Annotated in this window: 51 protein-coding genes (1 of these 51 only partly in view); 31 read left to right on the top strand and 20 right to left on the bottom strand. The window is 66.7% G+C overall.

Annotated elements, in window-relative coordinates; genetic code table 11:
* The 9 genes from ACPT9U_RS09845 to ACPT9U_RS09805 all read left to right on the top strand — a co-directional run.
* On the top strand, positions 1-692 hold the 3' portion of the coding sequence (locus tag ACPT9U_RS09845; RefSeq protein ID WP_435750778.1) for an ABC transporter ATP-binding protein. Its footprint begins 34 nt before the window's first position; 692 of the gene's 726 nt are visible here — the last part of the coding sequence; its start codon lies off the left edge, out of view; the stop codon is at positions 690-692.
* Positions 689-2,596, top strand: a complete 1,908-nt coding sequence (locus ACPT9U_RS09840; RefSeq protein ID WP_435750777.1) for an ABC transporter permease — start codon at positions 689-691, stop codon at positions 2,594-2,596. Before ACPT9U_RS09845 ends, ACPT9U_RS09840 begins: the two co-directional genes overlap by 4 nt.
* A 24-nt stretch (positions 2,597-2,620) precedes the next feature.
* Positions 2,621-4,324 (top strand): formylglycine-generating enzyme family protein, encoded by a 1,704-nt coding sequence (locus tag ACPT9U_RS09835; RefSeq protein ID WP_435750776.1) that lies wholly within the window; start codon positions 2,621-2,623, stop codon positions 4,322-4,324.
* 75 nt (positions 4,325-4,399) lie between these two features.
* Positions 4,400-5,047: a YMGG-like glycine zipper-containing protein gene (locus ACPT9U_RS09830; RefSeq protein WP_435750775.1), complete on the top strand. Its 648-nt coding sequence runs from the start codon at positions 4,400-4,402 to the stop codon at positions 5,045-5,047.
* Complete coding sequence (locus tag ACPT9U_RS09825) at positions 5,044-5,589, top strand: hypothetical protein (RefSeq protein ID WP_435750774.1); 546 nt, start codon at positions 5,044-5,046, stop codon at positions 5,587-5,589. The genes ACPT9U_RS09830 and ACPT9U_RS09825 overlap by 4 nt, the downstream gene beginning before the upstream one ends.
* Positions 5,590-5,648: 59 nt before the next feature.
* Positions 5,649-6,773: a S41 family peptidase gene (locus ACPT9U_RS09820; RefSeq protein ID WP_435750773.1), complete on the top strand. Its 1,125-nt coding sequence runs from the start codon at positions 5,649-5,651 to the stop codon at positions 6,771-6,773.
* A 2-nt stretch (positions 6,774-6,775) separates the two neighbouring features.
* Positions 6,776-10,999: a hypothetical protein gene (locus tag ACPT9U_RS09815; protein WP_435750772.1), complete on the top strand. Its 4,224-nt coding sequence runs from the start codon at positions 6,776-6,778 to the stop codon at positions 10,997-10,999.
* A gap of 142 nt (positions 11,000-11,141) precedes the next feature.
* Complete coding sequence (locus ACPT9U_RS09810) at positions 11,142-13,124, top strand: hypothetical protein (RefSeq protein WP_435750771.1); 1,983 nt, start codon at positions 11,142-11,144, stop codon at positions 13,122-13,124.
* A 121-nt stretch (positions 13,125-13,245) separates the two neighbouring features.
* Positions 13,246-14,277 (top strand): hypothetical protein, encoded by a 1,032-nt coding sequence (locus ACPT9U_RS09805; protein ID WP_435750770.1) that lies wholly within the window; start codon positions 13,246-13,248, stop codon positions 14,275-14,277.
* 18 nt (positions 14,278-14,295) lie between these two features.
* On the opposite strand, the gene ACPT9U_RS09800 is transcribed toward ACPT9U_RS09805, so the two are convergent.
* Entirely contained in the window at positions 14,296-14,973 is a 678-nt protein-coding gene (locus ACPT9U_RS09800; protein ID WP_435750769.1) for a hypothetical protein, read from the bottom strand.
* A 54-nt stretch (positions 14,974-15,027) separates the two neighbouring features.
* On the bottom strand, positions 15,028-16,665 hold the full coding sequence (locus ACPT9U_RS09795) for an electron transfer flavoprotein-ubiquinone oxidoreductase (RefSeq protein WP_418362899.1): 1,638 nt from the start codon (positions 16,663-16,665) through the stop codon (positions 15,028-15,030).
* Positions 16,666-16,837: 172 nt separating this feature from the next.
* Here ACPT9U_RS09795 and ACPT9U_RS09790 point away from each other — a divergent pair, with 172 nt between their 5' ends.
* The 8 genes from ACPT9U_RS09790 to ftsB all read left to right on the top strand — a co-directional run bounded on the left by ACPT9U_RS09790 (position 16,838) and on the right by ftsB (position 29,432).
* Positions 16,838-17,257 (top strand): acyl-CoA thioesterase, encoded by a 420-nt coding sequence (locus tag ACPT9U_RS09790; protein ID WP_418362898.1) that lies wholly within the window; start codon positions 16,838-16,840, stop codon positions 17,255-17,257.
* 91 nt (positions 17,258-17,348) lie between these two features.
* Entirely contained in the window at positions 17,349-19,340 is a 1,992-nt protein-coding gene (locus ACPT9U_RS09785) for an acetoacetate--CoA ligase (RefSeq protein ID WP_435750767.1), read from the top strand.
* A 12-nt stretch (positions 19,341-19,352) separates the two neighbouring features.
* Complete coding sequence (locus ACPT9U_RS09780) at positions 19,353-19,895, top strand: hydrolase (RefSeq protein ID WP_418362896.1); 543 nt, start codon at positions 19,353-19,355, stop codon at positions 19,893-19,895.
* 229 nt (positions 19,896-20,124) lie between these two features.
* Positions 20,125-24,993: an NAD-glutamate dehydrogenase gene (locus tag ACPT9U_RS09775; protein WP_435750766.1), complete on the top strand. Its 4,869-nt coding sequence runs from the start codon at positions 20,125-20,127 to the stop codon at positions 24,991-24,993.
* A 169-nt stretch (positions 24,994-25,162) separates the two neighbouring features.
* Positions 25,163-26,815, top strand: a complete 1,653-nt coding sequence (locus ACPT9U_RS09770; protein ID WP_435750765.1) for a CTP synthase — start codon at positions 25,163-25,165, stop codon at positions 26,813-26,815.
* A complete protein-coding gene (gene kdsA / locus ACPT9U_RS09765; RefSeq protein WP_435750763.1) occupies positions 26,812-27,651 on the top strand; it encodes a 3-deoxy-8-phosphooctulonate synthase in 840 nt (279 codons plus the stop codon). The genes ACPT9U_RS09770 and kdsA overlap by 4 nt, the downstream gene beginning before the upstream one ends.
* 43 nt (positions 27,652-27,694) lie before the next feature.
* Positions 27,695-28,978, top strand: a complete 1,284-nt coding sequence (gene eno / locus ACPT9U_RS09760; protein ID WP_435750762.1) for a phosphopyruvate hydratase — start codon at positions 27,695-27,697, stop codon at positions 28,976-28,978.
* A gap of 181 nt (positions 28,979-29,159) precedes the next feature.
* Complete coding sequence (gene ftsB / locus ACPT9U_RS09755) at positions 29,160-29,432, top strand: cell division protein FtsB (RefSeq protein ID WP_418362892.1); 273 nt, start codon at positions 29,160-29,162, stop codon at positions 29,430-29,432.
* A 32-nt stretch (positions 29,433-29,464) separates the two neighbouring features.
* Here the strand turns inward: ftsB and ACPT9U_RS09750 are convergent, their stop codons facing one another.
* The 3 genes from ACPT9U_RS09750 to ACPT9U_RS09740 all read right to left on the bottom strand — a co-directional run bounded on the left by ACPT9U_RS09750 (position 29,465) and on the right by ACPT9U_RS09740 (position 31,351).
* Positions 29,465-29,953 carry a C40 family peptidase gene (locus ACPT9U_RS09750; protein ID WP_418362891.1) on the bottom strand — a complete coding sequence of 163 codons (489 nt, stop codon included), beginning with the start codon at positions 29,951-29,953 and terminating at the stop codon, positions 29,465-29,467.
* 151 nt (positions 29,954-30,104) lie between these two features.
* Positions 30,105-30,800: an SIMPL domain-containing protein gene (locus tag ACPT9U_RS09745; RefSeq protein ID WP_435750761.1), complete on the bottom strand. Its 696-nt coding sequence runs from the start codon at positions 30,798-30,800 to the stop codon at positions 30,105-30,107.
* Positions 30,800-31,351 (bottom strand): gamma carbonic anhydrase family protein, encoded by a 552-nt coding sequence (locus ACPT9U_RS09740; RefSeq protein ID WP_435750760.1) that lies wholly within the window; start codon positions 31,349-31,351, stop codon positions 30,800-30,802. Before ACPT9U_RS09740 ends, ACPT9U_RS09745 begins: the two co-directional genes overlap by 1 nt.
* A 178-nt stretch (positions 31,352-31,529) precedes the next feature.
* On the opposite strand from ACPT9U_RS09740, the gene ACPT9U_RS09735 reads away from it, so the two are divergent.
* The 4 genes from ACPT9U_RS09735 (at position 31,530) to ACPT9U_RS09720 (ending at position 34,861) form a co-directional block, all read left to right on the top strand.
* A complete protein-coding gene (locus tag ACPT9U_RS09735) occupies positions 31,530-32,375 on the top strand; it encodes a 23S rRNA (adenine(2030)-N(6))-methyltransferase RlmJ (protein ID WP_418362888.1) in 846 nt (281 codons plus the stop codon).
* Positions 32,372-32,740, top strand: a complete 369-nt coding sequence (locus tag ACPT9U_RS09730) for a nucleotide pyrophosphohydrolase (protein ID WP_435750759.1) — start codon at positions 32,372-32,374, stop codon at positions 32,738-32,740. Before ACPT9U_RS09735 ends, ACPT9U_RS09730 begins: the two co-directional genes overlap by 4 nt.
* Before the next feature lie 122 nt (positions 32,741-32,862).
* On the top strand, positions 32,863-34,443 hold the full coding sequence (locus ACPT9U_RS09725) for an inorganic phosphate transporter (protein WP_418362887.1): 1,581 nt from the start codon (positions 32,863-32,865) through the stop codon (positions 34,441-34,443).
* A gap of 67 nt (positions 34,444-34,510) precedes the next feature.
* Positions 34,511-34,861 carry a DUF3301 domain-containing protein gene (locus ACPT9U_RS09720; RefSeq protein ID WP_435750758.1) on the top strand — a complete coding sequence of 117 codons (351 nt, stop codon included), beginning with the start codon at positions 34,511-34,513 and terminating at the stop codon, positions 34,859-34,861.
* Between the two features lie 30 nt (positions 34,862-34,891).
* Here ACPT9U_RS09720 and folE read toward each other — a convergent pair whose 3' ends face one another.
* From folE to fabI, 3 genes are read right to left on the bottom strand one after another with little or no spacing between them, the layout of a single operon-like run.
* On the bottom strand, positions 34,892-35,545 hold the full coding sequence (gene folE / locus ACPT9U_RS09715) for a GTP cyclohydrolase I FolE (RefSeq protein WP_418362885.1): 654 nt from the start codon (positions 35,543-35,545) through the stop codon (positions 34,892-34,894).
* Positions 35,546-35,603: 58 nt separating this feature from the next.
* Entirely contained in the window at positions 35,604-36,197 is a 594-nt protein-coding gene (locus ACPT9U_RS09710; RefSeq protein WP_418362884.1) for a hypothetical protein, read from the bottom strand.
* Between the two features lie 18 nt (positions 36,198-36,215).
* Positions 36,216-36,995: an enoyl-ACP reductase FabI gene (gene fabI / locus ACPT9U_RS09705; RefSeq protein WP_435750757.1), complete on the bottom strand. Its 780-nt coding sequence runs from the start codon at positions 36,993-36,995 to the stop codon at positions 36,216-36,218.
* A 184-nt stretch (positions 36,996-37,179) separates the two neighbouring features.
* Between fabI and ACPT9U_RS09700 the strand changes: the two genes are divergently transcribed.
* Genes ACPT9U_RS09700 through ACPT9U_RS09690 form a run of 3 tightly spaced genes read left to right on the top strand, consistent with a single transcriptional unit; the run spans position 37,180 to position 39,030 of the window.
* Positions 37,180-37,689, top strand: coding sequence for an HAD domain-containing protein (locus ACPT9U_RS09700; RefSeq protein ID WP_435750756.1), 510 nt, complete (start codon positions 37,180-37,182; stop codon positions 37,687-37,689).
* A 10-nt stretch (positions 37,690-37,699) separates the two neighbouring features.
* Positions 37,700-38,482: a hypothetical protein gene (locus tag ACPT9U_RS09695; RefSeq protein ID WP_435750755.1), complete on the top strand. Its 783-nt coding sequence runs from the start codon at positions 37,700-37,702 to the stop codon at positions 38,480-38,482.
* Positions 38,482-39,030: a YaeQ family protein gene (locus ACPT9U_RS09690; protein ID WP_435750754.1), complete on the top strand. Its 549-nt coding sequence runs from the start codon at positions 38,482-38,484 to the stop codon at positions 39,028-39,030. The genes ACPT9U_RS09695 and ACPT9U_RS09690 overlap by 1 nt, the downstream gene beginning before the upstream one ends.
* Before the next feature lie 13 nt (positions 39,031-39,043).
* On the opposite strand, the gene ACPT9U_RS09685 is transcribed toward ACPT9U_RS09690, so the two are convergent.
* The 4 genes from ACPT9U_RS09685 to cspE all read right to left on the bottom strand — a co-directional run bounded on the left by ACPT9U_RS09685 (position 39,044) and on the right by cspE (position 45,792).
* On the bottom strand, positions 39,044-39,928 hold the full coding sequence (locus ACPT9U_RS09685) for an alpha/beta fold hydrolase (RefSeq protein ID WP_435750753.1): 885 nt from the start codon (positions 39,926-39,928) through the stop codon (positions 39,044-39,046).
* Between the two features lie 26 nt (positions 39,929-39,954).
* On the bottom strand, positions 39,955-43,128 hold the full coding sequence (locus ACPT9U_RS09680) for an EAL domain-containing protein (protein WP_435750752.1): 3,174 nt from the start codon (positions 43,126-43,128) through the stop codon (positions 39,955-39,957).
* A 239-nt stretch (positions 43,129-43,367) separates the two neighbouring features.
* The gene (locus ACPT9U_RS09675; protein ID WP_435750751.1) at positions 43,368-45,374 is read right to left on the bottom strand and encodes a DEAD/DEAH box helicase; all 2,007 of its coding nucleotides are present in this window, start codon (positions 45,372-45,374) and stop codon (positions 43,368-43,370) included.
* A gap of 208 nt (positions 45,375-45,582) precedes the next feature.
* The gene (gene cspE, locus ACPT9U_RS09670) at positions 45,583-45,792 is read right to left on the bottom strand and encodes a transcription antiterminator/RNA stability regulator CspE (RefSeq protein WP_002926583.1); all 210 of its coding nucleotides are present in this window, start codon (positions 45,790-45,792) and stop codon (positions 45,583-45,585) included.
* A gap of 255 nt (positions 45,793-46,047) precedes the next feature.
* Between cspE and ylqF the strand changes: the two genes are divergently transcribed.
* Positions 46,048-46,977: a ribosome biogenesis GTPase YlqF gene (ylqF, locus tag ACPT9U_RS09665; protein ID WP_418362876.1), complete on the top strand. Its 930-nt coding sequence runs from the start codon at positions 46,048-46,050 to the stop codon at positions 46,975-46,977.
* 22 nt (positions 46,978-46,999) lie between these two features.
* Here ylqF and ACPT9U_RS09660 read toward each other — a convergent pair whose 3' ends face one another.
* On the bottom strand, positions 47,000-47,578 hold the full coding sequence (locus tag ACPT9U_RS09660; protein WP_435750749.1) for a YitT family protein: 579 nt from the start codon (positions 47,576-47,578) through the stop codon (positions 47,000-47,002).
* Between the two features lie 271 nt (positions 47,579-47,849).
* Between ACPT9U_RS09660 and ACPT9U_RS09655 the strand changes: the two genes are divergently transcribed.
* Genes ACPT9U_RS09655 through scpB form a run of 6 tightly spaced genes read left to right on the top strand, consistent with a single transcriptional unit; the run spans position 47,850 to position 52,693 of the window.
* Positions 47,850-48,737, top strand: a complete 888-nt coding sequence (locus ACPT9U_RS09655; protein WP_435750748.1) for a 3',5'-nucleoside bisphosphate phosphatase — start codon at positions 47,850-47,852, stop codon at positions 48,735-48,737.
* A 5-nt stretch (positions 48,738-48,742) separates the two neighbouring features.
* Positions 48,743-49,366, top strand: coding sequence for an L-threonylcarbamoyladenylate synthase (locus ACPT9U_RS09650; RefSeq protein ID WP_435750747.1), 624 nt, complete (start codon positions 48,743-48,745; stop codon positions 49,364-49,366).
* A gap of 27 nt (positions 49,367-49,393) precedes the next feature.
* On the top strand, positions 49,394-50,053 hold the full coding sequence (locus ACPT9U_RS09645) for a site-2 protease family protein (RefSeq protein WP_418362872.1): 660 nt from the start codon (positions 49,394-49,396) through the stop codon (positions 50,051-50,053).
* Between the two features lie 6 nt (positions 50,054-50,059).
* A complete protein-coding gene (locus tag ACPT9U_RS09640) occupies positions 50,060-51,262 on the top strand; it encodes a tryptophan--tRNA ligase (protein ID WP_435750746.1) in 1,203 nt (400 codons plus the stop codon).
* A 38-nt stretch (positions 51,263-51,300) separates the two neighbouring features.
* Positions 51,301-52,131 carry a segregation and condensation protein A gene (locus tag ACPT9U_RS09635; protein WP_435750745.1) on the top strand — a complete coding sequence of 277 codons (831 nt, stop codon included), beginning with the start codon at positions 51,301-51,303 and terminating at the stop codon, positions 52,129-52,131.
* The gene (gene scpB, locus ACPT9U_RS09630; RefSeq protein ID WP_435750744.1) at positions 52,109-52,693 is read left to right on the top strand and encodes an SMC-Scp complex subunit ScpB; all 585 of its coding nucleotides are present in this window, start codon (positions 52,109-52,111) and stop codon (positions 52,691-52,693) included. Before ACPT9U_RS09635 ends, scpB begins: the two co-directional genes overlap by 23 nt.
* 99 nt (positions 52,694-52,792) lie before the next feature.
* Here the strand turns inward: scpB and ACPT9U_RS09625 are convergent, their stop codons facing one another.
* The 7 genes from ACPT9U_RS09625 to ACPT9U_RS09595 are packed head-to-tail and all read right to left on the bottom strand — an operon-like array spanning position 52,793 to position 55,419.
* Entirely contained in the window at positions 52,793-53,143 is a 351-nt protein-coding gene (locus tag ACPT9U_RS09625) for a hypothetical protein (protein WP_435750743.1), read from the bottom strand.
* A gap of 18 nt (positions 53,144-53,161) precedes the next feature.
* On the bottom strand, positions 53,162-53,971 hold the full coding sequence (locus ACPT9U_RS09620) for a hypothetical protein (protein WP_435750742.1): 810 nt from the start codon (positions 53,969-53,971) through the stop codon (positions 53,162-53,164).
* Positions 53,968-54,318, bottom strand: a complete 351-nt coding sequence (locus tag ACPT9U_RS09615) for a hypothetical protein (protein ID WP_435750741.1) — start codon at positions 54,316-54,318, stop codon at positions 53,968-53,970. Before ACPT9U_RS09615 ends, ACPT9U_RS09620 begins: the two co-directional genes overlap by 4 nt.
* A 4-nt stretch (positions 54,319-54,322) precedes the next feature.
* On the bottom strand, positions 54,323-54,445 hold the full coding sequence (locus tag ACPT9U_RS09610; protein WP_435750740.1) for a hypothetical protein: 123 nt from the start codon (positions 54,443-54,445) through the stop codon (positions 54,323-54,325).
* An 11-nt stretch (positions 54,446-54,456) separates the two neighbouring features.
* Complete coding sequence (locus ACPT9U_RS09605) at positions 54,457-54,849, bottom strand: hypothetical protein (protein ID WP_435750739.1); 393 nt, start codon at positions 54,847-54,849, stop codon at positions 54,457-54,459.
* Positions 54,846-55,172, bottom strand: coding sequence for a hypothetical protein (locus ACPT9U_RS09600; protein WP_435750738.1), 327 nt, complete (start codon positions 55,170-55,172; stop codon positions 54,846-54,848). Before ACPT9U_RS09600 ends, ACPT9U_RS09605 begins: the two co-directional genes overlap by 4 nt.
* Entirely contained in the window at positions 55,165-55,419 is a 255-nt protein-coding gene (locus tag ACPT9U_RS09595; protein WP_435750737.1) for a hypothetical protein, read from the bottom strand. Before ACPT9U_RS09595 ends, ACPT9U_RS09600 begins: the two co-directional genes overlap by 8 nt.
* Positions 55,420-56,031: the final 612 nt, after the last annotated feature.

Here is a 56,031-nt window from a genome sequence, read left to right as displayed (position 1 = left end):
AGAGCGTGTTCGAGCTCGCCGTGCCCGCCTTCGACGTGGAGGCGGGCGAGTTGGTCGCCGTCGTCGGCCAGAGCGGTTGTGGCAAGAGCACGCTGCTTGACATGCTGGCGCTGGTGATGGAGCCGACCGAGGTCGGCCGCTTCGAGCTGCACCCTGGCGACGGACCAGGCGGCTTCGACGTGCAGGCCTTGTGGGCGCGTGCGGACGAAGCCGCCCTCGCAGGCCTGCGCCGCGATTACCTGGGCTACGTGTTGCAGACGGGGGGCTTGCTGCCCTTTCTGTCGGTGCGCGACAACATCGCGCTGCCCGGACGGATCAAGGGCCTGGACGAGCGGGGTGAGCGGCTCGAACGCCTGGCGAGCCGGCTCGGCGTGCAGGAATGCCTCGACCGCATGCCCTCGGCGCTGTCGATCGGGCAGCGCCAGCGCGCTGCGATCCTGCGCGCACTGGCGCACGGCCCGCGCCTGGTGCTCGCCGACGAGCCTACGGCCGCGGTCGACAAGGCGCGTGCCCGCGCCATCATCGACGACATGGAGGCGCTCGCACGCGACGAAACCGTCGCCGTGGTGGTGGTCACGCATGATGTCGAGCTGCTCGCCGGACGTGCCGACCGGATCTACGGCTTCGAAGTGGCCCAGGTTTCGGCCCAGGTGACGCGCTCGCTATGCCGGCGCATGGAGCGGCTGCGATGATGCACATGCCCACTCCCGCGCCCACTCCCGCGCCCACTCCCGCGCCCACTCCCGCGCCCGCTGCCCGTCCGCGCCGTCCCGCGCGCCTGGTGTCGTCGCTGGCCGCACACAGCCTGTGGCACGAGTGGATCCTCACCCTGTGCCTGGTGATCGCGCTCGCCGCCGTGATTGCGCCGCTGCTGGTCCTGCTCGGGCTCAAGCACGGCACCATCGAGACCTTGCGCGACCGGCTCGTTGAAGACCCCGTGTTCCGCGAGATCCGCCCTGCGCAGACACGCGAATACCCGCCCGAATGGTTCGAGGCCTGGCGGACACGTGGGGAGATTGCCTTCCTCACCCCGACCGTCCTGCCCCTGTCTTCCGTGCTCGGTGTGGAGCCTGCCACGGGCGGCCGCCCGGAGCTGCTCGACCTCGTGCCTACGGCACCTGGCGACCCGCTGCTGCTCGAGAATGGCGGGGTGATTCCGGGCGCTGACGAGCTCGTTCTCAGCGCGGAGGCGGCGCGGCGCGTGGGCGTGAAGGCGGGTGATGTGGTGCAGGCCAGGGTGAGCCGCAGCCGGGCGGGGCACAACGAGCTTGCGCAGGCGGCGCTGCGGGTCGCGGCGGTGCTCGACGCGCGCGCCGGCAGCCTGGCGCGGGTGTATGCGCCGCTCGCCTTCGTGCTCGATGTCGAAGCCTACAAGGAGGGCTATGGCGCCCCCGCCCGTGGTTGGGCCGGAGATACCCCGGAGCCATACCTGAGCTTCGATGGCGCGGTGCTGTTGCTCGATGCTCCGCTGTCACCGATCCGTCGCAGCGGGCTCATCATCAATACCGGCTTCGGTCGTATCACCGAACTTGCACCGGAGCAGGTGGCCGAACGCCTCGGCTTCACCCCCTCCGGCGGCTTCGCCGCGTACGACCTGCATACGCCCGGGGCGGCCATCACCGTGTCCAGCCTGCGTGCGATCGAGCAGAAGCTGCGGGGTGAGCAGCGCATCCTGCTGCCCTATGTCAGCGACCTGAAGGTACGGGATGCCGGCGGCGAGCCCTTGCAACTCGTCGGCTTGTCCGTGGATGCGGAGCAGGCGGCCCGCCTCGGTGTCGCGGCACCGCCCTGGGGCGGATTCGCCCCGACGGCGGCCACGCCGGAGCGCCAGCGCAGCGTGCTGTGGCCTGCGCAATCGGAGCCGGGTGCGCAGGCGGGGGCAGTGTGCCTGTCGGCGGAGGGCGTGGTCGGCATGGACTTCAGCCTGCTCCCTGTCGGCGACAGCGGCTTCGATCATGCGGTGGTGCCGGTGGAACTGCTGGGCATCCTGCGCACCGCGCGTCAGCGGGCGGTGCTGTTCGACGCAAGCAGCGGCCGGTTCGAGATGGCGCGCGGCGGCTACCGCGGCTTTCGCCTCTACGCGCGCAGCATCGACGACGTGCCGGGCCTGTATCACGCGCTCGCGGCTGAAGGCATTGAAACGATTGCCGAAGTGGAGGCGATCGAGCGTATCCAGGTGCTCGACACCGGTCTGACGCGCCTGTTCTGGCTGATCGCCGTGCTCAGCATCAGCGGCGGCACGGCCGTGCTGGTCGCGAGCCTGTATGCCGCCGTGGAGCGTCGCCGGCGCGACCTTGGCGTGCTGCGCCTGCTGGGTTTGTCACGCGCGCATGTGTTTTTCTTCCCGGTTGCACAGGGGCTGATGATCGCCACGCTCGGGCTGGGGGCCTCCTTTGCCGGCTACGGCCTGCTCGCCGAGGTGATCGACCGCAGCTTTGCCAGTGAGCTGGCACCGGGTGAAGCCTTCTGCTCCCTGCCGGCAGCCTATCTGCCGCTGGCGGGCGGCGTGACGCTTGCGCTGGCGGCGTTCGCCTCGCTGGCGGCCGCCTGGCGGACGACGCGGGTCGACCCCGCCGAAGCGATCCGAGAGCAATAGCATCGATTCACGAGAGGCCCGTACATGAACGCCCTTCAATACTCTTCCCGAGCCAGGCAGCCGCTGCAGCGCCGTGCTGCCTGGCTGGCGGTGCTGTTGACGCTCGCCTTGGGTGCGCCTGTGGCTGCGGCCCAGGACGCTGCGCCGAGCGCGTGGAACCCCAAGCCGGCCGAGGGCGACCTGGTGCTGCCGATGCCCGATGGCGCAGAAATGGTCTTCCGTCGCATTCCCGTGCCCGGCGAGGGTTTCTGGGGCGACCGGGCGCGCATCATCCAGCTCGGTGACGCCAGTGGCGGCATCTTCGAGGGGCTCCAGCGCACGCAGGTGAGCGGCTCCTTCCCCGCGGCCGATGGCAAGCAATGGGAGATCGTGCTCGGCAAGTACGAGCTCACACGCGGCCAGTTCGTGGCCGTGATGGGCATGGAGGCGCTGCTGACCGCCAGCGGCGACCCCGAGGACCAGAAGCTCCCGACGCTGCAGGGGCGGGCGCTGCGGGACGCGCTGATGAAACCGCTGGCCTTCGTCAGCTATCAGGACGTGCTCGCCTTCATGCGACGCTACAACCAGTGGTTGTTCGATCCAGCGCATCCTGAACGCGTCCAGGGGTTGCCACGCCTTGAGGGTGTTCCCGGCTTCATTCGGCTGCCGACGGAGGAAGAGTGGGAGTACGCCGCCCGCGGCGGGCTGCAGGCGATCGAAGCGGGACGCTTCGACGATCGCCTGCCGATGCCGGCTGGTGAGATCAACGAATACGCCTGGCATCTGGGCAATGCACGTCACCAACTGCGGCCGGTCGGTCTGCGCAAGGCGGGGGCCTTCGGCCTGCATGACCTGTTCGGCAACGTGCAGGAGATGAGCGCTGGCGTGTTCCGCCCCGAGATCTGGCAGGGCAAGCCGGGCGGGGTCGCGGTGCGGGGCGGTTCGGTTTCCACGCCCGCGGCCGAGTTGCGCAGCGCACAGCGGGCCGAGCTCGACGTGTACGCATGGAACGCCGACCAGAAGAAGATGGAGGAGCGGCGCTCCTTCAACTCGGGTGCGCGCATGGCGATCGGTGCCAACGTGGTGGTGAGCACCGCCCAGTTCGCGCAGATCGAGAAGGAATACGAAGCCTACCGCGCCGATCTGCGGCGCAGCACCCCGGTCGGGCGCACGCTCGACAACCTGGTCGCGCAGGCCTCGGTGCAGATCGATTCGGTCGACCCGATCCTCGACCGTTTGATGAAGGAGAACGCGGCGCTGCGCGAGCCGCTCGCCGCGGTGCAGGCCACCATGGGCAAGGCGCGCGAGCAGCTTGAGCTCGCGCAGCGCGAGAACGCGCGTGGCCTCGCGCAGGATGCTGCGCGCAACGGCGTGAACCTGTCGGTGTACCTGTCCAGGCTGGAGCGCCTCGCGGTGACGCTGACCACCGCGAAGGAGCTCGCCGCCATGTCCACCCGCTACGACGAGCAGGTCAAGGCGGTCGAGACCTCGATGGCTGAGCTGGAAACCGCTGCGCGCGAACAGCTCGATGGCTACCGCGACAAGCTGGCCAAGCTTGGCGAATACGACAAGGCGCACGTTGCGCTGGCTTTTCAGACCCTGGAGGGGCGTGAGCCCACGCGGCGCGAGCGGACGGTGCTCGAGGTGCTCAAGCAGCACGCGAAGGTGTTCGAGGAGACGCGTCGCGCGGATCCCGAGCGCTGGATGGACGATTTCCGCGCCCGCTTCAAGGGTTTTACCGACAGTTGAGGACGGCAGGCCGCCTGGCCGTTGTCTTCGTGAGCAGGAACGTTGCAGACGCTTTCGACAAGGAGAATCCAGATCATGAAAACCGCAAGACTCAGCCTCATCGCCGCCCTGGTGGCAAGCCTCTCGTTCGGCTGTGCAAACATGGACGACCCTTCGCGCACCCAGGCCGAGGGCGCCGGGATCGGCGCGCTGCTCGGCGCCGTGGTCGGCTATGCCGTCAGTGGTGACGGCAAGGGTGCGGCAATCGGTGCCGCGGTCGGTGGCGGGCTCGGCTTGCTGGTGGGCAACGAGGTTGCCAAGCGCAAGCAGGCCTACGCGACCACCGAAGAGTTTCTCGATGCCGAGATCGCCCGCACCGATGAGTTCAACGCCACCGCAGTCGCCTACAACAAGAAGCTGAATACGGAGGTCGCCGCGCTGGAGAAGGAGACCAAGACTCTGCGCGCGCGTTACGACAGCGGCAAGGTGAAAAAGGAGGTCCTGGTCGCCAAGCGCACGGATCTGCAGAAGCGCATCGACGACAGCAACAAGCTCGAGCAGACGCTGGCCAAGGAGCTGGAGGTGCAGAACGCGATCCTCGCAGAGGAGCGCGGGAGCCGTCCGGCCGGTGATGCCCACCTCGCACGTCTGGAGAAGGAGGTTGCGGAGCTGCAGAAGAACCTCGACAAGCTGCGTGAGGGCAGCAGCCAGCTCGCTCGCATCGACCAGAGGCTCTCGGTATGAGTGCGACGATTCGGCTGGCCGCCGCTGCAGCGGCCGTGGCGCTGACCGGGTGCGCGAACCTGTCCACCGATCCGCGCGAGGGCGGGTTTCTGGGGGGCGTTTCGGGCTTGAGTTCGGGCGCCTATGAGGCCCGCGTGGTCGAGCGTGAGGACCGCTTGGCCCAGCTGCGCGAGACGCAGCGCGGGCTCGAGATGGAGCGGACCCAGCTCGAGTCGCGCAAATCCGACGCCGGACGCCAGCTTGCCGCCGAGCGTGCGCGGGTGAAGAAGCTCGACGCCGACATCGCAGGCCTGGAGAAGAAGGTCGGCACGATGACGACCCAGCAGGGTGCGGATGCGCAGCGCGTTGGCGAACTGCAGTCGCGCCTCGCGGAGCTCAAGCGCAAGAGCGCGCAGCAGACGAGTGCGCTCGACGCGCTCGAAGGCAGCGGCTTGGGCGACGCCGAAACCGATCTGCGCCGCAGCCAGCTCGAGGAGCAGCGCCGTGCCTTGCAGCGCGAGTACGACCTGCTCATGAAGATGCAGCTGGAGCTCGCACGCTGATGCCTTCGGCCACGCTCCGTCCGTTTCTGTTGTCCGCGCTTCTGATTTGGGCGGGCGGCGTGACGACGGTGCTGGCTGCGCCGGTGGATGAGATTCGTGCCCTGCTGGCGAGCGCGCTCGTCGATCCGCCGGACGAGCGGGCGCTCGCCCGGCTGGCGGGGCTCGATGCCAGTGCGCGCGTGCCCGTGGCGCAGGCGGAGGCGCCCGACGCATTCGACGCTGCCTTGCAGGCGATCGATCGCCACGCGCGCTATTTCGCGGCCGATGCCTATCGTTCGCCGCTGCTGGGCGCGGCGGAATCGAGCGGCATCGGTGCGCGCCTGCTGCCGCAGGGCGATGCGGTGTTGCTCGACGTCTACCAGGGGGGGCCGGCCGATCGCGCCGGCATTCCGGATGGCGTGCGGCTGCTCGAGGTGGATGGCCGCGCGCTGGGTGGCCGTGCCGTGCAGGAGGTGGCCGCGCTGTTGCGCGGAGAGGTGGACAGCCGGGTGCACATTGCGTTTGCCGATGGCGACGGACGCCGCCGGACGGTGACGCTCGAGCGTGCGCGCTTCACCCCGCTCGAGGTGGAACTGGTGGAGGCGGGGGCGCTGCCGGTGCTGCGCATACGCGACTTCGTCGGCAGCATCACGCGCACGGCGGCGCTGGCGACGGTGGCCCATCTTGGCCGGGGGCGCTCCGAGGGCGCGCCGCCCGCGCTGGTGATCGACCTGCGTGCGGCGCCGGGGGGCGATCTCTACGAGGCGTTCGATCTGGCCGCCGCTTTTCTGCCGCAGGGGACGCTGCTCGGCACCTTGCGTTCGCGCTCGGCGCCGCCGCGCGAGGTCCGGGCGCCGGGCGGGCCAAAGCTCGACATGCCACTCGCGCTGCTGATCGGCCCCGATACCGCGAGCGCAGCCGAGGTGTTCGCCGGCACGCTCCAGGCCCATGGGCGCGCCGTCCTGATCGGGGGACACAGTTTCGGCAAGTGCAGCTCGCAGACCGATGCCCGGCTCTCGGATGGCTCGGTGCTGCGCTTCACCAACCTCGAGGTGCTGCTGCCCGATGGGCAGAGCTGCTCGGGACGGGGCTTGAGCCCCGATGTCGAGGTGGACGCGACCACGATGGTGCGTCTGCCGGATCTGCTGCGGCTTGCGCGTATGCGGCTGGGGGCGGAAGCGCCGCGGCAAGCGGGAGGAGGATGATCGTGTACGAGCCCTTGCTGTGGGTGCAGTCCTGGTTCTCCCAGGGTGGGGAGGCAGCCGCGCGGCGTGCGCCAAGGGCGGCGCTGTTCCGGTTTGCCTGCTTCGGGCTGCTGCTGGCGATTGCGCTGCCGGTCTGGGCGCAGCGCACCAACGAAGAGCTGATGGTCATCCTCAAGGATGTGGTGGCGCGCGACCCGGATGTCGCGCTCATGGGCATCGGCTCATGGACCGGCGGCAACAAGAAGTACAAGGATCCGCTCGCGGCCGAGCATGCGACCAAAAGCCTGGACAGCGTTTCCGATCACGACATGAAGCTGCTGGTGTCGGAGGGCATGGACGACGCCTCGGCGCTGGCCAAATGGCGCAAGACCCAGGACAGCATCCGCGAGGCGGTCAAGCGCAAGTACGGCTCGATCGCGCCGGGCACGCGCGGACACCGGGTGCTCGGCACGATCAACGTGTATCCGCCCGAACAGCTTGTCGCGCATGCGGAGGATGCGAGCCAGGCCGCGCGCATCTTCCGTGACGAGCTCAAGGGCTTCCCGAACCTGGCGATCGATCCCGACACCACCATGTCGCTCAAGGACATCGAGAAGAAGGCTGCCGACGGCATCTGGGGCAGCGGCAAGGCCGCCTACGTGCAGTCCTACGAGCGCCAGACCGGCAAGCTCATCTACAGTCGCAACGGCCGGGTGTGGGTCAACAGCGCCGAGCTCTATCACTTTGGCCAGGGGGCGATGAACTTCACCCCCGAGGGCTCGATCAGCAACGCCTTCCAGTGGCTGGACAAGGGGCGCGATGCGCTCGATGTAGGCGATCCGGGCAAGGTGGGCAAACATCTGCAGCGTGCGCTCGGCGACATCAAGAAGGCGCGCAACCTGCTTCGGCTGGGCAACAGCGCCGTCACCGGCGAACTGGACATGCTGGTGCGCAGCCTGCAGAGCATGAAGCCGGAGGATGCGAAGGCGCTGCTGAAGTCCGGGCGGGTGCAGCGGGCGCTGGCCAACGCCTACAGCGAAGGACGTCTGATCGAGGGCTACCTGCGCATGGGCGGCAAGGAGCGCCAGCTCTTCAAGCACGTGCTGACCGACCCGCACCCGCGCTGGACCAAGCTGCGCACGACCTTGAGCGAGTTGCAGCTCAAGCTCCCGGTCGACCAGATGGCGCGGGCGGGGACGGTCCTGATCAAGGCGGTGGTGGCCTATGCCAGCTACCGCGCGGTGGCGGGGGTCGCCGCCAAGGCCGGCGAGGAGGGCATGCTCGCGGCGGCGAAGCAGGCCGGCATCGAGGTGGCGATGATCGCCAGCCTGCCGCTGGGGGCGCTGGCTACCGCGGTGGACGCCATCCTGGAGGAAGCCAAGTCCTTCGGTTACGGCATGGTGTCGATGACGCAGGACTGCGACAACCTGCTCGCCGGCATCTCCCAGGTCAAGGGCTCCGAGGGTTTCCTGAAGGCGAACGTCACCGCGCGGGATCTGGCGGAGCGCTACGCCAAGGTCTCTTCGGTACGCGACCGGGTGTTCTATTTCGCCGATCAGGCGACCCAGCGCGACTATGGCGCCGAGCGTGGCGAGACCCTGCGCAAGGCCGACGAAGGCCGCCGCGATGCGCTGGTGAGCCGCTGCTCGGTGCCGATCCTGCAGCTGTGGCTGACCGAGCGGGTCGCGATGCAGGATAGCCTGGAGACGGCCTTGCTCGGGCTCGACACTTTCCTGACGACCCAGCCCTTCCTGGTCGGGTTCTCGCCCGATCCCGCGCGCCTGGCGGCTGCGCGCGACGGTGCGGATGCGCCGGTGGTGGAGGTCAAGGCCAGCGTGCGCTCCAAGGGCGAGTGGAAGGTGGTGCGGGAGGCGAACGAATCGATCCGCCGGGAACTGGACTTTCTCGGCGGCACGGACGGACGCGAGGGCACCTACGTCTACGAACAGGTGAAATGCAGCTGGACGCTGTCGCGCGAGGAGGGCGACGATCTGGTGACGCTGCGTCAGGAAGATACTTTCTGCACTTTGGACCAGGCGGAGCATGAATGGGCGCTTGCCTTGAGCGAGCCGGGGACCTATCTGGTGGAGTTCGACTGGGCGCTGCAGTACTCGCCCTACTGCCCGCACTGCCCGATTCCTGCCGATTACCGGCGCACGCATAAGTACAAGACCGCCGGCCGGGTCGAGGTGATCCGTGACGAGGGGCTTGCGGTGGCCTGGGCGGGGCGCGCCGAAGGGGGCGACAAGCTGCAGGCCCTGGGGCGGGTGCAGTGGCCGGGCGACGCCGCGGCGGCATCGGTTGCGGGGGCGGTGCGGCCGTTCGGAGTGAGCGCGGAGACGGGCGACAACCTGCTGGCGGTGAAGGTCGAAACCGCCGCGGAGGCGGACGCTGCGCAGACCTGGGGACTCAAGCTGCTGCGGGTGCAGGGCCCCTCCTGGGCAAGGCCTGGCGCGGCGAGCCTGAACGAAGCCCGGCTCTCACCCGGCGCGCCGGCCGAGTTCGAGCTGCCGTTCGCGCTCGGTGCTGCGCCGGTGGATGAGGAGGGCGAGCTGGTGCTCGACTTCGCGGTGACCTCGCCGCGCGGGGAGGCCTCGGAGCGTAGCCTGCGCGTGCCTCTATGGGTGCAGGAGCCGGTCAAGCTGGAGGCGCGCTTCGAGCCGGCGACCCGTGAACAAGCCGCCAGACTGACCCTCCGGCTGCAGGCACGGGAGACGGTCTGGGACGCGAACAGCGTGCGCGCTGCCATCGGTGGGCTGAAGCTGGAGCCCGTGATCAAGGTCGAGGACCAGGGACGCACGCTGCACCTCGAGCACCGCTTCGACCGGCAAACGCCGGGGGCGGGGCGCCACACCGTGCAGTTGAGTGTGGCCGACCAGCGCAAGCGCAGGGCGCGTGCGTTCAGCGTGGATTTCGACTATCTGCTGAGCCTGGTAATCGCCGAGCACGCACTGCGCCCGGTGGACGAGCCCGACGCCGCGCCGCGAACCGCGAGCCTGGAGGGGGGCGAGCGCGCCGCGCTGACGATGACGCTGGAGACCTTCGAGCCGACGCCGATCGCGGGGCTGGTGATCACGCCCATGACTGCCGCGCCGCTCGCACTGGACCCCGACATGCGGCCGCAGGAGGTGGCACGGCTTGCCCGCGGCAAGCCGCTCGTGCTTGCGCCGGTGCGCGTCGAGGCGCGTCCCGTGGGCAAGGAGGAGGACGCCCGCGTCGAGTTGCAGGCGCGTGTGGGTGGTCGCGCGGACGTGGTGCAGCCGGTGCTGCCGCTCAAGGTCGTTCCGGGCGAGACGCTGACCGTGGTGATCGACGGGCCGGTGGACGACGCCCGCGCCGAGGGCCTGCCCAACAACGCCGATGGGGTGCCGCAGGCGGGCGAGCGCGTGCGCATTCCGCTTCGGGTGCTCAACTTGAGCGAGTTGCCGCAGCCCGCCTACCGCCTTCAGGCCCGCAGCCTCGAGCCCCGCCTCGAGGTGCTCGACACCCAGGCCCAGCCCGGGCGGGCGCTGGTCCGCGGCGACAGTGAGATGCACTGGGTCGCGGCCAAGGTGGGCAAGGACGTCACCGGCGGCAGCCTGGGCTTCGGGGTCGAACTGCGCCTAGAGGGCCGAAGCGATCCGCTCGACTTCACCCTCCAACTTGAGCTGCCCGCGCTCGGGCCGCTGGCGGCACTGAGATTGCCGGCGGTGGTGTTCGCATTTGCGAACGAGGACACGGTGATTCCGGCCAGCCTGCCGCCGCGTCTGATGCCGCGCAAACCGGTCTTTGTGTGGGAGTTCAGCGATACCACACAGGTGTGGCAGAGCGCGGAGGGAAGGCTGGTCCGCAACTTCCGCAGCGAGGATTCGTGCATGGTGCGTGCGCTGTTGTACGACGGTGATACCGGCGCGCTGGTCGCGGCGGGCGGCACGCTGGTCGTGGTGCACACACTGGCTGGCACCGGGCCGGAGAACGCCGCGAACCGCAAGGCGGTCATCGATATGGCGAAGATGGTCGAGGGCCAGATGACTTCGGTGCTCGCCTCGGCGCCGGGTGCGACGCTGGACGAGAAGTACCAGTCGATGGCCGCTGCCAGCGGCGGCCAGAAGGTGAGCGAGGCGCAGCGCCTGGCGATGCTCGAGCAGTTCGCCGCGATGAACGGCGGACAGGTGGATGTGGAGCGGATCCGCCAGGGCTTTGCCCGCCTGATGAAGGACCCCCCGTCGCGGCTTGCGGATCACCCTGCCGCCGCGGCGAAACAGTGAAGACTCACTCGGACCTGACGGGCAACTGCCCGCAACGGAGTAGATCATGATGATGCGAAGCGAAATGCAAGGCTGCCGGGCCGTTGTCCACCGCACCACGAAGAGGCAACGATGGTGGCGTGTGCGGGCGACCGATCTATGCATGGCAGCCATGCTTGCGCTGCCCCTGCTCGGACTTTCGCAAGCGGACGCCGCGCAGGCAGCGGAGGGCGAGCGTGTGTGGCGATGGATGCCGCCCTTCCATGTACAGGTACCGGCGAACTGGCGGCCGCGAATGGACGATGGCGGGGTCGGCTACTACAGCGCCCGCCATCCGGAGGCCAAGACCGAGGACATCCCGGAGGGGATGAGCGAGGAGGATTTTTCCAGGCTGCCGTTTGGCATGGTCCACGTTGGTCGTGAGCGCCCGCCGAAACGCGGCGGAACACTCGATGACATCCTCGGGCAGTTCAAGAAGATGGGTGAGGATGAAAAGGTGAGCAACTTCTCGCTGACCCAGGAGGACGCGATGCTGGGCAGTCGTCCGGCCGTCCTGCTGCGTGTTGGTGGTGATCAGCAGGTCCGGGAAGGACTGAGCGTGCGGCTGGATCTGAACATGATGATCGCGCGTGAGCCGGACGCGGACGGCATGTTCCAGGCAGCGATGCTGGCGGGTACGAGCACCTTTTTCGACGCGCACACCGCTGCAATCAAGGCCATGCTGGCCGAGGCCGTCGAAGATCGCCAGCCGCCCCTGCGTCCCCTGCGCGAGATCACCTATCTGGTCGATGGCGACAAGCTCAAGTACACGTTCGGGCCAGCGGTCGCGCCCGATGGCGCAGTGGCGCTGGGGGACTGGAAGCACGCAAGGGTGCTGGTGTTCGCGGCCGATGGCAGCGTGATGCACGAGTGGGGAAGCAAGCATGCCTATAATGAGCCGTCGCCACCCGATGCCTTCAAGGAGGGCAAGGGGCTCGCCTTCGGGCCGGAGGGGCGCGTCTACCTGGTCGATGGTGGCTATGGGGATCCGGTCATCCGCATTTTCGAACGCGATGGCAGGCCGGTTGCGGCGCATGCGCTCGATCGGAAGACCCTGCCTGAGCGCGGACTGAAGGAGATTCGCAGTTTGTGGGTCGGCGAGGCGGGTGAGCTTTGGCTGACCGGCCAACGAGCAAGCGACAATGCCCTCGTGCTCATGACGCTTTCTGCAGCGGGCGAGATTCTCACCGAGATCGCCTTGCCCCAACACCACGCTGCCGCGCGCATGCCGGATGGCGGCGTGGTGCTCGGCGTGGACGGTGATCGGGCAGACCGGATCGTGCGTCTTGATGCGCAGGGCCAGCAGGTCGCGGAATGGACCTATACCGGAACCGGCTTCGATCCGCTGCCGGGGGAGTCGAGGCAGTACTTCAGCATCGAGCACCTTGCGACGGACGGCATCGGCCGGGTGTATGTGTTTGATGACGCAGAAGACGGCTTCTGGATCTACTCTGCAGAAGGGGTCTTTCAGGAGGTGGTGCCGGAGCAGGGGCTGGTGAACAACCGTTTCGCCGCACTGGTGGCTTCGGCACGTGGTGACCTGCTCGTTCAGGATGAGCCCGGTTTGGGTAGCGGTGATGCGCCGGCTCTGCGCTGGCTGGAGAATGCAAATCCGGCCGCGATCGGTGCCCCGGTTCCGGCTGCAGCGGCCGTCGCAGCGCCTGCAGCGGACAAGCGCGCGCCCGAACTGGTGGCGCTGGCCGCTCAAGGCAATCTCACGGTGCGTGCCCTGCGCGGCTTTGGCCAGCTGGAGCCCAAGCACGACGCGCTTGCGCTCCAGTTGCGCGCCCAGAGCCTCGACCTCTACGCGGCGGATGCAGTGGGGATCGAGGCGTGGTTGGTGGCGCATGCGGGCGGCAAGCAGGCGCTGCCGGAGGGCAGCATCGAGACCTTGCAGTTGCTTGCGCTCAAGCTGCGTGAGTTCGAGCCGAGGGCGCCCGAAACATCTGCGGGCGTGTGCGTGTGCGTCGATACGCGTGGCAACGGGCAGCACACCGTGATGAAGCACGGAAGCGGCGCGCCGCAGCAGGTGCGGCTGCAGGCCGGCGACATTAACGCGTGCATGAAGCTTATCGAGACCTTGCCCGAGTGTTCCCGTCAGCCTTGAATATTGTGCTCCAGCTACCCTGGGCTGACGACTTGCACAAGTGGGGTGCCGATGCGCGGCGAGGGGTCGGCACCTTCGTACCGGCGAGGTGCTGCAGCGCCCATCTTGACGGCGGCGCGGGATGAATACGCGCGTCGAAAGCGGCCGGCCGTTCGTGGTGTGGCTGATCGTGCTGATGCTGATCGCCTACGGGCTGCTCGGCCCCGTCCTGCTGAGGATCGGTGCCGGTTCCACGGCGACCATCACGGAGGTGCGTCGCACCGGCGGTGCCGAGCCGCAGTGGTTCAACCAGTACTGGTGGGTGGTGGCCTATGAGTTCAGGGCGGCCGACGGCAAGGTCCATGGGGGACATACGCGGGTGTTGGCGCATGACACTGGCCCGCGTGGTTACGCGAGGGTCGAGCCGGTGGTCTATCTGGCTTCGGCGCCGTGGCTCAACGTGCTGCGCAAGGAGGCCGGCTTCGATGCGGGGACGGTCGCCACGCTGGGCGCCGCGCTGCTGATCCTGTGGCTGACCCGTGCGCGAAAAGGCGCGAGCAGTGCGCCTGCGCGGCGCGTGAGCAGCCGGGGGGCGGGAAGTCGGCTCGGCCGCGCGAGCGCCACGCACGGTGCCGCTACGGCCATGACGGTCGATCAATCGCTGCGCTGGCTTCTCGGCTACCGTCGCCAGAGCCGGCTGTATGCCTGGCTGTTCTTCGCCGCGGTGATCCCGGTGGTGTTGCTGGTGATCTGGCTGGAGGTGGGCGAGCTCAACGACGAGGTGCTGGGCTCGCTCGCCTTCTTCATCCTTGTGTTTCTGGCGCTCGCCCTGGGCTCGCGGCGGCAGACGAGCGCCGCCTGGCGGGCTGTGGTTGTGGACAAACAGCCTTCGGAGCAGGGCGCGGGCGGGACGCTGGTGCTGGCGCTGAAACATGGGAAGCAACGCAAGCTGCGGGTGTCCTCACCCCTGTTCGATTACTTCGCGCCGGGAGATGCGGTGTTCAAGCTCGACGGCTTCGAGTGGCCGGAAAAATGGGAGCCCGATGCGGGGCGCAGGGTGTGCATCGCCTGTGGCGGGGTGATCAAGGGTGAGAGGCGCACGACCGCCTGTCCGCACTGTGGCGCGCCGCTGCCCGCACATGAGGCGATGCAGACGCTGGCCCCGCGTGCGTAGTGCTGTGGTGCAGTAGGCTCAGCGCGGCGCGAACCCGCCACGGGCTTCCAGGTCGCCCCTTACCAACGCCTTCGGGCAGCGCGAAACGATGTAGTCGCGCACGAAGGCGAAGTCTTCCGGCGCCGCGTAGATCTGGTTGCGGCTGAACTTCTCCGCGAGGTAGATGACCCCGCGGCGCTCGTTGATCCGGATCTGCCGGACCTTGGTGAAGGTCGTGTGCAGGGACTGGCGCGACGCCGCGAGCAGGCCGGCGCCGGCGGTTTGCGGGCTGCTGCCGGCGATGCCTGCGAGCATGGTGACCAGCATCAGGGCCTGGTTGCGCTCGAACTGCTTGCGCAACTGGATGTGCTTGACGCCGTGCGCGTCCATCTCGAAGACGACGTAATAGCGTCCGCCCATCAGCAATGCGAGCAGCGGGTAGGCAATCAGCGTCAGGACGACCACGATGCCGATCGAGAGACCACCCACCTCCGCGAAGGTGCGCAGCGCCGCGACCACACCGTCACCGTCGAAGAGGGTGAGGACGCCAACGAGCAGCGCCGGCACCAGGGCCGCAAACAGCATGACCTTTGCGACGGTGATGAGGATCGTCGGGTTCTTCCACAGATTGACCTCATGCACCCAGCGGAGAACCCCGTCCTGTCCGGACGTGATGCCCGAGCCGGGGAGGGGTTCCGCATCTGCAGCGCCAGCCATTCTGAACCTCCCGAAGGGGATGACGCAGCGCGGTGGCTGCGTCGGGTGGACAGATTACATGCCCTGGTAGATCGGCCCTTCGCCGCCCTGCGGCACGACCCAGTTGATGTTCTGGGTCGGATCCTTGATGTCGCAGGTCTTACAGTGGATGCAGTTCTGCGCGTTGATCTGCAGACGGGGCTTGCCTTCTTCCTCGACGATCTCGTACACGCCGGCCGGACAGTAGCGCTGTTCCGGGGCGTCGTACCGGGCGAGGTTGATCGAGATGGCTACCGAGGGGTCCTTCAGCTGCAGATGGCAGGGCTGCTCTTCCTCGTGGTTCGTGTTCGACAGGAACACGGACGAGAGCCGGTCGAAGGTGAGTACCCCGTCGGGTTTGGGGTAGTTTATCTTCGGGCACTCGGACGCCGGCTTCAGTTTCTCGTGATCGGCGCTGTTGTGCAGGGTCCAGGGGGCTTTGCCGCGGAAGAGCATCTGGTCCATGCCGAACAGGAAGGAGCCCATGATCAGGCCCTTCTTCATCAGCGGCTTGAAGTTGCGCGATTTGTGCAGCTCTGCATAGAGCCACGAATCGCGGAAGGCGGCCGGGTAGCCCGTCAGCGCGTCGCGCTGGCGTTCGGCGGCCAGCGCCTCGAAGGCTGCTTCGGCGGCGAGCATGCCGGACTTGATCGCTGCATGCACACCCTTGATGCGCGCGGCGTTCAGGAAACCCGCGTCGTCACCAATCAGCGCACCGCCCGGGAACACCAGGCGCGGCAGGCTCTGGATGTTGCCGGTGGCGATGGCACGTGCACCGTAGGACAGGCGCTTGCCGCCCTCGATGTGCTTGCGCACCGCGGCGTGGGTCTTCCAGCGCTGCATCTCTTCGAAGGGGGACAGGTGCGGGTTTTCATAGTTGAGGCCGACCACGAAGCCGAGCGCGACGAGGTTGTCCTCGAGGTGGTAGATGAAGCCGCCACCGTAGGTGCGGTTGTCCATCGGCCAGCCGGCAGTGTGCACGACCAGGCCGGGGCGATGCATCTCCGGGCTGACTTCCCACAACTCCTTGACGCCGATGCCGTAGGTCTGCGGATCGACGCCGTCGCGCAGGTTGAACTTCGCTTCGAGCTGCTTGCCGAGGTGGCCACGACAGCCTTCGGCAAACAGCGTGTACTTGGCGTGCAGTTCCATGCCGGGCTGGTGCTGCGGGCCGGGTGTGCCGTCGCGGTTCAGACCCATGTCACCGGTGGCGATGCCTTTGACCGCACCGTGCTCGTCGTAGAGGATCTCGGCCGCGGCGAAGCCCGGATAGACCTCGATACCGGCAGCTTCGGCCTGCTCGCCCAGCCATTTGACGAGGTTGCCCAGGCGGATGATGTAGTTGCCGTGGTTGTCGAAACAGTCCGGCGTGAGCGCAGGCGGGTTGCGGAACGAGCCCTTTTCGGTGAGAAAGATGACCTGATCTTCGGTCACGGCGGTCGTCAGCGGAGCCCCCTTTTCCTTCCAGTCGGGGATCAGCTCGTTGAGCGAACGCGGGTCGATCACCGCGCCGGAGAGGATGTGGGCACCGATTTCCGCGCCTTTCTCGATCAGGCACACCGCAAGGTCCTGCCCTTTTGCCTCGGCCTGTTGCTTCAAACGGATCGCCGCGGCGAGGCCTGCAGGGCCGCCGCCGACGATCAGTACATCGAATTCCATCGATTCGCGTTCCATCCTGTCCTCCTGTCCCATCATTTCGGCGTGTGCGCGAGCTGTCGCTGGCGCCAGTTTAAACCCGTGCGCGCTCGCGCATGCGCCGACGATCATCCGGCACGCAGGCGCCTTGCGCAAACATACGGGGCCGTATGTTACATTAGCGCGCTCAACATACAAGAGGAGATGCAACATGAAGGAGCACGGCAAGCTCATCTACACTGCGCGCATCCCCGTGCGCTGGGGAGACATGGACGCCTACGGGCACGTCAACAATACGGTGTACTTCCGCTTCCTCGAGCAGGCCCGCTGCGAGTGGCTGGAAAAGGTCGGTGTCCGCGTGCGTCCGGACGAGGCCGTAGGGCCGGTGATCATCAACGCGAGCTGCACGTTCCTGATTCCGGTGAATTATCCTTCAACGGTCGTTGTGAAGATGTACGTCGGTGAGCCGGGGCGGTCGAGCGTGATGACCTGGTATGAACTTTTCGTCGAAGGCGACGAGCGATTGTACGCAGAGGGCGCGGCCAAGACGGTGTGGATGGACATGCGCACCGGCAAGTCGGCGCCGATTCCCGATTTCATCCGTGCGCTGTTCGAGGACGCGCCCGCCTGAAGCAGGCCGTACCTGCACGTGACATAGCGACTGGCTGTACAGAAAAAGACGAGGCCACCGAAGTGGCATGCATTCAGTGAGAGGAGACACGATGAATCAGCTTGCAGAACAGAAGCCGCTCTGGACGCCGTCGGCCGAGCGTGTGGCGGACGCCAACGTCACCGCCTTCCGTCTTGCCGCGGAGAAGCGGTGGGGCGTCACGCTGCCCGACTATGCGGCGCTCTACGACTGGTCGGTGGCGCAGCCCGAGCAGTTCTGGGTGAGCGTCTGGGAAGGGGATGGGACTGGCGCCGGCGTAATCGGCGCGCGCGGTCAGCGCGTGCTGGTCGATGGTCACCGCATGCCCGGCGCGCAGTGGTTTCCCGATGCACGCTTCAACTTTGCCCGCAACCTGCTGCGTTCGCGCGATGCGCACGATGCCATCGTGTTCTGGGGCGAGGACCGGGTGAAGAACCGCATGAGCCACGGCGAGCTTTATCGCGCCGTTGCGCACTTCGCCGCCGCCCTGAGGGAACAGGGCGTGGTCGCCGGTGACCGCGTCGCCGCCTACATGCCCAACCTGCCCGAGACCGCCATCGCCATGCTGGCCGCGGCGAGTATCGGCGCCATCTTCACCTCGGCCTCGCCCGACTTCGGTGTGCAGGGCGTGCTCGACCGCTTCGGCCAAACCGAGCCCAAGGTTTTGATCGCCTGCGACGGCTATTACTACGGCGGCAAGACGGTCGACGTGCTCGGCAAGCTCGGCGACATCGTCGGTCAGTTGCCGTCCGTGCAGCGCGTCGTGGTCGTGCCTTACGTTCATCATGACCACGACCTGTCGCATGTGCCGCATGCGCGCATGTACGCGGATTTCATCGCCCCCTTCCACTTCGTGGACGACATCGAGTTCGCCGAGCTGCCCTTCGACCACCCGCTGTACATCATGTACTCCTCGGGCACCACCGGCGTCCCGAAGTGCATCGTGCACTGCGCCGGCGGCGCGCTGCTGCAGCACCTGAAGGAACACACGCTGCACGGCGACGTGAAGCCGGGCGACCGCGTGTTCTACTTCACCACCTGCGGCTGGATGATGTGGAACTGGCTGGTCTCCGCGCTCGCCGCAGAGGCTACGCTGCTGCTCTATGACGGCTCGCCCTTCGCCGGCGACAACCAGATCCTCTTCGACTATGCCGACGCCGAGCAGATGACGCACTTCGGCACCTCGGCCAAGTACCTCGATGCGGCCGCGAAGTTCGGACTCAAGCCGCGTGAGACCCACAAGCTCGACAGCGTGCGCGCCATGATGAGCACCGGCAGTCCGCTCGTGCCGGAAGGCTTCGACTACGTCTACCGCGACATCAAGGCCGACCTGCAGCTCTCGTCCATCTCGGGCGGCACCGACATCATCTCCTGCTTCGTGCTCGGCAGCCCGGTGCTGCCGGTGTGGCGCGGCGAGATCCAGTGCCGCGGCCTGGGCATGGCGGTGGACGTGTGGGACGACGAGGGTCGCCCGGTGCGCGGCGAGAAGGGGGAGCTGGTGTGCAGCAAGCCCTTCCCGGTGATGCCGATTGGCTTCTGGAACGACGCCGACGGCGCCAAGTACCACGCTGCCTACTTCGATCGCTTCGACAACGTGTGGTGCCACGGGGATTTCTGCGAGATCACCGCGCATGGCGGGCTGATCATCTACGGAAGGTCGGACGCCACGCTCAACCCGGGCGGGGTGCGCATCGGCACCGCCGAGATCTACCGCCAGGTTGAGAAGCTGCACGAGGTTGTCGAGTCGCTGGTGATCGGCCAGGACTGGCCGCCGCAGAATCCGAACGATGTACGCGTGGTGCTGTTCGTGAAGCTGCGCGAAGGGCTGACGCTCGACGACGATCTGGTCAGACGGATCAAGCAGACCATTCGCGACAACACCACGCCGCGCCACGTGCCGGCCAAGGTGCTTCAGGTGGCAGACATCCCGCGCACCAAGAGCGGCAAGATCGTCGAACTGGCGGTGCGGAACGTAGTGCATGGCCGCCCGGTCAAGAATCAGGAGGCCCTGGCCAACCCCGAGGCGCTGGCGCATTTCCGCGAACGCGCCGAGCTGGCCGACTGAGGAGGAAGGACCATGCTGATGAATCCCGATAGATCCGTGTTGCTGATCGTGGACGTGCAGGCGCGGCTCGCACCCTATATTCATCAGGGCGAGCAGGTGGCGGAGAACTGCGCCTGGCTCGCCCAGGTGGCCGAGCGGATCGGTGTGCCGGTGGTGGTGACCGAGCATTTCCCCGAGAAGATCGGTGGCACCGTGGATTCGGTGCGCGCGGTGACCGCCAACGCGCAATACGTCGGCAAGCAGTTCTTTTCCGCCCAGGCCGATGGCTGCTTTGCGGGCACGGCGGTGGAGCAGCGCAAACAGGTGATCGTGTGTGGTACCGAGGCGCATGTGTGCGTGCAGCAGACCGCACTTGACCTGCGCCAGGCCGGCAAGGATGTCTTCATCGTCGCCGAAGCCTCGGGTTCGCGCGACCCGGCCAACCGCGACCTCGCCTTCGAGCGCATGCGTGGGCACGGTATCGAGATCGTGTCGCGCGAGATGGTCGCTTTCGAGTGGCTCCAGCGCGGCGGAACGGATCTGTTCCGTGAAGTGAACCGCGACTTCATCCGCTGAATGCGGTGGCCCGAAGGGCCGCAAGACGGCGCGCCGACCTGAAGGAGGGGGCGCGCTTTTTTTTCGTGCCTGTGGCGGCGGGTACGGGAAAACGTGCCTATGACCGGCAGATCCTTTGACCTAACCTGACCGATCTGTTCCACGGCGCTGCGATCCGGGTTCTCGCCACGCAATCCGCAGGAGCCCGCATCGTCGCACCGTGCCCCAACACGCACGTGCGGAGGTCGAGATGGAAAAGCGGGAGACAGGCAGGCTTACGGCACAGATCGATGCGGTGATCGAGCAGATTGCCGCACGGCTGCCGGCGGACCAGGCAGCGGTGGTGAGCGACTTTGCCGCCCGCTACTTCGCCCAGATGGATCCGGACGAACTCGAAGCTCTGCCCGTCACCGACCTCTACGGCGCGGTGTTGAGCCAGTGGCATTTCATCGCTCGCCGCAAGGAAGCAAGCTGCGTGCGCGTGTTCAACCCACGCGTGGATGAGAGCGGATGGGAGTGTCCGCACACCGTCATCGAGATCGTCGGCGAGGACATGCCTTTTCTGGTCGACTCGATCACCATGGAGGTGGCGCGCCAGGGACTGACCCTGCATCTGATCATCCATCCGGTCATCAAGGTGCAGCGTGATGCGCAGGGCCGCTTTGTCCGCTTCGGCGGCGACGGCGCAGACGCTGCGGGTGCAGGCGCCGAGGGGGCGGGAGGCAAGGGGGCGGGAGGCAAGGGCGCCGGCTTCGAATCCATCATGCACCTGGAGGTCGACCGTCGTACCGACCCCGCAGATCTGGCCGCGCTGCAGGCGGGCATCGAGCACGTGCTGGCCGATGTGCGTGTTGCGGTGAGCGACTGGCCCGCGATGCGCACCCGGCTGCAGGAGATCACCGCCGGGCTCGATACGCTGCCGGCTGTGCTGGAGTCGGCCGATGCCACGGAGGTGAAGGCCTTCCTGCAATGGCTGGCCCAGGACAATTTCGTGCTGCTCGGCTGCCGTGACTACACGCTGGCGAGTACGGAGGAGGGGAACGAACTGCGCATCGTCCCCAACTCGGGGCTGGGTTTGCTGCGCGGCGAGGGTGAGGATGGCCAGTCACGCTCCTTCGCGGCCTTGCCGCCGCAGTTGCGTGCGCAGGCCCATCTGCCGCGACTGCTCACGATCACCAAGTCGAATTCCCGCTCGACGGTACATCGGCCGGGCTACCTGGACTTCATCGGCATCAAGACCTTCGACGGCGAGGGCAGGGTGGCCGGTGAGCGCCGGGTCATCGGCCTGTTGGCATCCACCGCCTACAGCACCAGCCCGCGCCAGATCCCGCTGCTGCGCCGCAAGGTCGACGCGGTGTTCGAGCGCGCAGGCCTGCTGCCCGGAGGTCATGCCGCCAAGGCGCTGCAGACCTTGCTCGAGCGCTATCCGCGCGACGAGCTGTTCCAGATCGATCCGGAAGAACTGCACGCCCACGCGATGGGTATCCTCCGCCTCGGCGAGCGGCTGCGCACCCGGCTCTTCGTGCGCATCGACCCGTTTGCGCGCTTCGTGTCCTGCCTCGTCTATGTGCCGCGCGAACACTACAACACCGACCAGCGCAAGCGCATGCAGGCGGTGCTGATGGATGCGTTCAACGGGACCTCGTCCGAGTTCGACGTGCAGTTCTCGGATTCCGCTCTGGCGCGCATCCTGATCACGGTACGTACGCGGGACTCGATCATTCCACCCTTCGATACCCGCGAACTGGAGCAGCGCCTGATCCGTGCCGCGCGGCGCTGGGAGGATGAGTTGCAGCAGGCGCTGGTCGAGCAGTGCGGCGAGGAGCGCGGCATGAAACTGCTGCGTCGCTACGGCAGCGGGTTCCCGGCCGGCTACCGTGAGGACTATTCGGCGCGCATGGCGGTGTTTGATATCGAACAGATGGAGGCGTTGCGCGACGATGACGCGCTGGCGCTCAACCTGCACGTGCCGCTGGAGGCGCAGCAAGGGCGCCTGAACCTGCGCCTGTATCACCTCGGCGCGCCGGTGGCGCTGTCGCACAGCCTGCCCATGCTCGAGAAGATGGGTGTGAAGGTGATCGACGAGCGCCCTGCCGAGATCGAGCGTCTGGATGGCAGCACGGTGTGGCTGCACGACTTCGGCCTGCAGTACGCGGGCGCCGAGAGCCTGGACATCCACGCCTTGCGGCCGCTGTTCCAGGACGCCTTCCTGCGCGCCTGGCGCGGCGAGGTGGAAAACGACGACTTCAACCGCCTCGTGCTGCTCGCCGGTCTTTCATGGCGCGAGGTCAGCGTGCTGCGCGCCTACGCGAAGTACATGCGGCAGGCGGCCTTCACCTTCAGTCTCGCCTACATGGAGCAGACGCTCGCGGCGTATCCGAAGCTCGCGCGCGCGCTGTTCGAGCTCTTCCGCACCCGCTTCGATCCGGCGCTGGGCGGCGACCGCGACGCGCAATGCGCGGCGCAGGTGGCGGCGATCGAGGCCGAACTCAACACCGTCGCCAATCTCGACGAGGACCGCATCCTGCGCCAGTTCCTCGCCATGATCCTCGCCACGCTGCGCACCAACTGGTTCCAGCGCGACAAGGACGGCGCAGCCAAGACCTACACCTCGTTCAAGTTCTCGCCGGCGAAGATTCCCAGCCTGCCGCAGCCCCTGCCGATGTTCGAGATCTTCGTATACTCGCCGCGCTTCGAGGGCGTGCATCTGCGCGGCGGCAAGGTGGCGCGTGGCGGCCTGCGCTGGTCCGACCGCATGGAGGATTTCCGCACCGAGATCCTTGGCCTGGTGAAGGCGCAGATCGTCAAGAATGCGGTGATCGTGCCGGTAGGCTCGAAGGGCGGCTTCGTGGTCAAGTGTCCGCCCGCCGAGGGCGGACGCGAGGCGCTGGTCGCCGAGGGCGTGGCCTGCTACCGCAATTTCCTGCGCGGTCTGCTCGACCTCACCGATAACCTGGTGCAGGGCGCCGTGGTGCCGCCGGCCGACGTGGTGCGCCACGATGAGGACGACCCCTACCTGGTGGTGGCGGCCGACAAGGGCACGGCGACCTTCTCGGACTATGCCAACGAGGTTTCGGCCGAATACGGCTTCTGGCTGGCCGACGCCTTTGCCTCCGGCGGCTCGGTGGGCTACGACCACAAGAAGATGGGCATCACCGCGCGCGGCGCCTGGGAGGCGGTCAAGCGCCACTTCCGCGAGATGGGCAAGGACATCCAGGAAGAGCCCTTCACCGCGGCCGGCGTGGGCGACATGTCGGGCGACGTGTTCGGCAACGGCATGCTGCTGTCGAAGCAGACGAGACTGATCGCGGCCTTCGACCATCGCCACATCTTCATCGACCCCGATCCCGACCCCGCGCGCTCTTGGGAAGAGCGCGCGCGCCTGTTCGCGCTGCCGCGCTCGAGCTGGGATGACTACGACAAGGCGCTGATCTCGCAGGGTGGCGGCGTGTGGCCGCGCAGCGCCAAGTCGATCAAGCTCTCGCCCGAGGTGCGGGCGGCGCTCGACATCCAGGCCGCGCAGCTCACGCCCACCGATCTCATCCGCGCCATCCTCACCGCGCCGGTGGAACTGCTCTACAACGGCGGCATCGGCACCTACATCAAGGCCGCCTCCGAGACCGACGCGGCAGTGGGCGACCGCGCCAACGACGCCGTGCGCGTCAATGGCGGCGAGCTGCGCTGCAAGGTGCTGGGCGAGGGCGGCAACCTCGGGGCCACCCAGCTCGGCCGGATCGAGTTCGCGCTGGGCGGCGGCCGCGTAAACACCGACGCGATTGATAACTCCGGTGGCGTGGATTGCTCGGATCACGAGGTCAACATCAAGATCCTGCTCGGTGCCGTGGTGGCCGAGGGCGAGCTCACCCTGAAGCAGCGCAACAAGCTGCTCGCAGACATGACCGATGAGGTCGCGACGCTGGTGCTGCGGGACAACTACGCGCAGACGCAGATCCTCTCGGTGACATGGGCGCGGGGCGTGGCGTTGCTCGACGAGCAGGCGGACTTCATGCGCCGCCTCGCCCATGCCGGGCGGCTCAACCGCAAGCTCGAGTTCCTGCCGATGGATGAGGAGCTTGCGCAGCGCAAGGCCGCGCGCGCCGGTCTCACCCATCCTGAGCTGGCCGTGCTGCTCGCCTACAGCAAGATCGAGCTCTACGACGAGGTACTGGCGTCCGACGTGCCGGAGGATCCCTACATCCGCACCGCGCTGGAGCGCTACTTCCCGGGACCCCTGCGCGAGCGCTTCGCCGTCCAGATCCAGGCGCATCCGCTGCGGCGCGAAATCATCTCCACGCACGTCATCAATAGCATGATCAACCGTGTCGGGCCGACTTTCGTGCATCGGCTGAAGACCGAGATGGGTGTGCCTGCCGCCGATATCGTGCGCGCCTACATGGCGACGCGCGAGGTCTTCGGGCTGGTGGGGGTGTGGCAGGATACCGAGGCGCTGGACAACCGCATCGACAATGCGGTGCAGCTGGAACTGATCTTGGCCTCCGGCCGGCTGGTGCAGCGCGGTACCTTGTGGTTCCTGCGCAACCGGCGCTGGCTGGCCGATCTGCAGGCGACGCTGGCCCACTTTTCGCCGGGCGTCGCAGCGCTGGCCGGTCGGCTGCACGACGATGTCGGCCCTGCTTACCGGGAAGAGCTCGATGCTGCAGTGGCACGCTGGGTGGAGCAGGGCGTGGCCGAGGCGCTGGCGCGGCGCGTGGCGGCATTGGACGAGCTGTACTCGGCGCTCGACCTGGTCGAGATTGCCGCCGAGACCGGACAGGATGAGGCGGCGGTGGCACGGGTGTATTTTGCGCTCGGTGGCGAGCTGGAGTTGCACTGGCTGGGGCGGCAGATCTCGGCGCTGCCGGCGGAGACGCGCTGGCAGAATCTCGCCCGGGGCGCCTTGCGTACCGACCTGTCGATGCTCGCGCGCACGCTCGCTGCGGAGGCCATCCGCCTGGCGCCGGAGGGCGGCGACACGGCGGCCCGGCTCGCGGCATGGCGCGCTCGTGCTGCCGCGGCCCTGGACCGATACCAGCACCTGCTCGGAGAGATCCGTGGTGCGCAGAACATCGACCTGGCGATGCTGTCGGTGCTGCTGCGCGAGCTGCGCGGTATGACCTGAGAGGCATGGCCTGAGCAGCGAGGCCCCCGACCGGAGGCTGGATCATGCGATTCCCGTGGGGCGGCGCGGGGTCCGGCCTGGGCGCCGAACAGGGGCGGAGCGAGCGCCGGACTGCTGACGCATGTCCGGCGCTTCGGTTATCATCGCGCTTTCCCGCAGCACATCTCCCATGACCAAATACGTCTTCGTTACCGGCGGTGTCGTGTCCTCCCTGGGCAAAGGCATCGCGGCAGCCTCTTTGGGGGCGATCCTCGAGTCCCGCGGCATCAAGGTCACGCACCTCAAGCTGGACCCGTACATCAACGTCGATCCGGGCACCATGAGCCCGTTCCAGCACGGCGAAGTCTTCGTGACCGAAGACGGTGCGGAAACCGACCTCGACCTCGGCCATTACGAGCGCTTCACCAGCGCCAAGATGAGCAAGCGCAACAACTTCACCACCGGCCAGATCTACGAGTCGGTGCTGAAGAAGGAGCGTCGCGGCGAGTACCTCGGCAAGACCGTGCAGGTCATCCCGCACATCACCGACGAGATCAAGGCCTACGTCAAGCGCGGCGCCGAGGGCGCCGACGTGGCGATCGTCGAGGTCGGCGGCACCGTGGGCGACATCGAGTCGCTGCCCTTCCTGGAGGCCATCCGCCAGATGGGCTTCGAGGAAGGCCGCCACGGCACCTGCTTCATCCACCTCACGCTGCTGCCCTACATCCCGACCGCGGGCGAGCTCAAGACCAAGCCGACCCAGCACTCGGTCAAGGAACTGCGCGAGATCGGCATCCAGCCCGACATCCTGCTGTGCCGTGCCGACCGCTCGATCCCGGCCGACGAGCGGCGCAAGATCGCGCTGTTCTGCAACGTGATGCCCGAGGCGGTCATCGAGTGCCTGGACGCCGACTCGATCTACAAGATCCCCGGCATGCTGCACGACCAGATGCTCGACCAGATCGTCTGCCACAAGCTCGACATCCTCGCCCGCGCGGCCGACCTGTCGGTGTGGGAGAAGCTGATCCACGCGCTCGAGAACCCGAAGCAGACGGTCAATATCGGCTTCGTCGGCAAGTACGTGGACCTCACCGAGTCGTACAAGTCGCTGATCGAGGCGCTCAACCACGCCGGCATGCACACCGAGTCGAAGGTCAAGATCCACTACATCGACTCCGAGGACATCGAGCGCGAGGGCTGCGCGGTGCTGCAGGCGATGGACGCGATCTTGGTGCCCGGCGGCTTCGGCAAGCGCGGCACCGAGGGCAAGATTGCCGCCATCCGCCATGCGCGCGAGAACAAGGTGCCCTATCTCGGCATCTGCCTCGGCATGCAGCTCGCGGTGGTGGAGTTCGCCCGCGACGTTGCCGGCATGGAAGGCGCGCATTCGACCGAGTTCGAGCGCGACACGAAGTTTCCGGTGATCGGCCTCATCACCGAGTGGAAGGACCGCACGGGCAAGATCGAGAAGCGCACCGAAGAGTCCGACCTCGGCGGCACCATGCGCCTCGGCGGCCAGCTCTGCCAGCTGAAGGAAGGCACGCTGGCGCGCGCGATCTACGGCGCGCCCGAGATCATGGAGCGCCACCGCCACCGCTACGAGGTCAACAACACCCTGCTCGCCAGGCTGGAGGAGAAGGGGCTCGTCGTTGCGGGTCGCGCGCCGGTCACCGACCTGTGCGAGATGGTCGAGCTGCCCGCCGACGTGCATCCGTGGTTCGTCGGCTGCCAGTTCCACCCCGAATTCACCTCCAACCCGCGCAAGGGTCACCCGCTGTTCACCGCCTACGTGAAGGCGGCGATCGCACGCAAGCAGGCCGCGGCCTCAAGGAGCGAAGCATGAACCTCTGCGGATTCGAAGTCGGCCTCGACAGGCCGATCTTCCTGATCTCCGGCCCCTGCGTGGCCGAGTCCGAGCAGATGTGCCTGGACATCGCCGGCCAGATGAAGGAGATCTGCGCCGAGCTGGGCATCCCCTACATCTTCAAGGCCTCCTACGACAAGGCCAACCGCAGCTCGGGCAAGAGCTTCCGCGGCCACGGCATGGACGCCGGGCTGAAGATGCTCGAGGCGGTGAAGAAGCAGCTCGGCCTGCCGGTGCTGACCGATGTGCACACGATCGAGGAGATCCCGCTCGTCGCCTCGGTGGTCGATGTGCTGCAGACACCCGCCTTCCTGTGCCGCCAGACCGACTTCATCCACGCGGTGGCGGCCAGCGGCAAGCCGGTGAACATCAAGAAGGGTCAGTTCCTCGCCCCCGGCGACATGAAGAACGTCGCCGACAAGGCGCGCGAGGCCAACGGCGGCGCCGACACCATCATGGTGTGCGAGCGCGGCGCCTCCTTCGGCTACAACAACCTCGTCTCCGACATGCGTTCGCTGGCGATCATGCGCGACACCGGCTGCCCGGTGGTGTTCGACGCCACCCACTCGGTGCAGCTGCCGGGCGGGCAGGGCACGGCCTCTGGCGGCCAGCGCGAGTTCGTGCCGGTGCTGGCGCGCGCGGCGGTTGCGGTGGGCGTGGCGGGTCTGTTCATGGAGACCCACCCGGACCCGGCCAAGGCGCTGTCCGACGGACCCAACGCCTGGCCGCTGCCGAAGATGAAGGCGCTGCTGACCACCCTCAAGGACATCGACGCGCTGGTAAAGCGCCAGGGCTTCCTCGAGACCACGCTCTGAGCTTCGAATTCCCCCAATCCCAGTAACTGCAACAGGACTACACATGAGTGCAATCGTTGATGTGATCGCCCGCGAGATTCTCGACTCACGCGGCAACCCCACCGTCGAAGCCGACGTGCTGCTGGAATCCGGCGTGATGGGCCGCGCCGCGGTGCCGTCGGGCGCCTCCACCGGCTCGCGCGAGGCGATCGAGCTGCGTGACGGCGACAAGTCGCGTTTCCTCGGCAAGGGCGTGCTGCGCGCGGTCGAGAACGTGAACACCGAGATCGCCGAGGCGATCATCGGCCTCGACGCCGAGGAGCAGGCCTTCATCGACCGCACCCTGATCGAGCTCGACGGCACAGAGAACAAGTCGCGCCTGGGCGCCAACGCCATGCTGGCGGTGTCGATGGCGGTGGCCAAGGCCGCCGCTGAGGAGGCCGGCCTGCCGCTGTACCGCTACTTCGGCGGCTCGAGCCCGATGGTGATGCCGGTGCCGATGATGAACGTCATCAACGGCGGCGAGCACGCCAACAACAGTCTCGACATCCAGGAATGCATGATCATGCCGGTGAGCATGGGCAGCTTCCGCGAGGCGCTGCGCTGCGGTGCCGAGATCTTCCACCACCTCAAGAAGATCGTGGACGGCAAGGGCTACCCCACCACCGTTGGCGACGAGGGCGGCTTTGCCCCCAACGTGTCGGGCACCGAGGAAGCGCTCAACCTGATCCAGGAAGCCATCGTCGCCGCCGGCTACGTGCCCGGCCAGGACGTGCTGCTGGCGCTCGACTGCGCTGCATCCGAGTTCTACAAGGACGGCAAGTACGAGCTCAAGGGCGAGGGCCTGTCGCTCACCGCGGAGGGCTTCACCGACTACCTCGAGACCCTGTGCGACAAGTTCCCGATCGTGTCGATCGAGGACGCCATGGCCGAGGGCGACTGGGACGGCTGGAAGATCCTCACCGAGCGCCTGGGCAAGCGTGTGCAGTTGGTGGGCGACGACCTCTTCGTCACCAACACCCGCATCCTTGCGCAGGGCATCGAGCAGGGCGTGGCCAACTCGATCCTCATCAAGATCAACCAGATCGGCACGCTCACCGAGACCTTCGCCGCCGTCGAGATGGCCAAGCTCGCTGGCTACACCGCGGTGATCTCGCACCGCTCGGGCGAGACCGACGATTCGACCATCGCCGACATCGCCGTGGGCTTGCGCGCGATGCAAATCAAGACCGGTTCGCTGAGCCGCTCGGACCGCATCTCCAAGTACAACCAGCTGCTGCGTATCGAGGAAGACCTCGGCGATACCGCGGCCTACCCGGGCAAGCGCGCGTTCTACAACCTGCGCTGACCGTCGTCCTGCGGCGAGGCCGGCGCTCTTGCCAGCGACCTCGCCGAATCGGTGCTGACCGGGCTTTCGTGGGCAAGCCCGTTATAACCGGAACGCAGGCCCGCCCCGCCACGGGGGGTGGGCCTGTCCGCGAACACGGTGGCCGGCCCTGCGGCAATCCAATCTCGAGTTTTCCTGCTTGATGCGCTGGCCCATCCTGATCCTGCTCGCACTCGTCGTGCTGCTGCAGTACCCGCTCTGGCTGGGGAAGGGCGGATGGCTGCGCGTGTGGGATGTCGATCGCCAGTTGCAGGCGCAGCGAGATGAGAATCTGCGCCTCGAGCAGCGCAACGCAAGCCTCGCGGCCGAGGTGAATGACCTCAAGTCGGGTAATGAGGCAATCGAGGAGCGCGCCCGTTTCGAACTCGGGCTGACCAAGCCGGGCGAGATCTACGTGCAGGTGCCGCAGCGCTGAGTGTTCTCTGGGCGGCGCCGGGCTTGTAGCCTTCAGTTGGCAAGCAGGGTGCGGGCGCCGTCGATGCGCTGTGCGAAGTAGCGGTTGTCCAGGCGCTCGACGCGAACCTTTCCACGGCTCGACGGCGCATGCACGAACCGGCCATCACCGATGTAGATCCCCATGTGTGAATGTCGGCGCTTGAGCGTGTTGAAGAACACGAGATCGCCGGGCGCGAGCGCCTCGACCGGGATGGGCCGGGTCCGTTCTGCGATCTGAGCCGCGTTGTGGGGCAGGCGCTGGCCGCTGATATTCTCCACGACGTACGCGACCATTCCGCTGCAGTCGAGCCCGGCCTCGGGGTTGCGGCCGCCGAAGCGATAGCCGGTGTCGAGGAGACCGAGGGCGAACAGCACCATCTCCTGGGCATGCTGCTCGTCGGGGAAGGCAAAATAGCTGCTGCGCGCGGGCGCCGGCGTCTGTGGCGCAGCGGTGCTGTGGCGGGGTGCCTCGGGGACAGTGCTGCAGGCGGCCAGCAGCATGACTGCGCTGAGGCAGGCGAACCGTCGCAGGCTTGCCTGCCGGGGTTGAATTGCCTTGCGCGCGGAGTTTTTCGATCTCATGTGCGCAAAGATAAAGCAGGCCTTGGAGACGGTCCAGCGGCGGGCTTCACGCCACGGGTTCTTCAGGCTGTCAGTCCGTCAACTCGATGCGCCCGCTCACATGCACCGATACCTGGCTCTCGCCGCCTTCAAGCGGTGCGGGTGCGGCATCGGCGGCGGCCATGGTCGCCATGCGCATGCGGGGCATCGGGGGGGGCGAGAAACCGCTGTCGCCGACGCTGAGGTGGACGATGCGGTGCTTCCGACCCAGGGTGCCGGCGATCAGTCCGGCGCGGGCCTCGAAAGCCTGTAGCGCGTCGACGGTGGCCGCGTCGAGCGCCTTGCGCCGCGTGGCGGGGGCAGGCTCCATGCCGACATGGGCGAGCGCCAGGCCGGCCTGCAGTCGTCCGACCAGCGCGGATATCGCCGCCAGGTCCATGCTTTCGAGGCGGATCTCCGAGCGCATGCGCCACGACGTGATGCGGCCACGGTCGTCCTTGTCGTAGACCGGCCAGGTGGAGACGCTGCCGGTCTGCGCCTTGACCGTTTTCTCCGCGTGCACGGTTTCCAGCGCCCCGGCGATGGCGCGGTTCACCTCGTCGGCAAGCGCCGCGGCGTCGGCACCGGAGCGCTCGACATACAGCACAGCGGTGGCGAGGTCGTTGGCAGCCGCGGTGCTGGCCTGCGCGGATAACTCGACCGTGAGCGGCGCGCCGGCCTCGGCGGCGGCAGGCACAGCCACGGCGATGTTGAATGCCGCGACCAGGGCGAGCAGGGCGGGTTTCATCAAGCGGCCCCTTCGATGACGCTGGCGGGTTCGAGTGCGCACAGATCCTTCTCGTACAGACGCGCGTTCTCGATGTAATGTTGCGCGTTCCACTTCAGGTGCTCGATCTCATCCTCCGTCAGGGTGCGGATGACGCGGCCCGGAGACCCGACCACGAGCGAGCGGTCGGGAATGACCTTGCCCTCGGGGATCAGGGCATTCGCGCCGATGATGCATTGGCTGCCGATGACGGCACGGTTCAGGATCACCGCGTTGATGCCGATCAGGCTGCCATCGCCGATCGTGCAGCCATGCAGCATGGCCATGTGGCCGATGGTGACGCCGCTGCCGATGTGAAGCGGAACGCCCTTGTCGTTGTGCAGCACCGTGCCGTCCTGGATGTTGGTGTCGTCACCGATGGTGATCGGGTCGTTGTCGCCGCGCATCACCACGTTGTACCAGATGCTCACGTTGCGCCCGGCGTGCACTGCACCCACCACGGTTGCGTTGTGGGCGATCCAGCTGCCTTGACCGAAGCTGGGGCGGCGATCGCCCAGGGCATAGATGCTCATGTGTTGTTCTCGCTATGTCTGTCTCGTGCCACAGCGTACTGCGGCATGTCGGGGCGCGCATCATAACAACTGCGCTCTGGCGTGCAAACACGGTGATTGTGTCAATGTGGCTGATCTGCCAAGGGTTTTGCCGCGCCCTGTGGGGTGCTACGATGCCGGCCGCGAACGGACAACACCCATGCTCAGCTATCGACACGCCTTCCATGCGGGCAATCACGCGGATGTGCTCAAGCACTTCGTGCTGCTCGAATTGCTCGACTACTACAACCGCAAGGATAAACCCTGGGTTTATATCGACACGCATGCCGGTGGTGGCTGCTATGCGCTCGACAGCGAGCAGGCCGGAAAGACCGCCGAGGCGGCGGCCGGGATCGGGCGACTGTGGGACAGGGATGATGTTCCTCCGGCGCTCGGGCCGTACCTCGATGCTGTGCGCCAGTTCAACCCGCATGGCCGGCTCCTGTTCTACCCAGGCTCCCCCGCGCTGGCCATGACCAAGGCGCGCGCGCAGGACAGGCTGCGCCTGTTCGAGCTCCATCCGGCCGATCACGAATCGCTGCAGCGCACCTTCACCACCGAACGCGAGCGCGTGCAGGTGCAGCGCAGCGACGGCTTCGGTGCGCTCAAGGGCTTGCTGCCACCGCCCACCCGGCGCGCCGTGGTGCTCATCGATCCGCCTTACGAGGTCAAGGAAGACTACCGCCGCACGGTCGACACAGTGCGTGAGGCGTTGCGACGCTTCCCAACCGGTACTTTTGCGGTGTGGTATCCGATGCTGGCGCGCCCCGAGGCCCGTGCCTTGCCACAGAAGCTCGCCGAGATCGGCGCCGAGAGCTGGCTGGACGTGCGCCTGGCCGTATCTGCTCCGCCGCGCGACGGGTTCGGCATGTTTGGCAGCGGTCTGTACGTGATCAACCCGCCCTGGGTGTTGCCCGAGCGGCTGGAGGCGGCCCTGCCATGGCTGGTGCGGCAACTTGGCGTAGATGAATCGGCCGGCTTCGATCTGGAGCATCACATCGAATGAGCGAGATACGACCTGCGGGAGACGCGCTGGACGAGTTGCGCGAGGCCATGCGCCGCTTCACGACCGAGCGCGAGTGGACGGCGTTCCACACGCCGAAGAATCTTGCCATGGCGCTGGCTGGCGAAGCGGGGGAACTGCTCGAGCACTTCCAGTGGCTCACCCCCGAGCAGTCTGCGCGCCTGCCTGCGGACACCCACGAAGCGGCGGCGCTGGAGATGGCGGACGTGCTGCTTTACCTGGTCCGCCTGAGCGATGTGCTGGGTGTGGACCTCGCCGGCGCGGCGCGGCGCAAGATCCGCATCAACGAAGAACGCTACCCGGTCGAACTCGCCCGCGGCAGGGCTGATAAGTACAACCGCCTGTAAGACCTACCCGGAGCCGACCCCAGGGGACGGGATGGCAATTTGCGGTGCTGCAGCAGGAATGGATTGGGCCATTGCAAATTTTCTGAAACAATACGCGCTTTCGTATTGAACGGACTCCCATCGTGGACTTGCAGCACATCACCGACATCGAGCGTGCGGCCCAGAAGGGCCGCGGAGAGATCTTCCGCCTCGGCATGGGTGTGCTCTTCATCGTCGGTGTGATGTTCTACTCGGCTATGCGGGGGGCTGGAGAAGGCAGCCTGGTGCTGGTCATGGCGGCCATGATCGGTGGCTATATGGCCATGAACATCGGTGCCAACGACGTCGCCAACAACGTAGGCCCCGCGGTCGGCTCGCGCGCGCTGACCCTGGCTGGCGCGCTGGTGATTGCAGCGGTATTCGAGGCCGCGGGGGCGCTGATTGCAGGCGGCGAGGTGGTGGGCACGATCCGCAACGGCATCATCAATCCGGACCTCATCTCCGACCCGGATGTGTTCGTCTGGGTGATGCTGGCCGCACTCCTGGCCGGGGCCTTGTGGCTCAATCTTGCCACCGCGGTGGGCGCGCCGGTGTCGACCACGCACTCGATCGTCGGCGCGGTGCTCGGCGCAGGCATGGCGGCAGCCGGGCCTTCGATCGTCGACTGGAACACGATGGGCAGCATCGCCGCGAGTTGGGTGATCTCTCCCTTGCTTGGCGGCTTGTTCGCCGCAGGCTTCCTGTATCTGGTCAAGCGCAGCATCACCTATCAGGTGGACATGGCCGAGGCCGCACGGCGCATGGTGCCGCTGCTGGTGGGCCTGATGGCGTGGACCTTCTCGACCTACCTCATGCTCAAGGGCCTGGGCAAGGTCTGGAAGGTGAGCTTCGGTGAGGCGCTGGCCTATGGCTTCGTGCTTGGTCTGGTGGTCACGCTGGTGCTGCAGCGCGTGCTCGCCCAGCGCCAGTCCGTTGTGGCCAACACCAAGCAAAGCGTGAACCGGCTGTTCACGGTGCCGCTGATCTTCGCTGCGGCGCTGCTCAGTTTTGCACACGGCTCGAATGACGTTGCGAACGCGGTGGGTCCGCTGGCTGCGATCGTCGATGTGGTGAGCTCGGGGGGGGAGATCCACAAGGCGGCGCCGATCCCGACCTGGGTGATGATGGTGGGGGCGATCGGCATCGCGCTGGGGCTGGCGCTGTTCGGACCCAAGGTGATCCGTACCGTGGGTTCGGAGATCACCGAACTGGATCAGATGCGGGCCTACTGCATTGCCATGGCCGCGACCATCACCGTGATCTTTGCGAGCCAGTTCGGGCTGCCGGTCAGCTCGACGCACATCGCGGTCGGTGGCGTGTTCGGCGTGGGCTTCCTGCGCGAATATCTCAAAAGCAACTACGACCGCATGCTGGCCGAGATCAAGGCGCACCACCCTGAGGGCGACATCGTCGCGATCGAGGCGTTCATCCAGCGCTTCGACAAGGCCACGCTCGAGGAGAAGGGGGCCATGCTCGAGGATCTGAAGCAGCGCTCGAAGAACGCCGAGGATCCGGCCCACTTCTCCAAGGGCGAGCGCAAGGATCTGAAGAAGGTGTACCGCCGCGAGCTCGTGAAGCGCTCACAGCTGATGCGCATCGCTGCGGCCTGGGTGATCACGGTGCCGGCTTCCGCGTTGATGGCTGCGATGCTGTTCTTCACGATTCGCGGCATGATGCTGCCGTGAGCGCCAGCGGAGAGGCCTTTCTCGCGCGCCCGCGTTCGCGCGAATGCAGCGTGTGCCACTTTCCGACATGACCCTCACCGAACTCTTCGTGCTGTTGCTGACCGGTAGTGTGGTCTGGTTCTGGCTTGACAGTCTGAAGGCGCGCGAGGCCGGCATTGCGGCGGCGCGCCGTGCCTGCCAGCGCGAGGGCGTGCAGTTGCTCGACGAAACCGTGGTGGGGCATGGGCTGCGCTTTGCGCGCAACGACCGTGGGCACATGGTGCTGCGGCGGGGCTTCGACTTCGAGTACTCGGTGAGCGGCGACGATCGTTACCGTGGCACTGTCGTGATCGAGGGACGCGAGGTGGTGCTTGTGGATGTGAGTGCGCACAGGCTCGCGCGCCGCGCCGTGATCATCGATTTCCAGCAGGAAGGCTAGACCCGCGGAGCTGCTGGCCGTTGGCGCTGATCAGCGCCGACGGTCCTCGATGGCGTGAAGGAATTCGTTGCGCGCCTGCGGTGAGTGTGCGAACGATCCCGCGAACGCCTGCGTCACCACCCGCTCGTCTCCGCGCCGGTCCTCACCGAGCAACAGGCACAGCTGCTCGGCCTCGATCACGCAGGCGGCGCCGTCGGCCATGCCGTGGGTCACGAGCGCATCGGCAATGTCGCGCGTCATCCATTCCTGATAGGTGAAGCGGTGCCCGATCGCGTCGACCATGCGGGCGATGCGGCCGAATCCATGCAGACGACCGCCCGGCAGGTAGGCGACATGCGCGACGCCCCGGAAGGGGACGAGATGGTGTGGGCAGACCCCGTGCACCGCGATGCCGCGGATCACGACCATGTCGCGGCGTGCATCCTCGAAGCCTTCGCCAAGCGCCTCGGCGGGATCGAGCTCATAGCCGCCGAGCAACCGGCGCTGCCAGAGTTCGCGCACGCGCTGCGCGGTGCGGCCCGTGTGGGAGTTGTCGGGGTCAATGCCGGCGGCACGCAACAGCTCTGTCACGGCCCGCTCGAACGCAGGGCCATCGAAGTGCCCGCTGCGGGCGATCCCGATCGAGGCGGGCCGGGCTGGCGCCGGGTGCTCGTGATCGCAGGCATCTGCACGCTGCGCGCTCATGTGCGGGGACTTGGTTGCGAGAGGTGCGCCTGCGATGCGCAGGGTGGGGAAGGCGGGCTCATGCGATGAAGACCGGGTCGGAGAACACCAGGGTGCCGTCCTTGCGCATCATGAGGTTGTTGGCGTTGAGGATATCGGGTAGTACTTGGTAGTCCTCGACGAAATCGGACAGCGCCTTGACCGCCTTCTGCATGCCGGTGCCGAGCGCAAGCGGATTCATGGTCATGTCGTAGAGGGCGATGCGCCCCATGTCCGCGCCGAGCCGGCTCCATTGCTGGCAGGCCGACCAATACACCTCGATCAGGCGCCGTGCGAGCTCCGCCGCGGGCGCATCCTCGGCCAGCGGGTAGAGCTTTTCCATCTCGAGCAGGTGCAGAGGGTAGCCCGACTGCGCACGGCCGATGATGCCGTGGTCCGCGTGGATGATGGGGAAATGCTCACCGCGGGGGCGATCCTCTGCCGTGTAGAGAAAATAATCCGCGGGCGAGCTGACAATCTTGTACACCCGCTCGTCGTCGCCCTTGTCGAGCACGATGGAGTATTCGCCGCGCCCGATTTCCTTTTTCCCGTCGAGCAAGGGGTGTTCCGGAACCGGGTCGGGAAGGAGGACGGTCTGCCGTCCGATCAACTCGCGTGCTGCGGAAAAATCCATCGTGCCATCTCCAGGACGTCAGGCCATGATGTTATAACCGGCGTCCACGAAATGCACGCCACCGGTCACCAGACGGCCTGCATCCGACACGAGGAAGGCGGTAAGGGCGCCGATGTCCTCGGGGGTCACCAGCGCGTGCATTGGCGAACGTTCGACGGCCGCCGCCATCAGCCCGTCGAACCCGGCAATGCCCGAGGCTGCGCGGGTCATCAGCGGGCCGGGCGACACTGCGTTCACGCGGATGCCCTTTGTGCCCAGTTCGGCGGCCATGTAGCGGGTGGCGGCCTCCAGCGCCGCCTTGCACAGGCCCATCACGCCGTAGTTCGGGATCACCTTCTCCGAACCGAGATAGGTCATCGTCACCAGCGCGCCGCCGCCAGCCTTCACGAGCAGGGGTTCTGCCATTTTCGCCATGCGTACGAAGGAGTGGGTGGATACGTCCATTGCGAGCGCGAAGCCGTCGGGCGAACTGTCCACGACGCGTCCATGCAGGTCGTCGCGCTTGGCGAAGGCCATGCTGTGGATGGCGAAGTCGAGCTTGCCGTGGCGGGCGTCGATCTGGGCGAACACGTCCGCCATGGTCTCCGGGCGGGTGACGTCGAGCAGCACCACGTCCTCGATCCCGAGTCGATGCACGACCGGCTCGATGAACGCACGCGTCTTCTCGTTCTGGTAGGTGATCACGACCTTGGCTCCGGCCTCTATGCAGGCCTCGGCCACGCCGGTGGAGATGGATTTCTCGTTGGCGATTCCGGTGATCAGTCCGACCTTGCCTTCCAGGCTGACGATAGGTTTCATGTTGAAGCGTTCCTTGATGGATGTGTTGTTGCAGTGCAACGGAAATGCCCTTGAGGGTGCCGCCGGGGCTTGATTCCGGTCGATCGTGACATTGGGCACGCGGCGCCACTATGGTGCATGCAGTATATTGCGCATTGCAACAATCTTCTGGAGCGTGCGGGGATAATTTATCCCCCGTCCAAATATGTCACGACCCACCTACATCTTCATGGACTTCGACGGCGTCACCCACCCATGGGGCGAGGCGGAGGATTTCCGCTGCCTGCCGAGGATCGAAGCCGTGGTGCGCGAGTTCTCCGAAGCACGTATCGTGATCGCATCGGACTGGCGCATGCTGTTCTCGCTGTCCAGACTGATTACGCGCTTCGCCGAGGACGTTCGCGCGCAGATCGCAGGGGTTACGCCGCAGCTGCTGCCGAAGACGGGGGCGGAACTGCATGGCCTGCGCGAACGTGAGGCGATGGTGTGGCTGGCGCAGCACGAGGCCAGTCCTGGCGATGCGGCCTGGTGTGCGATCGATGATGCGCCCGGTAACTGGCTTTCGCGCCCGCGACTGATCCTCACCGATTTCAAACGTGGCTTCACTGCGGAAGATGAGGGCGCGTTGCGGCGTGTGCTGCAGGGCTTCCGCGATGGGAAGCGCAACCAGGTGGGCACGGTGGCGCCCTCGCTCTGGTCGCGTGACAGCGCGTGAAGGAGCGAGCATGAATTCGTCCGAGAAGATCCTTCCTCCCGACCCGATGGCCGCGCTGGTCGACCCCGACGCGCAGCGTCAGGCCGCAGGCATGGCAGAGCAGACCTTTGCACGCGTGTTCCGGCTCAGCGTCAATGAGGACGACGCCGCACGACGCAAGGGCGTGGAGCAACTGCAGGGCGACCTCGCCGACTGGAGCCTGCGCGGGAAGGCGGGGGAGGCAGGGGAGGCGCAGGCGGCGCGAATCGCCCTGCTGCTCTATGGTCTGGACCAGTGGGGGCTGGCCTGGAGCCGGGCCTTTGGCCTGGTGTCGATCCCCGCACTGAGCGAGCTCATCGGCGCCCTGCGCACCGGGCTGGGCGCGCGCGCGGAGTCCCGTTTCCTGCGCCATTTCGATGAGATCGGTAGCGTCGAGGAATGTGCCATCGAATTCAAGGTCGAGCTGCGACGCGGGGTTCACCTCGCGCTCTGGCACGCCTCGATCGCCAGCGAGAATCGGGAGGAGGCACTGCGCCTTGCGGGGCAGCTGGGCAGCCACCTGCTGGCGCTCACGCGCGAGATGCCGGTCGCGGGCTGGCGCCTGGTGGCCGACGCGCTGGCCTTCAACCAGATCCGCTGCCTGTCGGAAGGGCTGGCGAGCGAAGGCATCGGCCAGGAGGCCACGCAGGCCTTGTTCGCGGCCCTGGCGCGCGAGCTGCCGGGCAGTCAGCGCGAGCTGGTCATGGCCCACTCCGCGCGGGCGGTGATTGCCTGGCAGCAAGCCTTGCGAACGGCCAACGGGCAGGTTCACTGATGGCACTCAAGGCTACGATCTTCAAGGCCGACCTGCAGGTGGCCGACATGGACCGACACCATTACGCGGACTACAGCCTCACGCTGGCGCGCCACCCGTCCGAGACCGACGAGCGCATGATGGTCCGGCTGCTGGCGTTCGCGCTCTTCGCCGACCCGGCGCTCGCCTTCGGCAAGGGTTTGTGCGTGGAGGACGAGCCGGATCTGTGGCAGAAGGATCTCACGGGTGCGATCGAGCGCTGGATCGACGTGGGGCAGCCCGATGAGAAGTGGATCCGCAAGGCTTGCGGGCGCGCGCGCGAAGTGGTCGTCGTCGGCTACGGCCGTGCGCTGGATGTCTGGTGGAACGGCGTCGCGCCGAAGCTCGCGCGTCACGACGGGCTGCGCGTGCTGGAGCTCGACCGCGAGGCGACGGCTGCGCTGGCTCGCCTGGCCGAGCGCAGCATGCGCCTGCAGGTGAGTATTCAGGACGGACAGGCCTGGGTTACGAACGGGCGGGAGCAGGTGCTGGTCGAGCCGCGCTTCCTGCTCGGCGAGCCGGGGCGCTGAGGCCGCGCAACGCTCAGGCGTTGCTACCGAGCAGTGCGCCGCGCACCGCACCGGCAGCGGCGTCCGGGTCCTCCTGCATGAAGCAATGCCCACCGGGCACCTCGCTCCAGCGCACGTTGGCGCGCCGCTCCGCCCAGCGCTGGATTGCGCGTGCGGCGAAGGGGTAGCTGTCGCGCCCGCGCAGCACCTGTACCGGGATCTCGATGCGAGCGAGCGAGGACCACAGCCGGCGTGGGTAGGAACCGAAGATTTCGGCCTCGCGCGAAGGCAGACACTTGAGCTCGACGCCCCCGCCCGGGACATCCCGCAGGGCGTGCTCGACGTATGCGTCGAGGGCGTCCTCGCGCCAGCCGCGGAACATGCCGCGTCCATGCAGGTTGGCACGTGCAGCGGCGCGGTCGGACCAGTGGTGGCGACGACGGCGCGCGCGCGTGGCGAGTTTGTTGCGCGAGTAGAGGCCGACAACGTCCGAGAGCGCCATCAGCCCGATCATCGCCGGAGAGAACAATACCGGGTCGAGCAGCACGGCGCGTGAGAACTGCCCGGGTGCGCGTGCGAGCATGAGGCAGGTGATGACGCTGCCGAAGCTGTGGCCAACCGCGTGGACAGGCGCGCGACCGAACAAGGGGGCATGCGCATGCCAGGCCTCCAGGGCGAGTTCGGCGCAGCGGTTCCAGCCCGTGAAGCGACCGCCGTGTTCGCTCTCGCCGTGCCCTTGGGTATCGGAAAGAAAGAGGTCGAAGTGCTCGCTCAGACCCTTTAGCATCGGCGCATAGACGAGGCCGCAATAGCCGTTGCCGTGGAGGAAGTGGATGACTGGGCGTCCGCTCGGCACAGTGTAGTGGCCGCGCAGCGTGAAGCCGGCGCTGCTCTGGTGGGTCCAGGAAAGCAGTTTCATCGCTTGGGGAGGTGCCGCTGGGTCGATCAGAGGGTACAGGACGCGTCCGCGTCCCAGGAGGCTGGCGTGTTGTCGCGGCACGCGGCCGACGCTGGCGTGCCCGTGCCGTCCTCGTACCACGCGTGCCAGGCGAGCAGGTGCTCCGCAGGCATCGGGCGTGCGATGCCGAAGCCTTGCCCGAGTCGGCAGCCGAGCGCAGAGAGGGCTTCGGCATGCGCCGGTGTTTCCACCCCTTCGGCGATGACGTCGCGCCCGAAGGTTTCGGCAAGTTGCACCACGGCCCCGACGATCGCGTGCGCCTCCTCGTCCGTGAGCATGTCGAGGACGAAGCTGCGGTCGATTTTCAGCAGGTCGACCGGGAGTTGGCGGAAGTGGCGAAGTGATGCATAGCCAGTGCCGAAGTCGTCCAGTGCGATCCGTACACCAAGACGACGGCAGGCGTGCAGGATCTCCATCGCATGCACCATGTCGTCGAGGGCGGTGGACTCGAGGATCTCGAGCTCGAGCTTGGAGGGGGGGATGGTCGGATGGCGCTCCAGCGCACCGCGCACAACCTCCACGAAGCCGGGCATCAACATCAGGCCGGTGCCGATGTTGACGCTCACGCTGATGTCCATGCCCGCCTGGCGGCAGATGCGCAACTGGGCGAGGGCGCTGTCGATGACCCACTGCCCCAGATCGACCTCCAGGTCCGTACCTTCGATGTCATCCAGAAACTCGGCCGGCGGCAGCAGTCCCCGCTCGGGGTGTTGCCAGCGGATCAGCGCCTCTAGGCCTACGAGCCGCCCGCGATTGATGTCCACCTGCGGCTGATAGTGCAGCACGAATTCCCGCTGCTTCAGGGCGAGGGCGAGGCGTTCGGTGCGCTGCTTGCGGCGACGTTGCGCGTCTTCGATACCGGCGTCGAAGTATTGAATGCAGTTCCGTCCGCGCTGCTTGGCGCGGTACATCGCCTGATCTGCATGGCGCAGCAAGGTATCGGGGTCGGACTTGTCCTCGGGATAGAGCGTGACGCCGATGCTCGCCGATACGCTGACCCGCTCGCGGCCCAACACGAACGGCGCGCGGATCGCTTCGAGGATGCGTTCGAGCACGGTGTTGCCCTGCACGTCCTCCAGCAGCAGCACGAACTCGTCACCGCCCAGACGGGCTACGGTGTCACTGGCGCGCAGGAGCTGGTTGAGGCGATCCACGACACCCACCAGCACCTGGTCGCCCGCCTTGTGGCCGTGGAGGTCGTTGATCGGCTTGAAGCCGTCGAGATCGATCACGCAGACGGCGAGCTTGTCTCCGCTCCGGTTCGCGTGGGCAATCGCCTGTCGCAGGCGATCGTCGAGCAGGCGCCGGTTCGGCGCGCCGGTGAGCGGATCGAAGTATGCGATGCGGTTCAGCTCTTCCTGGTGGCGCTTGAGGCGGCTGATGTCCGAGAACATTGCCAGGTGATGGAGCAGCCGCCCGCCGCTGTCACGCACCCTGCTGATCGACAGCACTTCGGCGAACTCTCCGCCGTCCTTGCGCCGGTTCCACAGCTCGCCGCGCCAGTGGTCGTTCTGCTCGAGCTCGTCCCACATCTTCTTGTAGAACTCGGGACTCTGCCGACCGGAACTGAGCATGCTCGGATCGCGGCCGACCGCCTCTTCGCGACTGAACCCGGTGATGCGGGTGAAGGCAGGATTGACGTCCACGATCCGGTTGCGCGGGTCGGTGATGACGATCGCCTCGTAGCTGGAGGAGAAGACGCTGGCCGCGAGTCGAAGATTCTCTTCGTTGGCCTTGCGGCGGGTGATGTCGATCTGCGCGCCCGTGATCAGCTCGGCCCCACCCTGCGCGTTACGCTGCACCGCGATCGCGCGGTCGTGCACCCAGATCCAGTGCCCGTCGGTGTGGCGCAGGCGCAGGTCCAGCTCGTAGCAGGGGGTTTCGCCGTCGATATGGCGCTTGAGCTCGCATTCGGCGGCGGCAAGGTCGTCGGGGTGTACGATCACGCGCCAGTGCGAACGATCGAGCTGGCGGCTCGCCGTTTCCGGCATGCCTAGCATTTCGGCCATGCGCCGGTCGATGGTCCACTCGCCGGTCGTCAGATTCCACTCCCAGCTTCCTGCGCGGCTGGCTTCGACCACATTGCGCAGATGGTGGCGCTCGAGGTCGACCTGCGCGGCGAGCATGCGTGCGGCTTCGTTCGCTCGCTCTAGCCTGCCGTTGTTCTGCAGCAGCCGGACGAGCAGCAGGACGATGGTGAGCGCCGCAAGCGCGAACGCGAACAGCCACTCTTGGTATTTCTCCCAGATGTCCCGCCAGGTGAACTCGGGACTGCTGTCGAAGGGCGGCAGGCGCAGTTCACGCATCAACTCTTCTACGCGCGAGTAGTCCGAGGGGATGGTGAAGCCCGCGATTCCGGCGGCGACGGCCGCGGGATGCTCTGGCTGCAGCGTAAGGACGAGCGCGGCTACCCGCCGCACCACCTTTTCGTCGGCGTGGTCCAGGGCGACCAGTGGCCACTCTGGATAGAGCTCGGTGGAGCTCATGTAGGGGTGATCCGGCCAGGTAAGCGGGTTGAGCACGCGCAGCCCGGAGATATCGCGGCCTTCGCGGGCCAGGCGCTCGATCAGTCCGGTGCGCACGAAGGCTGCATCGGTCCGCCCGGCGAGCAGCGCGTCGATCACGCTGTCCTGATCCTGGCCAAAGGGCCTGAGTCGAAGCGACTCGAGATCGACGCCGGCCTTCTTGAGCGCGAGCGCCTGCGCCGGGTAGGTGCCGAGGAAGTTCGATGAGGTCGTTGCAACGCGCCGTCCCGCGAGGTCGGCCAGCGACAGCAGGTGTTCGTCCTTCCTGCGCACGACGACTACGCCACCGAAGCTGCGGACCTCGATGCCGCCGTCGAGGTTGACCTGAGTGGCGATGGCGCCGGAGAGGGGGCTGGACGCCCTGAGTTCGATAAAATGCGCCGGGTTCGTCAGCAGCAGGTCGACCTCGCGGCGGTCGATGGCGCCGCGCAGCTCTTCCGTGTCGAGCACGCGCAACCGTACCTCGCGGTCACCCAGACCTTCGCCAAGATAATCGGCAAATGCGTGCCACGTGGCCTCCACGATCGGCTTCGGGCGTAGCGCGAACACGCCGAGCGTGAGCGGTTCGGCGGCATTCGCCAGCGCGCAGAGCAGCAGCGGGACAAGCAGCAGGGCTCGGGCGAGGTGCTTCCTCATGCTGCGTTCTTTGCCCCTTCGGTCAAGTCATCGCAGCCGCCGGCCCGCCAGGGGCGCGCGGCCAGACACTGCTCGCTCCAATGTGCGCAGGGCGCCACGGAGCGAGTGGATCGAGGAAAGCAGGGCAGGTTTTCGGGCATGCGTGTGGCGCGTCGATGAGGCGACCTATTCTAGGTGGAGCACGCTCGCGAAAAGTTGACGGAAATCACGCTTTTCCGGTGAAAGATGTTGTCATTGAATCACTTGTCCCGCCGCTTGGGTCCGAAAGAGGGGCGACCATGGTCCGGGCCGCGCTGGGGGCGTTTGTGCGGCTCGCCCCGGGGGGCGAAGGGCGCTTTCTCTCCGGGTTCGGGCTTGCGCGCCGGGCGCGGCCGGTCGGAGAAGGGCTTGTCCTCGCGATAGGGCGCGCGCGGCCGATCGCCGCTGGCTTCGCGACTCTTGCCGTGGCGCTCGCGGGGGGCATCGTCCGCTGGCCGTGTGCGTCGGGTCGGGGTGGTGGCTTCCTCGGCGGCGCTCAGGGCCCGGATGTTCAGCGGCATCTGGCGGACGCGCGTGCGCCGCAGCGTGGCGAGCAGGTCCTCGGGCAGGCTGGAAGGCAGCTCCACCGTGGAGAACGCGTCGAAGAGGTGGATCTGGCCGATGAAGCGGCCTTCGATGCCGCCTTCGTTGGCGATTGCGCCGACGATCTCCTTAGGGCTGGCGCCGTGCATGCGACCGACCTCGATGCGGTAGCGCACGAGCGATCCTTCGGAGAAGGCGCGGCGACGCGCCAGGATCTCGTCCCGGTTCGGGCGGGGCGCATGCTCGCGCGGAGCGCCGGTGGTGAAGTGTTCAGCGCGCGGCGGGCGGTTCTCGAAGGTGGTGGGTGCGGTGGCGATGTCCCAGCCGCGGCCGGATTGCTCGATCTGCAGCGGGCGCTCGCGCTGGGCGAGCAGGGTGAGCGCGGCGGCAACTTCGTGGATGTCGAGCTCATTCTCTTCGACCAGATCATTCACGATGCCCATGAAGAAGCCCAGATCCTCGCTGGCGATCGCGTCGACGACCTGGCGCTTGAACTGGGCGACCCGCAGATTCGTGACTTCCTCGGTGCTTGGCAGGGCGATCGGTGTGATCGGCTGGCGGGTTGCGCGCTCGATCATCTTGAGCATGCGCGTCTCGCGCGGTGCGACGAACAGGATCGCCACCCCTTCGCGGCCCGCGCGGCCGGTGCGGCCAATGCGGTGCACGTAGGCTTCGGTGTCGTAGGGGATGTCGTAGTTGATGACGTGCGACACACGCGGTACGTCGATGCCGCGCGCAGCGACGTCGGTGGCGATGACGATGTCGAGCGCGCCGTTCTTGAGCTGCTCGATCACGCGTTCGCGCAGGCCCTGTGTCATGTCGCCGTTGAGGGCGGCGGCGGCGTAGCCGCGGGCGGCAAGCTTGTCGGCGAGTTCCTCGGTGGCGATCTTGGTACGCACGAAGACAAGTGCGGCGTCGAAGGTTTCCTCGGCGTCCAGAATGCGGGTAAGTGCGTCGAGCTTGTCGACGCCGCGCACCAGCCAGTAGCGCTGGCTGATCTTGGCTACGGTCGAGGTGGCAGCGCGGATCTTGATCTCCTGCGGCTCGCGCAGGTGGCGGCGGGCGACGTCGCGGATCACGTTGGGCATCGTTGCCGAAAACAGCGCGGTCTGGCGCTCGGTCGGCGTGTGCTCGAGGATCCATTCGACATCGTCGATGAAGCCCATGCGCAGCATTTCGTCGGCTTCGTCGAGCACGATGGCCTTGAGCGCGTCGAGCTTGAGGCTCTCGCGCTCGAGGTGGTCCATGACCCGGCCGGGGGTGCCGACGATGATCTGGGCACCGCGCGAGAGCTGGCGCAGTTGCACCACCATGCTCTGGCCGCCGTAGATCGGCAGCACATGGAAGTTCTTCAGATGATGGGCGTACTTGGCGAAGGCCTCGGCGACCTGGATTGCAAGCTCGCGCGTCGGCGTCAGCACCAGCACCTGAGGGCGCGTGTCGGCGAGGTCGAGCCGGGCCAGCATCGGCAGCGCGAAGGCGGCGGTCTTGCCGGTGCCGGTCTGCGCCTCGCCGAGGATGTCGCGGCCTGCGAGCAACTGAGGAATGCAGGCGGCCTGAATGGGCGACGGCGTTTCATAGCCGACCTCGGCCAGCGCAGAAAGGAGCGGGGCCGGGAGGTCGAGGTCGGCGAAGCGCAGGGTAGCCTCGGGGCTGGCGGGTTCGGTGCGGGCAGAGTCGGTCATGGCAGTCGGGCTGTGGTGGCGGCGATGTGCAGCAGCGCTGCGAAGTCGCGATTATCGGCGATTCCGGCGCGGCAAACGAAAAAAGCGGCTCGTGGCCGCCGTGGGGCGAATCGGGCTGGAGTCAGCAGCGGCAGGCGCCGGAAAAGCAAAAACGCGGCGCAAGGCCGCGTTTCGGATCAATCGAAGGACGTCGGAGACGTCGGATCGATTACAGCGGGCGGATGTTGGCCGCCTGCAGGCCCTTCGGGCCGGTCTTGACTTCGAATTCGACGCGCTGGTTTTCGGCCAGGCTCTTGAAACCCTTGCTCTGGATCTCCGAGAAGTGGGCGAACAGGTCGTCGCCGCCGCCTTCAGGGGTGATGAAGCCGAAGCCCTTGGCGTCGTTGAACCATTTCACGGTACCGGTTTGAGTGCTCATTTTGCGTTCCATATGAAAAATTGCGGGCTTGCGCCCCGGAAATGCAGGAACGATCAAGAAACGTAATCAGGGGGCATCAAACCGACACGCGCTCTCTTGGAACACGCTGGGCAACCACCAGAACAACCACTGCTTGAATCGACTGCGACCGGCACAATACACGCTTTTTCAGGCTGTGCGCGATTTTATTTGGGTGTTCGCGCAAAAAAACGTCGGGTGGGATAATCCCCGCTTCGAACATGAAGGCAATTCCCCATGCCCATCCAGTGGTTTCCAGGACACATGGCCTCCGCACGCAAGAAAGCAGCGGAGGCGATGGCGTCCATCGACGTGGTGATCGAGGTCACCGACGCGCGCCTGCCCGAGGCGAGCAGCAATCCGATGATCAGCGAATTGCGCCGCTTCCGTAACCGCCCCTGCCTGAAGCTGCTCAACAAGTCGGATCTGGCCGACCCTGCGGTGACGCGCGCCTGGATGGAGCACTACAACCGGCAGCCCGGCGTGAAGGCGGTGGCGATCTCGGCGAAAAACCCGGCAGAGGTCGCGCGCGTTCCCGGGCTGTGCCTTCAGCTCGCGCCGCACCGCGACGATGGCGTCAAGCCCTTGCGCATGATGATCATGGGGATCCCCAATGTGGGCAAATCGACCCTCATGAATGCGCTGCTCAAACGCAAGGTGGCCAAGGTGGGGGACGAGCCTGCCGTGACCAAGCACCAGCAGACCCTGGATCTCGGGCCGGGCATGACGCTGACCGACACGCCCGGCATGATGTGGCCGAAGATTGCATATGACGCGGACGGCTACATGCTTGCTGCGAGCCATGCCATCGGCCGCAACGCAGTGATCGATGAGGAGGTGGCGGCCTTTCTCGGCGACATTCTGATCGCCCGCTATCCGGCGCAGCTGAGCGCACGCTATCGCCTGGGCGCCGATGCATTGGCGGTGATGGACGGCCCGGCACTGGTCGAGGCCGTGGGACGCAGGCGCGGCTGTCTGGTGAAGGGGGGCGGGCTGGACCTGGAGAAGGCTGCACAGATCCTGCTGCAGGATTACCGCGATGGCGCCCTGGGACGTATCAGCCTGGAGACGCCCGAAACGCGTGCGGCGATGGTTGCCGCGGCGCAGGCGGCCGAGGCCCTGCGACGCGAGGAGGACGAAGCGCCGGGGGCTTTGGGGGAGGATTGAGCGGGCAGGGTTCAGTGCCCGCTCAGATGCCGAAGTACCGGCCCGGGCGGTGGTTGACCGCGATCACGAAGTTCAGCGCTGCGGCGCCGAGCACGGAGAGTGCGACCTTGTCCGGGCTCACCGCCAGCAGGCCGAGCGACAGGATCAGGCAGTCGAAGCCCATCTGCACCCAGCCTGCCCGCCACCCGCGTAGTTTCTGAAAATACAGTGCGAGGATCGTCACCCCGCCCAGGCTGGCCCCGTGGCGGATCAGGATCAGGATCCCGATTCCCGCGAGCAGCCCGCCCATGATCGCGGAGAAGACGGGGTTCAGGTGCTCGAAGCCGATCACTGCCGGCAGCAGCTCGGTCTGCAGCGCGAGCACGCCGACGGCACAGAAAGTCTTGATGGTGAAGGTGCGGCCGAGGGTGCGCAGGCCAAACACGTAAAACGGCAGGTTGATCATGAACAGCACGATGCCCAGCGGCCAGCCGCCGAGGTAATGCGTGAGGAAGGCAAGCCCGGTCGTTCCTCCGGTGAGGAGCGAGCTTTCACGCAGCATGAGCACTGCCAGTGCCACGAACAGGCAGCCTGTAAGCACGCCCTGCACGTCTTCGAACATGGTGTGCGCCTGCGCCTGAGGCACCGGTGTGCGCGCATGCGGCGGAGGTGTTTTTTGCGTCGGGGTAGCGGGGGGCTGGTCTGCGGCTTGCCGGGACATCGTGCGCTTCGGAAGAACGGGGTTGCAAATGATACCGGCTCAGACGCTGCCGGGGAGATCGCGGCAATTGCACGCGAGACGCGACAGGTGACGAGGCTCGCCTGGAGCTTGCACGGGGTTTGAAGGCGGGATTTGCTATCATTCCAGCCTACTGATTCGATACAGGATACGCATGAGCGATCCGTCAGCCTCAGGGCTGCGCGCCATCAACGCTGATCTGCACTGCCATTCGACTGTCTCCGACGGCTGGCTGGAGCCCGAGGAACTGGTTCGGCGCGCCGTGGAAAACGGTGTGGAGTTGCTTGCACTGACCGACCACGACGAGGTCGGCGGTGTCGATGCGGCCGCGCGCACAGCGCGTGCGCAGGGCGTCGCCTTCGTGGCGGGGGTGGAGATTTCGGTGTCGTTCGCGGGCGAGACCATTCATATCGTCGGGCTCGATGTCGACCACCGGCACCCTGCCCTGCGCGATGGGCTGGCCCAGGTGCGGAGCGGGCGCGATGCGCGCGCGCAGCGCATGAGCGAGGCGCTCGAGGCCGTCGGGATTCGCGATGCGCTCAGCGGCGCCAGGCGTTTCGCGCGCAACCCGGACCTGGTGAGCCGGGCGCATTTCGCCCGCCACCTCGTAGCGAGTGGCGTGATGCCGGACGTGAAGACGGTGTTCGATCATTACCTCGTGCGCGGCAAGCCTGGCTTCGTGGAGCATGAATGGGCCACGCTTGAAGAAGCGGTGGGATGGATCCGGGCTGCGGGTGGCGTGGCGGCGGTGGCGCATCCGGCGCGCTATCGACTGTCCTCCGCTCAACTGGCGCTGCTCTTCGATCGCTTCATGGCGGCAGGGGGCGAAGCGGTCGAGGTCGTCTCCGGTGCGCATACCGAGGAAGAGATGCTTCGTTTCGCGCACCTCGCGCGGCAGCGTGGCCTGCTGGCGTCGCGTGCATCGGACTTCCACGGCGAGAACGAGAGCGTGGTGGATGTGGGCTGCTGTCGGCCGTTGCCGCCCGATCTTGAGCCGGTGTGGTCACGGTTCTGGCCGCCCGCACAAACCTTGACGAACTAGAAGACATGGCCCAGTTCTTTTCGCTGCACCCCGAACAGCCCCAGCCGCGCCTGATCCGCCAGGCGGCGGACATCATCCGTGCCGGAGGCTTGGTTGCGCTGCCCACCGACTCGGCTTACGCGCTTGCCTGCCATGTCGGAGACGCCGCGCTGCTCGAGCGCATCCGGCGTATCCGCGGCGTGGACGAACGCCACCACTTCACGCTCGTGTGCCGTGATCTGTCCGAGATCGGTACCTATGCCAGGGTGGACAACAGTCAGTACAGACTGCTCAAGGCGGTCACGCCCGGGCCGTACACGTTCATTCTCGAAGGGACGAAGGAGCTGCCCCGGCGCGTGTTGCACCCCAAGCGCAAGACCATCGGTCTGCGCGTCCCCGACCATCCTGTCGTCTCGGCCTTGCTGGCCGAGCTCGGCGAGCCGTTGCTGAGTTCGACCTTGCTGTTGCCCGGCGAGGAACTGCCCCTGACCGACGTGGATGAGATTCGCGACCGTCTGGCCAAGCAGGTGGATCTCGTCATCGAGGCCGGGTACTGCGGCCCGGAGGCGACTACAGTGGTCGATCTGACCTCGGGCGTCCCTGAGTTGGTGCGCGAAGGTCGCGGCCCGCTCGGGCCGCTCGGGCTGTAAGATCCTCGGTTTGCGAACGACACTCGAATGGATTCGCTGATCTCCACGCTGGCCATCTGGGCCCTCCCGGTGCTGCTGGCCATCACCCTGCACGAGGCTGCGCACGGCTATGTGGCGCGGCATTTCGGCGATCCTACTGCGGACCTAGCGGGGCGCATCACGCTGAACCCGTTGCGGCATATCGACCCGGTGGGCACGATCCTGGTGCCGGCAGGCATTCTTGCGCTCAGTTCGATCGCTGGCGCGGGCGGCATCCTGTTCGGGTGGGCAAAGCCGGTGCCGGTCAATTTCGGTCGGTTGCGCAACCCCAAGGCGGACATGCTCTGGGTGGCCGCCGCCGGCCCCTTCGTGAATCTGCTCATGGCGATCGGGTGGGCGATCCTGTTTACGATCGCGGCCAAGAGCGAGCCGGGCGCCTACACGCTTCCGATGCTGAAGATGGCCGATGCCGGCATCCAGATCAATGCGGTGCTGATGGCGCTGAACCTGCTCCCGATCCCCCCGCTCGACGGCGGGCGCATCGCGGTCAGCCTGTTGCCCAACCGGCTCGCCTGGCGCTATGCGCGGCTGGAGCCCTACGGCTTCCCGATTCTGCTTGTGCTCCTCTTCACCGGGATCCTCGGTGACATCCTGTGGCCGCTGATTGCCGGCTTCCGTTACCTGCTTTCGATCTTCTTCGGCTTCTGATCCCTCATGTACGCAGAACGCGTCCTTTCCGGCATGCGCCCCAGCGGGCGTCTGCATCTTGGCCACTACCATGGCGTGTTGAAGAACTGGGTGAAGCTGCAGGAGGAATACCCCTGCATGTTCTTCGTTGCCGACTGGCATGCGCTGACCACGCACTACGACACGCCCGAGGTGATCGAGCAGAACGTGTGGAACATGCTCATCGACTGGCTCGCAGCCGGCGTGGATCCGGCGCAGGCGACGCTGTTCATCCAGTCGCGCGTTCCGGAGCATGCGGAGCTGCATCTGCTGCTGTCGATGATGACGCCGCTCGGATGGCTCGAGCGGGTGCCGACGTGGAAGGAGCAGCAGGAGAAGATCGAGGGGCGCGACCTGTCGACCTACGGCTTCCTCGGCTACCCGCTGCTGCAGTCGGCGGATATCCTGATCTATCGCGCCGACAAGGTGCCGGTGGGCGAGGATCAGGTGCCGCATGTGGAGATCACGCGTGAGATTGCCCGTCGCTTCAATCATCTGTACGGCCGCGAGCCCGGTTTCGAGGACAAGGCGAAGGATGCTGTGCGCAAGCTCGGCGCCAAGCGTGCACGGCTATACCACGAGCTGCGCACCCGCTTCCAGCAGGAAGGCGATGAGGATGCGCTCGAGCAGGCGAAGGCGCTGCTCGACGAGACCCAGAACCTGAGTCTCGGCGACCGTGAGCGCCTGTACGGCTATCTCGAGGGCAGCGGCAAGATGATCTTCGTCGAGCCCGAGGCGCTGCTCACCCCGGCCGGACGCATGCCCGGCCTTGACGGCCAGAAGATGTCGAAGTCCTACGGCAATACGATCAATCTGCGCGAGGATGCGGAGAGCGTCACGCGCAAGGTACGTACCATGCAGACCGACCCGGCACGCATGCGCCGTACCGATCCCGGCGAGCCCGAGCGGTGTCCGGTGTGGCAACTGCACGCAATCTATTCCGACGAGTCCACGCTGGGCTGGGTGCAGGACGGCTGCCGCAAGGCCGGTATCGGCTGTCTGGAGTGCAAGCAGCCGGTGCTGGAGGCCATCCTGAAGGAGCAGGAGGGGCTTCACGAGGGTGCGCAGCCCTACCTGGACGACCCCAGTCTGGTGCGCAGCATCATGGCCGATGGTTGCGAGCGTGCGCGAAAACTTGCACAGGACACCATGCGTGACGTGCGCGAGGCCATGGGCCTCGACTACGGCTGAGGTCGGGACGTCGTTTTCCGTCCGGGCATGGCTTGCTGATGAATCTGCCGCTCGATCTGGCGCCGGTCGACACCGCCGACACCCTCGACGTGTTGGCGCGCATCCATGGCGAGCCCCTGCTCGAACTGCCGAAAGACCTGTATATTCCGCCCGACGCGCTGCAGGTCTTCCTCGATGCATTCGAAGGGCCGCTGGATCTGTTGCTGTATCTGATCCGCAAGGCGAACCTTGACGTGCTCGACATCCCGATGGCGCCGTTGACCGCGCAGTATCTCGAGTACGTCGAAGCCATGCGGACTTCCAATCTCGAGCTTGCCGCCGAGTACTTGTTGATGGCGGCAATGCTGCTTGAAATCAAGTCGCGCATGTTGCTGCCGCGGCCGCCACGCGAGCATGCAGAGGAAGCCGATCCGCGCGCGGAGCTGGTTCGCCGATTGCTCGAGTATGAGCAGATGAAGCTTGCCGCAGCGCGGATCGATGCGCTGCCGCGTGTCGAGCGGGATTTCGAATGGGTCGGCGTCTTCGCCGCCGAGAAGGTGGTCGAGCGCTTGCCCGGGGTGAGTCTGCATGACTTGCAGCTGGCCTGGCTTCGCATCATGAAGAAGGCCCGTCTGACGCAGACGCACCGCGTGGAGCGCGAACAGCTCTCGGTGCGCGAGCACATGACGGTGATTCTGCGCAGGCTGCGCGGAGGGGGCTTCGTGGTTTTCGACACGCTGTTCGAGGTCGAGCTCGGTGCGGCGGGCCTGGTGGTGAGCTTTCTCGCCGTGCTCGAGTTGGTGAAGGAAAAGCTGGTTGAAGTGACCCAGAACGAGGCGTTCGCGCCGATTTACGTGAAACTTGCCGATGCAACCCGCGACGACGCCTGAAGCCTGGCTGCGCATTGTGGAGGCTGCACTGCTGGCGGCCACGGGCCCCCTGACGGTGGCCGAGCTGCGCAGGCTGTTCGATGAGGACCCGGGTCCGGACCTGGTGCGTCGTCTGCTCGACGAGTTGCGCGCCGAATGGTTCGATGCTGCGCGCGGGGTGGAGCTCGTGCAACTGGCGAGCGGCTGGCGCTTCCAGACGCGGGCCGAAGTTCAGGTCTATCTCGACCGCCTGAAGGAGGAGAGGCCGCCGCGTTACTCGCGTGCGGTCATGGAAACACTGGCGATCATCGCCTACCGGCAGCCGGTCACCCGCGGTGACATCGAGGATATCCGGGGGGTGGCGGTGTCGCCCAACATCTTGAAAACCCTCGAATCGCGGGGGTGGATCGACGTTGTCGGCCACCGCGACACCCCGGGGCGGCCGGCGCTTTTCGCCACCACCCGGCGCTTCCTCGATGACATGGGCTTGCGCAGTCTGACCGAACTGCCTGCGCTGACCGAAATCGAAAAAATCATGGACCTCGTTGAGGTTGCAGAGATTCAGGAAAAAAACGCTGAATAATCAGATTGATGTAGCGTTTTTTCTGATGGTTGATTCTCGAAAAATGGACCGTGTACGCTTCTGTGTACGCGGTTTTTCTTTGTCTGCAGCCTGTTCCGTTCATCGGTCGCGACCTTTCCCCGCATCGGGGAGTTTATTGCGCTCCCCCTCGATCTCCGCGCGCTGTTCCTCCAGTAGCTGTTCAAGAATCCGGTCTGCCATCCAGTTCAGTAGCGGCTCGAATGCCGCGCGGCGCTCGGGACTGAGGCGACCACGGCCTTCTGCGCTCGCTTGAAGAATGCCGTCTTTGGCCTCACGTCGGGTGTTCTCGACTCTTTCATCAATAGGGCGGCGGTCTGCAGAAAGGGGGCTTCCTGCCGTTTTCGGCCCTCCCGCACCCTGATCTATGCCGCTGATCTCTGCGGCGGTGCTGGTGGCGCTCTCGTGCGTGCCCTGCCTGTCTTTTTTCACGTCGTGCTCCCCTCGCATCTAGCAAATGGACGGCTGCTCGCGTTCGAACAATCGTGCGCGAAACCCTGCCCAGCTCTCGCCCGGTCTGGGGGCCTTGCCTTTTCGCTTTCCGATTGCTAGCAGTCGCAATTCTTCGGCGGTGGCCGGCGGCGTGACTCGTGCTTCTTTTGCAAGACTGGTCCTCGCTGAACTGGGGGCGGTCGTCTTGTCTCGGCCAGGTGAATCTCCCGCAAACCACTTTGTTGCGAGCCAGTCTCGAATGTCGGTCAGGTCGCGAACTTCGGCAGGGGGCAACGTTGGATCGCGCTTATCCACAGGGGCGGCTTGCCGATGGCTGGGTTTTTGATTTTCTTGAACCATGATGTGTGCCGGGTTTGCCTGCCTGGATTCGGCGCGGAGGGTGCCCGGTTCACGGCGAGTTGCCTTGCGAGGCGCGGCATTGGCGGTGCCCGGTTCTGTGGATCGTTCCCCGCCTGCACCGTGCCCGGTTTGATCGGTGCGAGCGCGGGCGATGACCGCGAGCGGCAGTCGAAACGCCAGCCGATCCCCAGGCAGGCGACGCAGCAGCCCTGTCCGCTGCAGGCGGGCAAGGGCGGTGCGGACTTCTTTCTCGCTGGGTGCCGTGATCTGCACCCCGGCTCCGCGTGGCGTGTGGGTCTCGCAGTAGGCGCGCAGCATGGCGAGGCTGATCGGCCGGGATCGGCCTGTGATCCCGGTCCCGTAGTCCATCCAGGTGCGCAGGAGCATGTACGCCTGAAAGGCCAGCGATCCCACGCCGTGAAGCGCGTCGATCTCATCGGCGGTAACGGCGATAACTTGTCCCGTCATGGCTTCGTCCTAGAGTTGCGCGCGTCGGCGCTGAGTTCCTCCAGGACTCGGTCCACGATGCCTTTTGCTGAGGTCTCGCCAAACCAGAACTGCGCGCGTTCCACTTCCCACCATCCGGCGGCCTGTGTGACGCCCATCAGCGCCAGGGCGACGTCTGCCACCCGGCGCGCACGCATGACGGCCGCCTTGGCGTAGCTATCGGCTTGAAGCTCGGTCGACGGTCCGTCCGGCCTCTGGTCGTAGTACGGGACGAAGCAAACGTAATCCGTCCTGCTGCGTCGGTGGATTCGGCCGCATGCGGCTTGCGCTGCCTTGAGGGCGGCGGTTTTGCTCATGTGTGCGGACATGGCCTTACCTCCCCGCCATCGCGTAGCCGGTGCGTTCGTGCGCGAGGCCGGCGGCGGCGTGATAGTCGAGCGTGCCGACAGCAGCGAATCCCGCGAACAGGATCGCCAGGAAGAAGGCGGTTCTCATCTTCGGCCCCCTCATGATTCGCCACGGCCAAGCATGGCTAGTGCGGCCCCCAGGCTGGGGAATGCGCCCCAGCAGGTGGAGCGATCCCATGCGCCCCCGTCCAGGCAGCGCACCATGTATCGAACTCCGGTGGGCCATGCCTTCATCCAACCCGCGCGGCCTTGCTCATTCCAATGCCGGCGGCCCTCTTCGGCCCATTGGTCGGTGCGCTCGGCGTAGAACGCGTCAAGCGCCTCCACGCTGTCGGTGACGATGAACGGGACGTGCCAGAACTTCCGGTGGCTGTCGGGGCGCTCGTCGTTGGGGGAATCTTCGAAGTTCGGCGGCAGCTTGGGGTTGATGGGGACGCCGTCGACTACGCGCTCGGCGAGGATGTACCCGCGCCCGGTGTTGAGTCGCTTCATGGCTGCACCTCCGCGCGGTTCCTTTCCTCCAGGGTGCGCACATAGGCTGCGTCGGCGTCAGCGAGTCGGCGGCGGGCGTGGTCGATCAGGGCTTGCGCGCCGGCAAGCATCGCGCTGCAGCGGGCGAGGTCTCGTCCGGTCCAGCCGATGGTCATCGCGCACGACGCGTCAGTCAGCAGCGACGAGGCGTCGTCAAGCTCGGCGGACAGGCGGTTGAATTCGTTGCCTTGCAGGGTTGGGGTCGGCTGGTGGCTGGCATCGCAGCGGCCGGCGCTTGAGGCCGGCGCGGCCAGCTCGGCGGCGGGCAGGGTGTGCTCATGCATGGTCGCGGTCTCCCTGGTCGAGTTGTCCAGGGGCGGCGACGGTCACGTCAGGCCAGCGCAGCAGGCGGTTGGCGAGGCGCAGCGGGCGCACGCCGAAGTAGTGTCCGGTCCGGCTCAGGCGCACGCGCAGGCTCTGGGTCTTGATGCCTTGGCGGGCGGCGAACTGCGCGGTGTCGAGGGGATATTCGGCAATGATGTTGCCGTGGGGGAGGGCGTGGGTGGGCGTGCCCGTTGCGGTCGTGCGCATGGCTAATACTCCGTTTGCGGTTTGAACCCGCACCCCGCTTCCAAACGGGGTGGCGGACCGATACGGGGTTGGAAGACCGGGCAAACGGAACCGGCGAGCCTGTCGGCTCCCCCGCACGGCCCGCCATTGAACGGCAGTACGCGCGGCGTGGACGCAAAAAATCCGCCTATTGTGGCGGATGCGTCCGCCGTTTGCATGTTCGGGCTTCCAAACCCGTTCACTGTTGTTTGCAGCGACGGCCGGAGTATGGCGTGGGCTGTTGATTGGCGTCAAGCGGTTCGCGGTGGGCGGTGTCGGGTGCTCGCCCTGGTAGCGAGGCCGGTGGTGGTCGGGGTGGTGCTCCAGGTGCTCGGCGGCCGGGGCGGATGCGCGAGGCCGGCGCGCGGATCGGACGGCGGTGCAGCCCAGCGGCCGGTGTGGTCAGCAGAGGGGCGAGGGGATCGGGGCCAGCGGGTGCGGTGGGCGGTGTCGGGTGCTCGCCCTGGTAGCGAGGCCGGCGGTGTCCGGGTGGTGCTCCAGGTGCTCGGCGGCCGGGGCGGATGCGCGAGGCCGGCGCGCGGATCGGGCGGCGGTGCAGCCCAGCGGCCGGTGTGGTCAGCAGAGGGGCGAGGG

The organism is Thauera sp. AutoDN2 (assembly GCF_051280715.1).
Classification (GTDB): Bacteria; Pseudomonadota; Gammaproteobacteria; order Burkholderiales; family Rhodocyclaceae; genus Thauera.
The sequence above is the reverse complement of the archived record's forward strand: the minus strand, read 5'-3'. Positions and strand labels throughout refer to the sequence as shown.

Excerpts from the sequence above, each read along its gene's own strand:
- ACPT9U_RS09785 (WP_435750767.1), top strand. The coding sequence starts at position 17,349 with ATGAATCAGCTTGCAGAACAGAAGCCGCTCTGGACGCCGTCGGCCGAG.
- ACPT9U_RS09685 (WP_435750753.1), bottom strand. The coding sequence starts at position 39,928 with ATGAAACTGCTTTCCTGGACCCACCAGAGCAGCGCCGGCTTCACGCTG.
- ACPT9U_RS09775 (WP_435750766.1), top strand. The coding sequence starts at position 20,125 with ATGGAAAAGCGGGAGACAGGCAGGCTTACGGCACAGATCGATGCGGTG.
- ACPT9U_RS09610 (WP_435750740.1), bottom strand. The coding sequence starts at position 54,445 with ATGAGAACCGCCTTCTTCCTGGCGATCCTGTTCGCGGGATTCGCTGCT.
- ACPT9U_RS09805 (WP_435750770.1), top strand. The coding sequence starts at position 13,246 with ATGAATACGCGCGTCGAAAGCGGCCGGCCGTTCGTGGTGTGGCTGATC.
- scpB (WP_435750744.1), top strand. The coding sequence starts at position 52,109 with ATGCAACCCGCGACGACGCCTGAAGCCTGGCTGCGCATTGTGGAGGCT.
- ACPT9U_RS09735 (WP_418362888.1), top strand. The coding sequence starts at position 31,530 with ATGCTCAGCTATCGACACGCCTTCCATGCGGGCAATCACGCGGATGTG.
- ACPT9U_RS09780 (WP_418362896.1), top strand. The coding sequence starts at position 19,353 with ATGCTGATGAATCCCGATAGATCCGTGTTGCTGATCGTGGACGTGCAG.
- ACPT9U_RS09600 (WP_435750738.1), bottom strand. The coding sequence starts at position 55,172 with ATGCATGAGCACACCCTGCCCGCCGCCGAGCTGGCCGCGCCGGCCTCA.
- ACPT9U_RS09800 (WP_435750769.1), bottom strand. The coding sequence starts at position 14,973 with ATGGCTGGCGCTGCAGATGCGGAACCCCTCCCCGGCTCGGGCATCACG.
- ACPT9U_RS09745 (WP_435750761.1), bottom strand. The coding sequence starts at position 30,800 with ATGAAACCCGCCCTGCTCGCCCTGGTCGCGGCATTCAACATCGCCGTG.
- ACPT9U_RS09835 (WP_435750776.1), top strand. The coding sequence starts at position 2,621 with ATGAACGCCCTTCAATACTCTTCCCGAGCCAGGCAGCCGCTGCAGCGC.
- ACPT9U_RS09710 (WP_418362884.1), bottom strand. The coding sequence starts at position 36,197 with ATGGATTTTTCCGCAGCACGCGAGTTGATCGGACGGCAGACCGTCCTC.
- ACPT9U_RS09770 (WP_435750765.1), top strand. The coding sequence starts at position 25,163 with ATGACCAAATACGTCTTCGTTACCGGCGGTGTCGTGTCCTCCCTGGGC.
- ACPT9U_RS09650 (WP_435750747.1), top strand. The coding sequence starts at position 48,743 with ATGGCCCAGTTCTTTTCGCTGCACCCCGAACAGCCCCAGCCGCGCCTG.
- folE (WP_418362885.1), bottom strand. The coding sequence starts at position 35,545 with ATGAGCGCGCAGCGTGCAGATGCCTGCGATCACGAGCACCCGGCGCCA.
- ACPT9U_RS09830 (WP_435750775.1), top strand. The coding sequence starts at position 4,400 with ATGAAAACCGCAAGACTCAGCCTCATCGCCGCCCTGGTGGCAAGCCTC.
- ACPT9U_RS09825 (WP_435750774.1), top strand. The coding sequence starts at position 5,044 with ATGAGTGCGACGATTCGGCTGGCCGCCGCTGCAGCGGCCGTGGCGCTG.
- ylqF (WP_418362876.1), top strand. The coding sequence starts at position 46,048 with ATGCCCATCCAGTGGTTTCCAGGACACATGGCCTCCGCACGCAAGAAA.
- ACPT9U_RS09730 (WP_435750759.1), top strand. The coding sequence starts at position 32,372 with ATGAGCGAGATACGACCTGCGGGAGACGCGCTGGACGAGTTGCGCGAG.
- ACPT9U_RS09790 (WP_418362898.1), top strand. The coding sequence starts at position 16,838 with ATGAAGGAGCACGGCAAGCTCATCTACACTGCGCGCATCCCCGTGCGC.
- ACPT9U_RS09720 (WP_435750758.1), top strand. The coding sequence starts at position 34,511 with ATGACCCTCACCGAACTCTTCGTGCTGTTGCTGACCGGTAGTGTGGTC.
- ACPT9U_RS09740 (WP_435750760.1), bottom strand. The coding sequence starts at position 31,351 with ATGAGCATCTATGCCCTGGGCGATCGCCGCCCCAGCTTCGGTCAAGGC.
- ACPT9U_RS09750 (WP_418362891.1), bottom strand. The coding sequence starts at position 29,953 with ATGCTGCTGGCCGCCTGCAGCACTGTCCCCGAGGCACCCCGCCACAGC.
- ACPT9U_RS09690 (WP_435750754.1), top strand. The coding sequence starts at position 38,482 with ATGGCACTCAAGGCTACGATCTTCAAGGCCGACCTGCAGGTGGCCGAC.
- cspE (WP_002926583.1), bottom strand. The coding sequence starts at position 45,792 with ATGAGCACTCAAACCGGTACCGTGAAATGGTTCAACGACGCCAAGGGC.
- kdsA (WP_435750763.1), top strand. The coding sequence starts at position 26,812 with ATGAACCTCTGCGGATTCGAAGTCGGCCTCGACAGGCCGATCTTCCTG.
- ACPT9U_RS09840 (WP_435750777.1), top strand. The coding sequence starts at position 689 with ATGATGCACATGCCCACTCCCGCGCCCACTCCCGCGCCCACTCCCGCG.
- ACPT9U_RS09680 (WP_435750752.1), bottom strand. The coding sequence starts at position 43,128 with ATGAGGAAGCACCTCGCCCGAGCCCTGCTGCTTGTCCCGCTGCTGCTC.
- eno (WP_435750762.1), top strand. The coding sequence starts at position 27,695 with ATGAGTGCAATCGTTGATGTGATCGCCCGCGAGATTCTCGACTCACGC.
- ACPT9U_RS09660 (WP_435750749.1), bottom strand. The coding sequence starts at position 47,578 with ATGTTCGAAGACGTGCAGGGCGTGCTTACAGGCTGCCTGTTCGTGGCA.
- ACPT9U_RS09795 (WP_418362899.1), bottom strand. The coding sequence starts at position 16,665 with ATGGAACGCGAATCGATGGAATTCGATGTACTGATCGTCGGCGGCGGC.
- ACPT9U_RS09635 (WP_435750745.1), top strand. The coding sequence starts at position 51,301 with ATGAATCTGCCGCTCGATCTGGCGCCGGTCGACACCGCCGACACCCTC.
- ACPT9U_RS09700 (WP_435750756.1), top strand. The coding sequence starts at position 37,180 with ATGTCACGACCCACCTACATCTTCATGGACTTCGACGGCGTCACCCAC.
- ACPT9U_RS09605 (WP_435750739.1), bottom strand. The coding sequence starts at position 54,849 with ATGAAGCGACTCAACACCGGGCGCGGGTACATCCTCGCCGAGCGCGTA.
- ACPT9U_RS09655 (WP_435750748.1), top strand. The coding sequence starts at position 47,850 with ATGAGCGATCCGTCAGCCTCAGGGCTGCGCGCCATCAACGCTGATCTG.
- fabI (WP_435750757.1), bottom strand. The coding sequence starts at position 36,995 with ATGAAACCTATCGTCAGCCTGGAAGGCAAGGTCGGACTGATCACCGGA.
- ACPT9U_RS09810 (WP_435750771.1), top strand. The coding sequence starts at position 11,142 with ATGGCAGCCATGCTTGCGCTGCCCCTGCTCGGACTTTCGCAAGCGGAC.
- ACPT9U_RS09640 (WP_435750746.1), top strand. The coding sequence starts at position 50,060 with ATGTACGCAGAACGCGTCCTTTCCGGCATGCGCCCCAGCGGGCGTCTG.
- ACPT9U_RS09620 (WP_435750742.1), bottom strand. The coding sequence starts at position 53,971 with ATGACGGGACAAGTTATCGCCGTTACCGCCGATGAGATCGACGCGCTT.
- ACPT9U_RS09615 (WP_435750741.1), bottom strand. The coding sequence starts at position 54,318 with ATGTCCGCACACATGAGCAAAACCGCCGCCCTCAAGGCAGCGCAAGCC.
- ACPT9U_RS09675 (WP_435750751.1), bottom strand. The coding sequence starts at position 45,374 with ATGACCGACTCTGCCCGCACCGAACCCGCCAGCCCCGAGGCTACCCTG.
- ACPT9U_RS09645 (WP_418362872.1), top strand. The coding sequence starts at position 49,394 with ATGGATTCGCTGATCTCCACGCTGGCCATCTGGGCCCTCCCGGTGCTG.
- ftsB (WP_418362892.1), top strand. The coding sequence starts at position 29,160 with ATGCGCTGGCCCATCCTGATCCTGCTCGCACTCGTCGTGCTGCTGCAG.
- ACPT9U_RS09595 (WP_435750737.1), bottom strand. The coding sequence starts at position 55,419 with ATGCGCACGACCGCAACGGGCACGCCCACCCACGCCCTCCCCCACGGC.
- ACPT9U_RS09695 (WP_435750755.1), top strand. The coding sequence starts at position 37,700 with ATGAATTCGTCCGAGAAGATCCTTCCTCCCGACCCGATGGCCGCGCTG.